This is a genomic window from Propionimicrobium lymphophilum DSM 4903 (genome assembly GCF_000423485.1).
Lineage (GTDB): Bacteria > Actinomycetota > Actinomycetes > Propionibacteriales > Propionibacteriaceae > Propionimicrobium > Propionimicrobium lymphophilum.
In genome coordinates this window covers 1-46,508 of sequence record NZ_AUIB01000012.1, presented here as the reverse complement: position 1 = coordinate 46,508, position 46,508 = coordinate 1, and the positions used below count along the sequence as shown (strand labels likewise).

Below are 46,508 nucleotides of genomic sequence, written 5' to 3'. Positions count from 1 at the left end.
CTAGAAGGCATGAGCCCGGCCCAATACCGAACTCATGCCCTAACAGCCTAAACCGGATACTATTTAAACCATCCAACAATCGGGGGACAGTTCAGATCTCTCGCCCCGTCATTTCTCTAGCCAAAGACTATGAAGAATAAATTTTGACTTGTCTGATCGATCGGCTATAGTTCTTTTTCGTGCCAAGCACGAAGTTAAAAAACTTTCGCGAGGCAAACCCAATCTTGGGGGTATGGCGCAGTTGGTAGCGCGCTTCCATGGCATGGAAGAGGCCAGGGGTTCGAATCCCCTTACCTCCACAATTTACGAAGGCGGCCGCGAAATGGCCGTCTTTTTGTTTATCCTTTTGCGTTAAAACAGCAACCGTTAACTCCGGGGTTATCAGTTTGACGTTCTCACATGGTCGCCGAGTGGCTAACGGGCATACGCAGTCAATTTATCTCTACAATAGAGATAAAATATTTTGAATTTAAAATCATTTCTGCTTTAATTCACGTAGCGGAAAAACATTTCCAAACACTCTCGTTTCTGAAAAAAGGTAGCCTGCCTTAACAAGCAAACGCCTTCATCCTTTTTACATAAAGGAACACCTACCCTTCTTTTTCTTGTATATCAAAATTTCAAAATTTAATGTGCCATAAAAGGAATTGCTTAGAGGTGGGTCTGATGACTGTATTAGAAAAGATCGATTCTCGTCCGTCCAGTTCACACAACAAGAGCGTCCAGACTGCGGCAAAGCTTAACTGGCTACGGGCAGGTGTTTTAGGTGCGAATGACGGTATCGTTTCGACAGCCGGCGTGGTCGTAGGAGTTGCCGCGGCGACCCCAGCAAACAACGCAGCAATATTCACTGCGGGATTAGCCGCCGTGGTCGCTGGCGCCATTTCGATGGCCGCTGGCGAATACGTTTCAGTTTCCACGCAGAAGGACACAGAGCAAGCTCTGGTGGCCAAAGTAAGCAGAGGACTAAAGACATCGCCACGCGCTAGCTTGTCGTCCCTAATCCAAATCTATGAGTCCAAAGGATTGTCGCCCGACACGGCGAAAAAGGTGGCGCTCGAATACACCTCGATAGATCCAATCGGCGCCCACGTGAGCGCCCGATACTCGATCGACTCGGAGGAGTTCGCAAATCCCTGGCATGCAGCTATTTCGTCAGCGGTTTCTTTTACGCTCGGGGCAATTCTGCCAATGCTGGCCATACTAATATTTCCGGCATCAATTAAAATTCCAATGACTTTCATAATAACCGTTTTAGCTTTAGGCATTGCAGGCTATGTTTCTTCACGACTTTCCGAAGCAAGGGGAATTAGACCAATAATTAGAGTTATTTCGGGCGGGGCTTTAGCGATGATAACCACTGGCGCCGTTGGACATCTAGTTGGAATGACTTTGTAAAAAAGATATGCCGGCTAAATAGCCGGCATATCTTTTAATTTAATTGCAAATCAATTTGTGGACAATCTTTCCAGAGCCGCTCTAAGTTATATAGCGCCCTGTCCTCTTGGTGCTGAACGTGAACAACGACGTCGCCGTAGTCCAGAAGCACCCAGCGTTGTTCTCTCTCGCCTTCCCTACGAATGGGCCGAGCATCTTCCTTCTCGATGATCTTCGTCACTATCTCGTCGACGATTGCGCCCACTTGGGGCTCATTATTTCCGGAAACGATCAGAAAGACGTCTGCTATCGCCAGCTGTTGAGAAACGTCAAATGCCACAATGTCGTGGCCGATCTTGCTGTTCGCAGCCTGGGCAGCGATCCTTGCCGTTTGAATAGCTTGGCTAGTTGCGCTCATATGTTCCCTTTAGTCAGTTGGTTCGATTTGTAGAGGCTCGATGTATTGCTTATCGGTGTAGAGACCCCGCTTAGCCACGTACTGCACGACCCCGTCTGGCACAAGGTACCAAAGCGGTAACCCTTCACCTACGCGTTTACGGCATTCAGTAGAGCTGATGGCCATAGCCGGAACCTCGAGCAGCGTCACTTTGTCTGGCGGTAGATGGCTGATGTCCTTTTTGCCAAGGTCAACCCCAGGTCGCGAAACACCGACGAAATTAGCTAGATCGAAAAGCTCATCGGCGCCTCGCCAAGTGAGTATGGAAGCCATGGCATCTGCACCCGTAATGAAGTAAAGATCTGCCTCACCACGTTTTTCTTTGATCTCGCGCAGCGTATCAACCGTGTAAGTATTTCCAGGCCGCTCGATATCCACCCTACTTACAGAAAATCTGGGGTTAGATGCAGTGGCGATAACCGTCATTAGATAGCGGTCTTCAGCATGGCTAACTTTCCTACCAGCTTTCTGCCAAGGGATGCCCGTGGGCACGAACACCACCTCGTCAAGGTGGAACCTCGCGGCGACCTCACTAGCAGCCACTAGGTGTCCGTGGTGAATAGGGTCGAAAGTGCCGCCCATCACGCCTAACCTGTATCGGTGTTTTGTGTCCTGCCTGACGAGACCGGTCTCGGCACTACCGCGTTCATTCCTCATATCTAATGGCGCTAGCTGCGCACCTGGCCCTCTCCAGTTATTACATACCTGGTTGAAGTCATCTCTTGCAACGCCATCGGCCCCCTCGCATGTAACTTCTGCGTCGAGATACCGATTTCAGCGCCGAACCCGAACTCTCCGCCGTCAACGAATCGGCTTGAAGCGTTGACTAGTACGGCAGCTGCATCGATGGCTGAAACGAACTTGTTAGACGCAACCATGTCGTTCGTAACGATCGTTTCCGAGTGACCTGTGGTGTGTGTCCTAATGTGCTCGATGGCATCATCGATATCAGATACGACTTTTACTGCGAGATCTAGCGAGAGATATTCCGCGTTGAACTCGTCACTTCTTGCTGCAATGATTCTAGAATCTAGGCTCACTGCCTTGTCATTACCGTGTAGCGTGACCCCTTTGGCCATCAGCGAATCGGTTATCCGAGGTATGAAGTCTTCAGCGACTTCTTGATGAACCAACAATGTTTCGAGTGCATTACATACGCTAGGACGTTGAACTTTAGCGTTGAGAATGATCTTTTCAGCAATATCCAGATTTGCAGCGCGATCAACAAATAAGTGGCAATTGCCTGTTCCGGTTTCGATTACGGGAACCTTAGAGTTTTCAACCACTGCATTGATCAACCCGGCACCACCGCGAGGGATCAGCACGTCGATAAGACCACGAGCGGCCATCATCTGCTGTGTCGTCTCGTGGCCGCCTTCGACCAGAGAAACAGAGTCAACAGGCAACCCGCTAGCTTCTAGTCCGCTTCGCAACGCTTTGACGATAGCCCGATTGCTGTACAGCGCGCTAGAACTTCCTCTAAGAATGCTGGCGTTTCCCGACTTTAGGCACACTCCAGCAGCGTCCGCTGTGACGTTAGGGCGAGCCTCGTAGATCATTCCCACAACGCCGAAGGGAACGCGCACCTGCTTGATTTGAACACCGTTTGCTAGGTTCCATCCCCTGACAATCTCGCCAACCGGATCCGCTAGGTCCACCAGCTTGCGGAGGCCGCCCACCATGCCTGCAACGCGAGAGGCATCCAGCGCGAGTCTGTCAATCATGGCCTCCGGAGTGCCGGTTTCGCGCGCCTGGTCAACATCTATTTTGTTCGCCGAGAGCACTTCCGCCATGCTCGACTCTAGAGCGTCCGCCATAGCTCTCAACGCTTCGTCCTTGAGCGCTCGGGAGGCTGAGGACAGTTCAAAGGACGCCTGCCTCGCGCGCGTTGCGAGGGAGTTCACGCTGTTATCTTCAACCGACATGGGCACTATCTTAGTTAACCTTGTCGCCGATGGAACCAGTTCCTGCATGCAGAACTATAAGCATGTCGCGATGAACCACCGCACGATCGTATTCGTGTCCCATCGATTCGGCTAGCTCGACGGTATGTTTCCCAATCATCTTGGGAAGTTCGTCCGAAGAATATGAGACTATTCCTCTGGCGATGCTTGTCCCCTGTTGATCGCAGAGGTCGACGGGATCTCCGGCCTCGAAATTGCCTTCGACTCGGGTCAATCCGGCTGGCAGCAAGGAAGCGTTGGCAGAAACTACTGCTCGCTGCGCACCCGCGTCCAAGTAAAGTTTCCCCTGCGAGCTAGAGGCATAAGCAAGCCACAGAAGCCTACGCGGCCTGCGTTTATCTATCGGAGCGAAAACCGTTCCCACTTCTTCGCCTCTGGCTGCCGGACCGAGTTGCTGCCAATTGGTCATTACGACGGGAATGCCAGCGCTGGAAGCAATCTTTGCGGCCTGAACTTTGCTCTTCATGCCCCCGGAACCAACCGCAGAACCAAGCCTGCTAGTGTCTGCGTCCAGGTTTTCGACGTCTTCCACGAATGTTATCTTTTCAGCCCCTGGCTCGTCAGGATGAGCGGTGTATAGGCCGGGAACATCAGTGAGCAGAATCAAAGCATCAGCCCTAGTCAACTGGGCTATCAAAGCTGCGATTCTATCGTTGTCGCCGAAACGGATCTCGTGAGTCGCTACAGTGTCGTTCTCATTAATGACGGGAACAACGCCCATCTGCAGCAAAGTTCCAAGCGTACGCAAAGCGTTGTTGTAGCTGTCGTGGCGGGTAAGGTCTTCGACCGTCAGCAAAACTTGTCCGGCCAAGATACCGTGAGCCGCAAACAGCTCTGCGTAATGCTGCATCAACAGCCCTTGGCCGACTGCAGCCGCAGCCTGTTGATGCGCCAGATCCTTAGGACGCTTCTTCAACTTGAGCGGAGCCAGACCGGTTGCGATTGCGCCAGAACTGATCAGAACTACATCTCGCCCAGACCGGTGGATCTGCGCTAGCTCGATCACCAACTGAGTGATCCGACTCATATCTAGGCCGCCAGAAACGCTGCTAAGTGAGCTCGATCCGACCTTAACGACAACTCGCCTGGCGTCCTTAACGGAATCGCGCAGAACCTGTTCGCTCCAGTGCTCAGACACCAGTAATCAGTCCTCAAAGTCCGTAGCCATGTCGGCTTCTAGTTCACGACGGTGTTGCTCGCGCCAATCGACGCCTTCCTCGCGTTTAACTCCAGAAAGGGACTGGGCACGCTTCTCCTTATATTCCGCGTCAAGCTCACGACGTCGAACAACTGATGGCCTCACCTCATCAAGTCGCGGATCTTCACCACGGCGGCCAAGCAGCTCAGCACCCGACTCAACCTGAGGAGAGAAGTCGAAGACCACGGGATGTTTTCCGGGTCCGATCGCAACAGCATCGCCTGGCATTGCGCCCATCTTGAGAAGCTCGTCCTCGATTCCCAAACGATTCAGGCGGTCTGCAAGATAGCCAACAGCTTCGTCATTAGAGAAGTCAGTCTGCCGCACCCAGCGCTCTGGCCTTTCACCTCGCACTCGCCAAATCTCTCCCCCTTCGCCATCTCCCTGACGTTTAATTGTGAAGGTCGAATCGCTGCGCGAGTCGACAGGTTTTGGCTTGATCACTATGGGAACCGGCTTTGGCTGATCACGTTTCATTTCCTCGACGAGATTGGCCATCGCAAACTTAAGTTCGGTAATGCCCTCCCCCGTCTTCGTGGAGATCGGAAATACTTTTAAACCACGCTCGGTCAAGCTATCGATGACGATGTCTGCCATGTCTGCGCCATCCGGAACATCGATCTTGTTCAGAGCAACAAGACGAGGACGTTCCTCCAGGCCGCCGTAATTATTCAGCTCTAGCTCAATGGCGTCGAAGTCGCTCAACGGATCGCGACCTGGCTCGTAAGTCGCGCAGTCTATGACGTGGACGAGCGCCTGACAGCGTTCGATGTGCCGAAGGAAATCGTGTCCGAGGCCTTTACCCTCGCTTGCCCCCGGGATTAGTCCAGGCACGTCCGCCACGGTATAAGTGACATCGTCTGCCACTACTACGCCTAGGTTCGGCACCAACGTGGTGAAGGGATAATCTGCAATTTCAGGTTTCGCCGCCGAAATTGCTGCAATCAGACTGGATTTACCCGCGCTCGGAAAACCGACCAAGCCAATATCGGCGACGACCTTCATTTCGAGCACGATTGTCAACTCATCGCCGGGCTCTCCAAGCAACGCGAAGCCCGGGGCCTTGCGAGCCTTGCTGGCTAGCGCGGCGTTACCAAGCCCTCCTCGCCCTCCTTTAGCAACCACGTACTCCGGCGTCTCTTCGGTAAGGTCGGCGAGAACCCCTCCACCTTCTTCGCTGACGACGGTTCCGATGGGAACGCTCAACACGATATCTTCGCCGTTAGATCCAGCCCTAAAATTACCCATTCCCGGCTGACCATTTTCGGCTTTACGCTGCGACTGCCTGTGGTAATCGACGAGGGTGTGCAGCCCCGGATCGACACGCAGAATGATAGAGCCGCCGTTTCCGCCGTTTCCGCCGTCGGGACCGCCAAGTGGCTTGAACTTTTCACGGCGTACGGACGCGCAGCCGTTACCGCCGCTGCCGGCTGCTACTTTCAGTACGGCGCGATCAACGAACGATGGAATAGCCATGTTATTTCCTCAAATTAACGATTACGTCAATCGTATCTTGCGTAGAAAAAGCATCAGAGCGATAAACAAATAAGAGGTCGCCCCTCTTGCGGGTGCGACCTCTTATCTAAGTTTTTGCTTAATTAAGCCTCTAACGGGTCAACGTTCACGACCTTACGACCGCGAGTGGATCCGTAGCGTACGGTGCCGTTGACAAGGGCGAACAAAGTGTCGTCCTTACCCAGACCAACACCTTCACCGGGGTGCATGCTGGTGCCGCGCTGGCGAACCAGAATCTCACCGGCGTTAACCTGCTGACCACCGAAACGCTTTACACCCAAGCGCTTTGCGTTTGAGTCACGGCCGTTGCTAGAGCTAGAAGCACCTTTCTTATGTGCCATCTTTAATTCACCCCTTGATGTCTGTGATCTTGACCTGGGTGTACTTCTGGCGGTGCCCGATGCGCCGCTTGTAACCGGTCTTGTTCTTGTACTTCAGGATGCGGATTTTCGGTCCCTTGGTCTGACCCAACACCTCGGCGGTGACCTTGGCCTTGCCTAGGTCCGCACCCGCGGTGATGTCATCGCCGTCGACCAGCATCACTGGCTTCAGCTCGATGCTGGAGCCGACTTCGTCGCCGATCAGATCGATTTCGACGACGTCACCGACGGCTACCTTCTGCTGGCAGCTGCCACTGCGCACGATCGCGTACACGCCTGACTCACTCTCATTTGTATCGACTCTCGTCGATTTACGAACAGTTCAAAGTTTTACTGCTTAACAATCTTCAAGCCTAAAAACTAAGCGATTGATTAAGCACCGAGGGTCAATAATACGGGGTAGTTCCTTAGCTCGCAAACTGCGTCACTTTTTGGCTTGCAACCGCGACTGATGACCCTCAATATTCAGTTATTTTTGTTTTTGCCCTTGCCGTTTTTTGAATTTTTGCGTCCGTTCTTGCGTCCGTGGCGCTCGCCACCGTCCGCAGGAGCCTGGGATGCGACAGGGGTGTCGTAGCGGTGGTATCCACGACCGCCACAAGCCTCGCACTCGGTCGTGAAGGCCTCAGCTAGACCGGTTCCGATCCGCTTCCTGGTCATTTGCACCAGGCCGAGACTCGTCACCTCAGATACCTGATGCCTGGTGCGATCACGGCTTAGGCATTCGACCAGTCTGCGCAACAAAAGATCCCTGTTGGCGGGCAACACCATGTCGATGAAGTCGACAACGATGATTCCGCCCAGGTCTCGCAAACGCAGCTGACGAACGATCTCTTCGGCAGCCTCCAAGTTGTTCTTGGTGACTGTCTCCTCGAGATTTCCGCCGCTACCGGTGAACTTACCGGTGTTGACATCAATAACAGTCATTGCCTCAGTGCGGTCGATAACTAGCGAACCGCCGGAGGGCAAGAACACCTTTCGCTCCAGGGCCTTAGAAATCTGCTCATCGATTCGGTACACGGAGAAGAGGTCTCCCTGCTTCTGCGAGTCCCACTTCTTGAGCCTATCCGCGAGCTGAGGAGCGATCATTTCGACGTATTGAGAAACGCTCTCCCAAGCGTCGTTCTGGCTGCCCTGACCGGCAATGATGAGTTCCTCGAAGTCTTCGGTGAAGATATCTCGGATGGTCCTCAAAGTTAGGTCGGGCTCCGCATACAGCTGAGCCGGGGCTCCGCCACGTTTCGCCTTTTTCTCGATGACCTCCCACTGAGCCTTCAACCTGTCGACATCGTGAATAAGGTTTTCTTCAGTGGCGCCCTCGGCCGCAGTGCGGACGATAACGGAGGCGGAATCGCTGAGTGTCTCATCGAGAATCTTCTTCAGCCTGGCGCGCTCCTTGTCTGGAAGCTTGCGGCTGATGCCGGAAAGGTGACCATTCGGAGAGTAAACGACATACCTGCCAGGCAAAGAAACATGTCCAGTCAGTCTGGCGCCCTTAGCCCCAACCGGGTCCTTGCTGACCTGAACGATCACCGAATCGCCAGACTTAAACACCTGCTCGACCTGACGTTTATCTGAAGCGACCTCGAAAGCGTCCCAATTGACCTCACCGGCGTAAAGAACGGCGTTACGGCCTCGACCGATGTCGATGAATACGGCTTCCATGCTCGGCAGAACGTTTTGCACGCGACCAAGATAGATATTGCCGATCAAGCTGGTGGAGTTTTTACGGTCCACGTAGTGCTCAACAAGCATGTTGTCCTCAAGAACAGCCAGCTGAGTGTAATCGTCGCTTTGACGAATAACCATTTTGCGGCTGACGTTCTCTCGCCTAGCGAGGAATTCTGCCTCGGTGAGGATCGGAACGCGACGACGCTGAGACCTGCCCTCGCGACGACGCTGACGCTTCGCCTCGAGACGTGTGGAGCCTTCGATACTCGTGATTTCGTCGCTTACAGATCGAGAACGCGGCTGACGAATAGCAATCGTCGTATCGTCATCGGAGGAGCTTCCTCCCCTACGCCTACGACGTCGCCTGCGGTGTGAGCCTGAAGACTGCTGGTTGTTGTCTTCCTCAGACTTTTCGTCCTTAGCATCTTCCTTAGCCTCGTCAGAGTTGTTGGACTCATCAGAGTCGTCATTGGAACTGCCGTGACGCCTGCGTCCGCCCCTACGCCTGCGGCGGCGGAGTCCGTTGCTCGAGTTATCGTCTTTTTCTTCCTCGGAGTTCTCGGCAGAATCTTTCTTCTGCTGATCAGCGTCCGAAGGTTCTTCTTGGTTCTTCTTGGCGCTCACCGACTCGCCAGTTTTAGATTTGTTGGCTGACTTGTGCTTGACGTTGCTTGGCTCGGCATCAGAATTGCTGGTCTTACCAGCGATTGTTGCAGTCAGGTCTGCCAGGGCTGCCTCTTTGTCAATTTCTCCAAGCTCATTGGTGGGGACCTTACCGCCGAGCAGCTCGCTTGCGCTCTTGTGATCCCCATCCTTGTGCGCTGCCTTCTTAGCCCCAAGAACCTCGTCTAGTTTGGCTTCCAGCTCCGCGCTAGGCTCGGTTTCCGCAGCGGGTGTCTGGCGCCTACGGCGACGACGCGACTGATTCTTCGAATCAGAATCATTGCGCGAAGAAGATCTCCTAGACCCACGCCTGTTATTTTGGCTCTGCTTGTTCTGGTCCTGGGATGAGGCTTCCGCACGACTCTTTTCGTCAGAATTGGATTCAGCTACATTGCCCTGAACTTCATCGGATGCCTTCACATCCGATGAAGCGGAACTGGATGAATTCCTCCGCCTGGAGCGTGATACGCGCTGATTTGCCGGCTTCGACTCCTCTTTTTTGAAGTCGCCGTTATCGGACGAGTCGCTTGCCGGCTTCGGCGCATCGTAGAGCGATTCGGCAGAGAGATTAGTATTTTTCGATGTCTGGCTAGGAGGTCCAGCAGGCCTGCTAGCGGCCCTACGCCCGCTTGGCGGACGGGGCAAGTCTGGATCTTGCGAAGCTGCTGGATCTTGTCCTGCAATATCAAGTTTTTCAGCCATGCTAAAGGCTCCTTAACGCATTATTAAATGCGAGATCGTGGCGTTGTTAACGCACAAAAGCTGTTGGCCCGCGGCTTTCGCATCTTTCATGCATGAGGCCCGTCGATCCTGAAATATCAACGGGACGGGATCATCTTTCCCAAAACCCTACCTGCGCAAGTGAACGAATGCCCAAGAAACGTCTGTCGGGCAGAATTCACGCGTTTGGCCTAGTCCGGGGTGCGGATACCTGCGGTTCGCGCCAGGTTGGCACGATTGCCTATCGGCAATTATTGCATAACTTGACTGTTAGGCCACAACTGACGCCAGCGGGTCGCCAATCTTGTCGTCCTTTTCCAGTGGCCCTTGGCAGAGCCTGTCGAAAAGCACATCCGGCAACTCGAAAAGATCCTTGTCGATTAAGATAAGCGCTCTGATCACGTCATCTGGACGGACCAAAGGCACGACGTGCCTGAGCATGATCTGGAGACCCAACGAAGTTACTTCCAGTTTCATGACAGCTTTTCGAGTATCGAAAGTCCGCTCGCCCTTCTTCGCCTTCCGAGTGACGAGAACTTCGTCCCTGGAAAGAAACTCTCTAACGGCGTTTTCAAGCGCAGCACGGTCAGTCTCGACAGGAATTTTGCAGTCCCAGTTGGACGCCTCGATCCGATCCTGCAATTTACCGCCACCTGCTTCCACCGCCTTCAATACTCTGAAGTCCCTGGGCAGCGAGTCGTTCAGCGCCTCAACTAGTTTCTCCGGATCAACTGTCTGAGAGAGGGAAATTTGCAAATATTCAGCCTCGCTGGCCGCCCCGGTCGGCACCGCCTGAGCAAAAGAAATTCTTGGATGAGGATGAAACCCAGATGAATACGCCATCGGCACCCCGGCACGCCTCAAAGCACGCTGAAAGACACGGCTGAAATCACGATGACTAGCGAAACGAGCGACGCTTCTTTTTGCGTACTGCAACCAAATCTTTTGCACCGGTTGCGGGTTTTGCTCTGGCTGTTTCTGGCTCATAACTTCCCCTGACCGCATCCAGCTGGGACAATCGGCAGAAGCTTTTTACCGGTTTCGCCGAAGTCCAAATCGACACCAAGCCCCGGGCAAACACCACAGTCATTACAGTCTGCCCAGCGGCAATCGGGCAGAGATTGAGCACCGAGTGATTCTTGGTAATCGTCCCATAACCAACCACGGTCTAGGCCAGAGTCCAGATGGTCCCATGGCAGAACCTCATTCTCTTCACGCTCACGGGTGGTATACCAAGCTATGTCGATACCGAATTCCTCTAACACTTGCTGACTAACTTGCATCCAGCGATCGAAATCGAAGTGCTCCCGCCAACCATCGAACTTGGCACCCTGACGCCAAACCTCTTCGAGAACTTTTCCGACCCGGCGGTCTCCCCTAGCCAGCAAACCCTCGATCAAACCAGGATTGCCATCGGAAAATCTGATGGTGATCGCCCTACCGCACTCCTTGTCGCTGATCACTAAGTCTTTGAGCATCGCCAGGCGCTCGTTGGTGATCTCTGGGTGGGTCTGGCCAACCCACTGGAATGGCGTATGCGACTTAGGAACGAAAGCCCCAACGCTAATGGTGCAACGAACGTCCTTTTTTCCCCTAGCTTTTCGGCCGGCAGCAATCACGTCATGTGCCATCAATGCGATCTGAGCGACGTCTTCATCCGTCTCGGTTGGCAGACCGACCATGAAATACAGCTTCACGTTTTGCCAACCGCTGGCAAATGCCGCCGTAACGGTAGCGATCAGATCTTCTTCTGAAACGTTTTTGTTGATGACCGCACGCATCCTTTCGGACCCACCTTCGGGAGCAAAAGTGAGTCCGGACCTGCGTCCGCCCCTAGATAGCTCTTCTGCCAGATCGATGTTGAAGGCATCTACCCTGGTGCTGGGGATAGACAGAGAAACCTGGCTAGACGAATAACGGTCGGCGAGCTGATGAGCCAATGATTCGATCTCGGAGTGATCAGCGCTCGATAGCGAGAGCAGGCCTACCTCGTCCAAGCCAGTAGATTTCAGCCCGTGGTCGATCATCTGACCGATGGTCTGCAGGCTGCGCTCACGAACAGGCCTAGTGATCATTCCTGCCTGACAAAAACGACACCCCCTGGTGCAGCCTCGGAAGATCTCGGCGGAATACCTTTCGTGTACGGTCTGAGCCACCGGAACCAACGGGGCTTTGGGGTAGGGCCACTCGTCCAGATCGGTTAATACCCACTTCTCCACCTCGTAGGGAACGCCCCCACGATTTGGAGAAACCTTGGCGATGGAAAACGGGATCAAACCTTCATAATCTTCGTAAGTTACGTCGTAAAATTTCGGGACATAGAACTTCCCGGTCTTTGCCGCATTCAGCAATAACCCGTCTCGGCCGCCAGGGCAATCTTGCCTAAGCCAATCATCAACTAACCGGGTGAACTCGATCGATGCCTCTTCGCCGTCACCCATCACGACAACGTCCAGAAAATCGGCGAGCGGTTCCGGGTTGAACGCACAGTGCCCACCGGCAATCACAAACGGATCCTCGATCTGCCTATCGACGCTGCGCAGCGGAATCCCTGCCAGATCTAGGGCCTCCAACACGTTCGTGTAACCCATCTCTGTGGAAAGGCTGATTCCGAGAATGTCGTAGCCGCGCACGGGACGATGACTTTCCCAAGTGAATTGGCTCAGGCCCTTAGCCCTCATCAGTTCAGCAAGGTCCGGCCACACAGAAAAAGTTCGCTCGGCGCTTGCGTAATCGAGCTCGTTGACCAATTCATAGAGGATCGCTAGACCCTGATTCGGTTGGCCAACCGAATATGCATCCGGATACATGAGCACCCAGTGCACTCTCACTTCATCCCACGATTTTGAAACGCTATTGATTTCCTCTCCAACGTATTGGACAGGTTCCGTAACTCTATTAAGAAGTACCTCAAGCTCGTCCCACTGCGACGACTGTTGCGGCTTAAATGTCATTCAATACTCTGCTCAGTTTGATTATTTATTGCCCTACGAGGCTTGCTCATTTCCTCGTCGGTTCCCTCCTCGGGAAATCTCGGCGCTATCTGCTTAGGCATAACCGATGCTGTATCCGGCTCTTCGCTGGGCGCATCGGGTGCGGATGTCTTTTGAACGCCTAATTTCTTAGCGACGAACAAAACCAAAAGCATACCTACTATTGGCGCAGCAATCTGAATCAACGCCGAAGCATCTGCAACACCCGAGGACCGATCCAAAAGACCCTCGGTGTCCCCGAAGGGCAAAGTGGTCATAGCCACCAGATTGTTTACCGCGTGCATTGCGATGGACGCTTCTAGTCCACCAGTTCGCCAAGCCATAATGCACGAGACGACACCGAACATGAAGTAAAAGAGGTTTAGCCAAATATCGGTTGCCGCGTGCGCCGCCATGAACATGAGCGAAGAAACCAACGTGCCCAAGAGCATGCCCGTGGGGACTCCGAAGATCTTCTTATCCGGTCTAACGAAACTACTCACCGAACGGTTGATCAAGCCTCTAAAACCGTACTCCTCGCCCGCGCACTGCAAAGGAGTCGTCAGAAGAATGATGCAAATGAATAAAACGGTCTCGTTGTTGGCATGGAGGCCGTCGAATTGGGCGGGATTAACCAACCACGAAACCAAGATCATCAACGCCCAGACTGGGATCATTATCGCGACGCAGACACCTAGCCATCCCCAGCGCAGTTTTCCAATGACAGAAGAGACAAAGCCGCCCTTCTGACCGAAAATTATTCGCCCAATCAGCATTGCCGTGGGCACTAATGCGGCTAGGGACAGATTGGTTGCGAGGAACATAATCGGGGTCATCTCGAAGTCAGCCATCGAGGTGATCTCAGTTATCTTTTGACGCCCGGTTGCTTGATCGATCAAAAGCCCGGCGACGCTAGCGATCATCGAGAGCACGAAAAAGACGAAGACTCCGACGACCAGGGCAACGATAGGTCGCCAGACCTGCCAAGTCTGAGTACGCCAAAAAGATGGGTAGTTGGTCTCCATCACAGGATAGGAGCACTTACTGCCGCCAGAGCGCTCAGCTGGCGAAGGCGGCGCCCATTGTTCGTTGACTGACTCGTTCAAGGCTGTCTCCTAACCTATCTAGGCGTCACTTTAATTCTTCTTTAGAAGAAATTACGTCAACCTGCCAACTAGCTTTTTCGGTGTTGTTCTCATCTATTAGGCGCGGCCGAATAAGACCGGCAAGATAGACAGACCCAAGGACCAAGACCACAGCATCGTCAGCCCGGGTATCAGCCATACCCATCGCGATAGCTAGAGCTTCTTCTGGGCGCTCAGACATTCTGACTCGCCCCGCGCCGAATGCTCCCTGTGCCTGATCTGCGAAGTCTGCGGCAGAATCAGCGCGCGGGTTATCCGGAATCGTGGTGGCGATCAGATAATCGACTTCGTCAGAAAGCGTCTCGAGAACTTTGCCGGTCTGCTTATCTGCCATCATCGCGCAGACGCAGATAACGGGGTTGTCGGGGAAAACCTCACGCAATCCCGCAAGCGTCGCCTTAACCCCATGCGGGTTGTGCGCGGTATCTAGGATGACCGTCGGTTCTGAGTGCACCAGTTCTAGTCTTGCCGGTGCTTTCACGTTGCCGAGCCCCTCGTTGATGATTTCGGGATTAAGCGGTTTTCCACCCTGGAAAGCCTCGACTGCGGCCACTGCCAGTGCAGCGTTATGGGCCATGTGCGCACCGAACAGAGGCAGAAAGATGTCGGAGACAGGTTCACCGGAGGTATCAATCCTGATTAATTGACCACCAACTCCGGGTTGCCTATCTAAAAGACCGAAATCGATCCCCTCCCGTTTCATCGAGGCTCCGACTTCTACACAACGCTTAGTCAAAACCGAAGCGGCCTCTGGCTGTTGGCCCGCGAAAACGCCAACCCCTCCGTGCTTTACCACGCCAGATTTCTCTTCAGCTATCTCAGCAACTGTGTCACCAAGCAGATGCATGTGGTCTAGCGCTATTGGCCCGACAACTCCGACTTTGGCGTCAGCGACGCTCGTCGCATCCCACTTTCCGCCCATGCCGACTTCCATAATGGCAACGTCTACTGGGGCATCCGCGAAAGCCGCATACGCCATGGCAGTGATGACCTCAAAGAAGGTCATCTTAACCCCGCCAATCTTCTGCTCGTCCACCATCTGAACGAATGGCTCTATCTCTTCATAAAGTTCGTCGAACCGTTCCTTACTGATCGGTTCCCCGTCGACACAAATGCGCTCTCTAACGTCAACCAAATGAGGGCTTGAAAAACGACCGGTCCTTAGGCCCATGGCACGGATGAGCGCGTCTATCATGATCGCGGTCGAGCCCTTGCCATTGGTGCCAGTGATCTGAATCACCGGGCAGGCCTCTTGAGGATCAGCGAGCAGATTGCATAGCGCCTTGATCCTGTCCAAGGACGGCTGGGGGTGAGACTCGGGCCACCTATTAATAAGCTCTTGAGAAAGTTCCTCGTGCTTAATGTCTTGATCGTTCGTCACACCAAAAAGATTACGTCATCCGGTGGAAATATCTAAGGGCCTCAAACCCGACTATCCCAGACCGATACCGTATGCTTTCCCACATGAATAGGAGCTGGAAAGACTGGCTAGGTCTCATTGCGAGAATGGTGCTTGGAATAGCTTTGATCTGGGCTGGCCTCACAAAGGTCGGCAGGCTCGCTGCGAATGTTGAGCAAGTTCGCCTTTACGAGCTGCCACTGCCGGATTGGGCAACGCTGGTGATTGGATATGTTCAGCCTCCGTTAGAGATACTCGTTGGCGTGCTACTCGTTGTCGGCCTTTTTACTCGATTTAGCGCAATTTTTGGCGCGGCCGCAATGGCAGTTTTCATCGTGGGCATATCTTGGGCATGGGCCAAAGGCCTATCGATAGATTGCGGCTGTTTTACGCCAGGTGGCTTGCTCGAGGAAGGCGAAAAAACCAAGTACCTCGAGGACATTTTGCGTGATGTTTTCTTCCTGATCGCAGGCATCTGGCTGATCGTCCGACCAAGCTCCGCGCTCAGCCTCGACGGATGGCTTTTCGGCTCAAAAACTGATTATTCGCATACCGACGCCATAGCCGACTAATCTGATAACAGAAGTTTTCGATTTTTAGGACTCCGATGAGCAAGAACATGAAGAACCACCAGCAGAAGGCAACCGGCGTTAGCAGACGAGAGTTGCTGCGAGCCCAACAGGCAGCGGAGGCAGAAAAAGCCAAGCGGCAGAAAGTCGTTGTCGTCGCGGTGATCGTCCTAGCTCTAGCCGTCCTAGTCACTCTCGGCGTGATTTTGTTCAACAACTGGAACGACAGCAAAAAGGAGCAGGCCCGAGGCGAGGGCGTGACTAGCTCCCAGATCACCCCAAAAAACGTATCCGACAATGGCCACACCATCGCATTTGCGAAGGACGCATGGAAGTCGGACAAGCCACGGGTGACGGTCTTCATGGACCCCCAGTGCCCCGGATGCGCGGTGCACGAAAAGATGTTTTCTTCTAAGTGGCAAGAACTGGGCAAAAACGGCGATATCCGTCTGGAGTACCAGATGTTGCACGGCCTAGACCGCATGCTCGGAACAGAGTATTCGCTACAGGGCGTTATCGGTATGTCTTGTGCTGCGAATCTGGACTCCTTCCCCAGCTATGCGCTTGAGCTTTACAACCAGCAGCCCGAACACGAAGGCGACGGCTGGACACCGGAGCAACTCCGCGAAATCATCCCCACCGCGGCTGGAATGACTGGCGACAAACTAACCGAATTCCAGAACTGCTACGACAATAAGGCCACGCAAGACTTCGCAATGAAGATGCAGGAGAACATCCCGAGCATTTTGAAGGCAACTCCGTCTTACGTGATTGATGGCAAACTCGCAGAGTTTGACCCGACTAAAGACTTCGCTAGCACTGAGAGCCTGCTGGCTGCCATAAACCGCGAGGCCAATAAATAAACCGTTTAAATTGAGTAAGTGACAACGCCGATAGGATTAGTTGAATGACGTCGCATTCTTGGAATATGCCAGAAAAGCCCTCCCTGGATGGGCTTGAGGAAAAATGGAATAAGCGCTGGGCAGAAGATGAAACTTACAAGTTCGAGCGCCCCGCCTCTCGAGAAGAAGTTTTTTCCATTGATACTCCCCCGCCAACGGTCTCTGGATCGCTGCACGTGGGACACGTTTTCAGCTACACCCACACCGATACGGTTGCTCGCTACCAGAGGATGCGTGGCAAGCACGTCTTCTACCCGCTGGGTTGGGACGATAACGGTCTGCCAACCGAGCGCAGGGTACAGAACTTCTACGGCGTCCGCTGCGATCCATCCCTGCCCTACGATCCCGATTTCACCCCGCCCGAGAAGCCGGATAAGAAGCGTCAGCTGCCGATCTCTCGACGAAACTTCGTCGAACTCTGCCTAAAGTTGACCTCTGTAGACGAGAAAGTTTTCGAAGATCTTTGGCGTCGCGTCGGTCTTTCGGTTGACTGGAGCCACCTCTACTCCACGATCTCCCCAGAAACCCAGGAAGTTGCTCAGCGCGCATTCCTGCACAATCTGGAACGTGGCGAGGCTTATTTGTCCGAAGCACCGACTATGTGGGACGTCACATTCCAAACCGCGGTAGCCCAGGCCGAGCTTGAGGCTCGCGATTACCCCGGCGCCTACCACAAGCTCAACTTCAAGAAGCAAGACGGCGGAGTCGTCGAAATCGACACGACCCGTCCCGAGTTGCTACCCGCTTGCTGCGCTTTGATCGCGCACCCTGACGACGAGCGCTACCAGGATCTTTTTGGCACCACCGTGAAGACGCCACTCTTCGACGTTGAGGTGCCGGTTTATGCCCACCGCGATGCTGAACCAGATAAGGGTTCAGGTATTGCCATGTGCTGTACTTTCGGTGACCTGACAGACGTCACATGGTGGCGCGAGCTCCAGCTCCCAACGCGAGTCATCATTCAGCGAAACGGACGCCTCGACCTTGAAACCCCGGAATGGCTGGTTAATAAGGAGCCATATGAGCAGCTGGCTGGCAAAACTACCTTCAGCGCACGCAAGGCGATCGTCGAGATGTTACAGGCATCCGGCGAGATAGTCGGTGAACCGGAACCGACTCAGCGCAAGGCTAACTTCTACGAGCGTGGCGACAAGCCGCTCGAGATCGTTTCGACTAGGCAGTGGTATTTCACCAATGGCGGCCGCAACGAAGAGCTACGCGAAAAGATGCTCGAGCGCGGCAAGGAGCTCAATTGGGTTCCCGACTTCATGCGCCACCGTTACGAGGATTGGGTAAACGGGCTCAGCGGGGACTGGCTGATCAGCCGTCAGCGCTTCTTCGGCATCCCGTTCCCTGTCTGGTATCGACTGGACGAAAATGGTGACCCGCTGACGGACGAGATCATTACCCCAAGTGAAGATCAGCTTCCAGTCGACCCACAGTCGCAGTGCCCGGAGGGCTACACAGAGGAACAGCGCGGCAAGCCTAACGGGTTCGTCGGTGACCCAGACGTCATGGACACCTGGGCTACCAGCTCTCTTACTCCTCAGATCGTCTGCGGTTGGGGTAAGGACGAAGAACTGTGGAACCTGACTTACCCGATGGATATTGCCCCGCAGGCGCACGATATCATCCGCACTTGGCTCTTTACTAGGGTGCTTCGCAGCCACCTCGAAGAGGGCAAGCTCCCCTGGCACACCACGACGCTGTCTGGCTTCGTTATGGATCCCGACCGCAAGAAGATGTCGAAGTCTAAGGGGAACGTGGTTGTTCCCACGGACATCCTGGACCGCTTTGGGTCCGACGCAGTTCGTTGGCGTGCCGCGATGGCAAGGCCAGGAATGGACTCTCCGTTCGACGAGGGCCAGATGAAGGTTGGCCGCAGGCTGGCAGTCAAGTTACTAAATGCAGTTAAGTTTGCGCTGATGGACGCTGAGCCCGCCGAGACAAGCAAGATCAAGAACCCGATCGATCTTGCGATGCTTGCGACTCTCGCTCAGGTGATTAAGAAGGCGACGGATTCATTCGATAAGTATGAGTACACCGACGCACTGGAGGCAACCGAAAAATTCTTCTGGGAATTCTGCGATGACTACCTAGAGACCGTTAAGGAACGTTCTCACGGCACGTTGGGTGAGAAGGCGGCCGAGTCTGCCCACGCCGCGCTGCAGTTGGCTCTTAACGTAATGATTAGGCTGTTTGCGCCTTTCATGCCATTCGTTACCGAGGAGACCTGGAGCTGGTGGCAGGAGGGATCGGTTCACCTAGCAAAGTGGCCGACCACCGACGAGTTGCCTGCTGAAGGTAACCCGGATCTGCTTTCTGCAGTGTCGGCTGCGCTAATTGGTATCCGAGGCGCTAAGTCCAACGCTAAGGTGTCCCAGAAGACGCCAGTCACGCTTGCAAAGATCAGCGGCCCCAAGGACGAATTGGAGCTTCTGAAGCTTGCGGAAGACGATCTACTCAATGTGGGACACATTACCGGCGATGTTGAATACATCGAAGCGGGAACTGAGATAAGCGTCTCCGTCGAATTGGAGCAGCAGGAAAAATAGATAGCACATAAATGCCGGGCGAGAACGAACCATATTCTTTTCGCCCGGCATTAGTCTGCCCAAAACACCTAGTTAAGAGCTTTTAAGCATAACTTTATTTAGAAAAATTCAAGATAGGGCTGCATTTTCTCACTACCACTGGTAAAGCTGAATACATGAATACAACAGATAGTTTCAGCGGGCTTTCCGTTGACATTAGCGACGACACCGTGAACAAATGGAGCTCACTGATCGTCAAAATTGTGTGGGCCGTGCTCATCGTTGGAGTAATCGTCGGCCTAATTCTCTGGTACACGGTTGGCGGAACCGTCGGGAACTCCCCCGAGAATGAACTCGGTAAGGATCTCGGCGCTATGGTCTGGACCATGACCGGAGCCCTAATGGTAGCTCTCATGAGCATTCGTCAGATGCTGCTGGCTGAGGGGAGGTAACCGAAAATGTTGATGCAAGGAATTACTTACAACACCACCATGGCCCTCGTCGCCGGATCGATCATGATCATGGCGGTCGTTTTTGCCAGGATTTCTTCAAAGCAGAGCACGAGGTCCTTGTCCGGTTGGGGCTTAGCGTTCATCGCGCTTGGCAGCTTCCTGGGTATTAGCGGCATTTACATGATGCTCACCTGGCCACTTGACCAAATTGAAGGCGCATTTTGCTGTGCGGTCGACAACATCACCTTCGGTGAGCCAGCCGCTCTGTACGGCATCCTCACCGTCATCGGCGGTATCGGCATCATTTACGCTCAGCACCGCGCAGATAAGAGAAACGAGCCGATAGACCTGGTAGGAACGCTCCGCCCAATTCTCTACGTAGCTGCTCTAGGTGGCTTCGGACTGATCATGTTCGCTATCGCTGGCATGCACTTCGGCATGTGGCGTCCGCCGCTCGAAGAGCCTATTGCCCGATTGATGGCAGGGTCTATCCTCGAGCCGCTAATGGTCATGTTCCTTTACGGCTTCAGCGGTGTAACCGCCATCCTCGCCCCGTTCGCTCCAGACAACAAGATTGTTGCTCGGATCGCTTCGTTCATTGGTTGGGGCTGCGGCATCATGTGGTTCTTCCTTTCGCTGACTGTGTTCTACAGCCACGTAGGTTTCTTCCCACCGGCCGCTTAGGTTAAGCATAAAATTGGTGTGCCCAATCGGGCACACCAATTTTATGCTTACTTCTAGCTTTTCGCCTCGATTACCTGCTTCAGCCGATCTACGTCATTGGGCAGATCGAGGACGATACGTGGCCCGTCCTCGATGCCTTCGAACCTTTCAGGAACCTCCGGGAATTCTCCAGTGGCCTCGAGGATTGTGTCTAGGAACTTAACCGGCAAAGCGGTCTCAAGGGAAACGATCTTGCCCTCCACCTCGTCCAGTAGATCAGTTGCTACGTGAACGCCATCGGCTGTGTGCGGGTCGATCATCATGCCCAACGACTTCCACAAGCCGTGGATCGTAATCAGACGAAGCTCGTGGGTCGAGGCTCCAGAAAGGAAGCCGAAACGCGTTATTGCGTCTCGATACTCAGGTAGCTCGAAACGCCCGTGCAGCGGAATCTGGTTGCCGAAAAGATCCGCCACGCGCTCCGAATCTCCATCTAGCAGGTCGAAGACGAAGCGCTCGAAGTTAGACGCTTTAGAAATGTCCATGGAGGGACTGCTGGTGGCAAGGGTTTCTGCTGCGGATCGCACGCGGTACTCCCCCGTGTGGAAAAACTCGTCTAGAACGTCGTTCTCGTTTGTCGCCAGAATAAGGTTGGCGATAGGAATGCCCATCTGTCGAGCGATGTGCCCAGCGCAGATATCTCCGAAGTTGCCGGTAGGAACAGCGAAACTTACTTTTTCTCCCGGCTCGCTAACCTGCAGATAAAGGGCAACATAGTAAACAATTTGAGCGGCTAGTCTCGCCCAGTTAATCGAGTTAACCGCGCCAATGTGGTGCTCCGCTTTGAACTGCGCGTCGGAGTTAACTGCCTTAACCAGATCCTGGCAGTCGTCAAAGACGCCGTCCACCGCTATGTTGACGATGTTCGGGTCGTCTAGACCGAACATCTGCGCCTGCTGGAAAGGAGTCATCCTGCCGGCCGGAGTAAGCATGAAAACTTTGATGCGGTCACGCCCGCGAAGAGCGTATTCTGCCGAGCTGCCCGTATCTCCACTGGTCGCCCCGAGAATCGTGATCCTGGAGTCCCTGCGATTCAGTTCGTATTCAAAAAGTTCTCCGAGAAGCTGCATAGCCATGTCTTTGAAAGCAGCGGTTGGGCCGTATGAGATGTGACCGATCCAGATTCGCCCCTCGCCGACTCGCTCGGCGCGCACGATCGAGGGATCGCTGAACTTCGGATAAGAGTAAGCCCTCTGGCAGATCTGCCTGAGATCATTCTCGGGAATATCGTCGATGAACAGACTCAGCACTTCAAAAGCAAGTGCCGCGTATCCCTCGTCGGCAAGGATCTGCCTCCAGCGAGCAATCGTCGATTCATCTACCTGCGGATAGCTTTCGGGAAGGTAAAGGCCACCATCGCTAGCTAGGCCATCTAACAAAATGTCGCAGAAACTCGCTGCAGGAGTATCTTTCGAAGCACGGGTGGAACGGTATCTCACACAGCCAGTCTAGTTGAAGCGAAGAGATAAGCCCACCATCGGTTCACTAGGCAGAAAGTTCTTGTTGATCCAACTGAGAACGATCGACGAAGATTGGTTTTGACCTGCCGGCAACTGCATCGGCGTCTACTATTACCTGCCCAACGTTTTCGGTGCTAGGCACCTCATACATCGTCTCTAGGAGAAGATTCTCGAGTATCGAACGCAGGCCTCTAGCTCCTATCCCACGCTCCAGGGCGTTCTTTGCTATCTGAGAGATAGCGTCGTCCGTGAATTGAAGTTCAACCCCGTCGATTTCAAACAGCTTCTTAAACTGTTTAACGACGGCGTTCTTGGGCTCGAGCAGGATCCTTTCGAGAGCAGCCTCGTCCAGTTTCGGAACAGTCGTGATTACCGGAAGACGACCAATGAATTCGGGAATCAGACCATAGACGTGTAGGTCTTCCGGCGTTACATCGACGAATGGATCTAGCTCGTCGATTACCTTGACCGTTTCGGGGTTGTTCGAGAAGCCCAAAGGCTGAGCACCAAGACGCTTCCCGATGATTTCGTCCAGCCCAGCGAATGCGCCGCCCACGATGAACAAGATATTTGTGGTGTCGATCTCGATGAATTCCTGATGCGGGTGCTTTCTACCACCTTGCGGAGGAACAGACGCCACAGTGCCCTCGATGATTTTCAATAGCGCCTGCTGGACGCCTTCGCCAGAGACATCGCGGGTGATGGACGGGTTTTCCGCCTTGCGTGCCACCTTGTCGATCTCGTCAATATAAATGATGCCGGTCTGAGCAAGCGCAATGTCCCCATCCGCCGCCTGAATGAGCTTCAGCAGAATGTTCTCTACGTCTTCGCCGACATATCCTGCCTCAGTCAAGGCGGTGGCATCCGCCATCGCGAATGGCACATTTAACATTCTCGCTAGCGTCTGAGCAAGATAGGTCTTGCCACATCCAGTAGGCCCGATAAGGAGAATATTGGACTTTGCTAGTTCGACTTTCTCACCGTCTTCGTGCCTGTTCTTCTGCGCCTGGAGACGTTTGTAGTGGTTGTAGACCGCAACAGAAAGGGCCTTCTTCGCACTCTCTTGGCCGATCACGTACTCGTCTAGGAATGCTGATATCTCATTAGGCTTCGGGAGTTCGTCGAGGGCCTTCTCCGAAGGGGTCTCTGCGAATTCTTCCTCGATGATGCCGTTGCATAGATCGATACATTCGTCGCAAATGTATACACCAGGGCCAGCAATCAGCTTCTTAACTTGCTTTTGGCTCTTACCGCAAAACGAGCACTTAAAAAGCTCGCTGCTTTCGCCTATGCGCGCCACGATAAAACTCCTTCGGTGTATTTTCTATGCGTTTAACACCATATATCTAGCCACTGACAAAAAACTGCAGGCCACCCGGAGGTGGACAAAATTAAAGGCGCCTAACCGGCGCCTTTAATTTTTTATACTTACTTATTTTTTGTCAGAAAGCGACGTCAATACATCGTCGATGATGCCATATTCGATTGCCTCAGCGGCTGTCAAATACTTATCACGCTCGACGTCTGCGCTAATCTTCTCCACCGGCTGGCCAGTCTTTTCGGAGAGCATTTTCTCCATCAACGAGCGGATCCTAAGGATCTCATTCGCGGTGATCTCGAGATCACTGGACTGGCCGTAAGTGCCCTCTCCGCTGATCGCAGGCTGGTGGATCAGGATTCGAGAGTTTGGTAGAGCCAAACGCTTTCCCTTAGTTCCAGCAGCTAGCAAAACGGCGGCAGCAGAGGCAGCCTGCCCCAGGCAAACCGTTTGCACGTCAGGCTTGATGTAGTTCATGGTGTCATATATGGCAGTCAGAGCAGTGAACGAACCGCCAGGCGAGTTGATGTAAATGGAGATCTGTCGATCGGCATCCATCGACTGCAGGCAGAGCAACTGAGCCATTACCGCGTTAGAAATCTCATCGGTGATGGGAGTGCCCAAGAAGATGATTCGTTCCTCGAAAAGCTTCGTGTACGGGTCCACCCGACGCACACCGTAGCTAGTACGCTCTTCCCATTGAGGGATGATGTAGTCCATCCTCGGCAAGTAGTCTTTACGAGCAGCAGCCGCCGGCAGGTTGGTGCCTGGAATCGTTTCGTAATTCATAGATCCTCCTACTGGTTAGGCGCGTCCGTGCCGCTGATCTGAGCGGCCTTGTTAATTACGTCGTCGATGAAGCCGTATTCCTTTGCCTGCTGCGCGGTGAACCATCGGTCGCGATCGGAATCAGCAGTAATCTGCTCGACACTCTGGCCAGTATGGAAGGAAATCAGCTCAGCCATCTCCTTCTTAATGTGCAGGGACTGCTCGGCCTGAATCTTAATGTCAGAAGCAGTACCGCCGAGACCACCGGAAGGCTGGTGCATCAAGATGCGAGCATGAGGAAGCGCGTAGCGCTTACCCTTAGTGCCAGCACACAGCAGAAACTGCCCCATGGAAGCAGCCATGCCCATCGCTACAGTCACTACATCGTTGCTGATCCACTGCATCGTGTCGTAGATAGCCATGCCCGCGTACACAGAGCCACCGGGCGAGTTGATGTAGAAGTAGATGTCCTTATCCGGATCTTCGGCATTCAGCAAAAGCATCTGAGCCGTGATCGCGTTGGCATTTTCGTCCTTGACTTCACTGCCCAAAAACACAATGCGGTTAGCGAGCAGCGACTGGTAGACGTTGTCAGTCATGTTACCGCCGCCCGCAGCGGCCATGCTTAGGGTACGAGACAAATTTTCATTCACGTTCTCAAACCTATCTTGTAGAAAAAATATTTCGGTCTATTGGGCTAAGACTGAGCTGCAGCAGCTTTCGCCCTTACCCCATTCGAAAGAAGCGAGTTAACCCATCTAGCCTTCGGGTCAGCGTCCACCAACAGCGACTTGGCCAGCAGCGTGCAAGGCAAGGCGATTAGTGCACCGAGCGGGCCAAATACCCATGCCCAAAACAATAGAGACAGCAACGAAACAGTCGCGTTTATTCCTACGGCGTCCCCCGTCATCATCGGCTGAAACACTCCTTGAACAACCCATGTGGTGATTAGGTACATTCCCAGCAGCAACAAACCGTCCTGCCAGCCGTTCATCGCGAAGGTAACCGCGACGGGCGGCACCATGGCAAAGAAGAAACCAACGCTTGGGATGTATGTGGTGATGAATGTCAGCAGCATCCAAACGTATGGCAACGGGGCACCGACGATCAGCAATTCTGCGTAGTTTAGGCCAGCCATCACGATACCGAAACAGGTGGAGACCAACCAATACTTGCGGATCCCACGGCTGAACATGCGCATGGCTGCGACAACCCTAGAGTGGCTGCGGCCGGCAGCCATCATCCGCTGTTCCCAGCCGCCAACGTCAAGAACCATCATGATAATCATCGAGAACACAACCGCTATTACGGAAATTACCCCGGAAACGCTAGAAAACACTTGCGGGAGTGCGCCTAACAGACTCGCAGGGTTGAACTCCGCCCAAAAATTATTCAACGTATCCGAGTCCATCCCGAGCTTGGCCAGCTGATCGAAGGCTTCGTGATAAAGAGGCATCGCAGAATTAACAATTTGAGGGGCCTCGTTGACGATGCTGGAGATAGCCCAAAACATCGCGAAAACGAGAACCCCGAAAATGCCTACCAGGGCTAGTGCAGCGAGCAAGGTGGCCAGCCACTTTGGCCAACCGCGACGCATAAGATGGGTCTGAACCGGGTAGACAACGATGACTAAGTTCAACGCCAAGAAAGTCGGCGCTAACAGCCAATCGAGGGTTTTCAACAGCCAAATTAGTCCGGCTAAACCGAGGCATGCCAGCATGATCAGCACCAAGCGCGGCATATTCGGCGGAGCTCCCCAGTAAGGACCCTGCGGGACCGCTGCGGGATCTGCGCTGGTGAAAGTATCCTTGCTTCTCTGTTCCTGTAGCAGTTCCAGACCAGTGGCGGACGGAGAGTCCTTCATAGTCTGGAGCTCGACACGTGTCGAGCCGGTTCCGCTAGCTCGTTTGGCGGTGGCCATGTCTTACCTTTCTAACAGGCCGACTACTCAGAAGAATCGGAGTCAGGTTTACTACTAATTATGTACCCAACCCAGCGTGACTTGGGATCAATGTCGATCAGCAGCGCCTTCACCAATAGGGTCATTGGCAGCGCAAGAAGCGAACCGAGTCCACCGAGCACCGCGCTCCAAAGCAGCAAGGACAGGAACGAAACCGTCGTAGTGACCCCAACTGACTCGCCCGTAAACCTGGGCTGGATCAGAGACTGAACCACGAAGTTCAGCACGCAGTAGGCAATGATCACAGCGACGGAAGTCTGCCAGCTATTCGCGAACAACGCGACTAGAGCAGGCGGAATAACGCCGATTACGAAACCAATGTTAGGAATGTAGTTAGTCAAGAAGCTAAACAACACCCAAACCATCACTAGCGGAACATCCATGATCTGAAGGGCGATACCGTCCAACACGGCGACGATCAGACCGAAAATGGTAGTTACCAACCAGTAGCGACGAACTCCTGTTGCGAACTGATTAAGGGCGAAGGCAGCGTTCGGGCGAACCTTTCGGATCTTCTTAAAACGACCATGCAAGCCGGGGCTGTCCATCGCCATGAAAAACACCGCCATCACGATGACGACAAACATGCCGACGAAGCCGCTCGCTCCGCTAAACACGGAACTGGCAGCGCCGATCACACTGTTTGGATCCACCATCCGCAGCAGGCTCGCCAACTGGGAAGAATCGAAGCCAAGCTGTCCCGCCCAATTCAGGAGTTGGTTGTAAAGGCTATTCCACTGATCGGCGTAGTTAGGCAAGACGTTGATCATCTCGGCAACCGACCAAATTAGGCCCGCAACCATTGCTAGTAAGACTGCGTAGACGGTGAACATGGTGGCGCACGCCGCCATCCACGAGGGAACACCGCGACGAGTCAACCAGCTATGGATTGGATACGCGGTCACCATCAAGTTCAGGGCAAGCAGGATCGGACCAATGATCGATGCGTATCGAGACATCAGGACCAATACAAGCAAAGCGGCGGCAAGGCCTACCAGGACTGTTGCCAGTCGCGGTAAGCCTTGCGCGCCGGATTGCTTGTTATCAGCCTGACTAACGATTTCTGAATTTTCGTTAACCACGCTTCTTATACCTATCTAGTTTTATTTCTTGTCTTCTTTTTTCTCGGACTTTTCCTCGGAGTCTTCTGAGTCCTCGGCGATGGTGCCGTCGTTGTTCAGCTTCGCGAGGTCTAACTTTTCACCGGCGTCGTCGGAGATCTGGGCAGCCGTGACGATGGTGCCGAGAGCCTTGCCACGGCGAACCTCGTTCATCCACTCGCCCATGTGGTTGTGCTCGAGCATGTGGCTCATCTCCTGCTCAGGAGTGGAGCCAGCCTGCTGGGCCTTCTGGACGATCAGCGAAGTCAGTTCTTCCTGGCTTACGGAGATTTCTTCACCCTCGGCGAATTTATCGAGGATGATCTGTGCGCGCAGGCCCTCTTCGCTTCGCTTGCCGATCTCTTCCCAGAACTCGTCTGCGGTTTCGGGCTCTTCGTCGTTGTTCTTCAGGTACTGGTCGAGAGTCAGTCCGGCGTTGCTGAGCTGCTGCTCAATATTTGCCTTGCGCGCTTCCTTCTCGTCTGCCAGCAACTTCTCGGGAAGATCAAACTTAGCGGCCTCGACGAGCTTCTGCAGAACCTCCTCGCGGGCGTCGTTAGCCTGCTGCAGACGAGCTACTCGGGTCAGGCCTTCGCGAAGATCGTCAAGCATCTCGTCCACGGTGTCGAACTGGCTGACCATCTGAGCGAAGTCATCGTTCAGCTCGGGGAGCTCCTGGTTCATAACCTTGTTAATGGTTACGGTGATGTCTGCTTCAACGCCGCGCAGTTCGCCGCCGACCAGGGTGGACTCGAAGGTCTTCTCGTCGCCAGCCTTCATGCCTTCGAGAGCCTCGTCGAGACCATCGAGCATGCCACCGTCGCCCAGACGGTACTGGACGTCCTTAGCCTCGCCTTCGGGCAGCGCCTTGCCATCCTTGGTGGCGGTGAGGTCGAACACGGCGACATCGCCCTTGGCGAGCTTGCGGTCTACCTCTTCGAGTTTGGCGAACTGAGTGCGTAGCATATCTACACGCTCGTTTACTAGGTCGTCGTCAACCTTAACCGCCGGGACCTCTACCTTGATCTTGGAGAAATCAGGAAGATCGAAGTCAGGGCGGACGTCCAGCTCTGCGGTGTAGACGACCTTGTTACCATCGTCGAGTTCCTTAATGTCAATCTCAGGTTGGCCAAGCGGGTGAACGTCGTTCTCGCGCACGGCTTCGGCGTAAGACTCCGGTAGGTACTTGTTTATGGCCTCCTCAAGAACTACGCCGCGGCCGAACCGCTGATCGATGAGGCGTGCAGGAACCTTGCCCTTGCGGAAGCCCGGAATATTTACCTGATTGGCAATGTTTTTGTAGGCCTGCTTGATGGATGGTTCCAGATCAGCGAACGGAATCTCGACGGTCAGCTTCGCCCGGGTCGGGTTGATTTGCTCGAAGGTGCTGGGCACTTGGTCTCCTGAAAATGTCTATTTATCTGTTGCCCAGTATTTCTGGGCACGTCAATCGGCAAACGCATCTTGCGCGCTACCTATGGTAACCGTTTGATCTTATCTACCCTGTTCGATTGGCGGCAAATGATTATGCCAAGAGCGGCTTAACGCTTCGATCCCATTGCTCCCGCCATAGTCCAGTAAGCATGCAGATGAAGATCTGACTTCGTTAGCCCTGCTTTGTTTTGGAGCCACCTGCGGGCATCCTGCGCCGCGGAGGCTTCGCAGACGATTTCCGCATACCAGCCATCCCAATGATTAGCCGACAGATTAGTCATCAATTCTGCGGGCAGAACCCACTTGGTTGCGAGTCTTTCGTCCACCGGCAAATACAAGTCCTTCTCGGAGTGCTGGAGTAAGAATGCTTTCGCTTCTATCTGATCGAGTTGGTCCGCCGCGGCGTTCACGAATGGGACTCCTGCGGCATCGACGATGAAGAGCACACCGACGGGCTTATTTTCTGGGAGCCTAAAACCCTCCGAACCGTAGTACGAGACGAAGAGGTCGTCCCCAACCTCGACATTCTTCGCCCACGTCGCCGCTGGCCCAGGGTTTTCGTGGAGCAAGAAATGGAGCACGAAGGTCTGCTTCTGACGGTCGATTTGTGTCACCGTATAGCTGCGCATGAACTCATCGAAGCCATCGTTTCGGTCCGGAAACCAGCAACTTATCGGATCGCTGTTCCTGATTCCGGTTTCCAACAATTCAGGAGCGTAGAAAGTGATGCTACGCATGTTTTCGGCAAGCCAGCCGACTGAAACTACGTCACAAAGAAAGTTTTGCTCCTGCATTCATCCTCCCGTTTAGGCCTCGCACAAATCCAGGAAGTTTTTGATGATCTTTGCGCCGCAAGGAGTAAGGATTGATTCCGGATGGAACTGGACGCCGAAGATTGGCAGTTGCTTGTGAGCCACAGCCATCACCTCATTGTCCTCTACACAGCTGGCGGTTACTTGGAGTTCTTCGCCGAGCGTGGCAGGGTCGACAGCCAGGGAGTGGTATCGGGCAACCATCTCTTGCGGTTCACAACCCTTAAACAAAGGGTTGGAGGTATCGAAGTTCGCTAAGCGTGCGATTCCGTGGACTACCTCGCCCGCATACGTAACCTTCGCCCCGAATGCCTCACAAATCGACTGGTGGCCTAGGCAGACGCCAAGAATCGGATATTTATCGCCCAACTTTGAAACAACGTCCATGGAGACGCCGGCGTCCTTCGGGAAGCCCGGCCCAGGCGAAATGATTATCGCGTCAGGAGACAGCTCATCGAGCTGATCAGTGGTCAGAGCATCATTGCGAACCGCTTTCACGTCGGAACGATAGCAACCAACCAGCTGGAGCAGGTTGTAGGTGAAGGAGTCGTAATTGTTGATTATGAGAATCATCAGTTCTCCTCCATGTCAGCAGCATATTTCAGCGCCTGAAGAACCGCAGCTGCCTTATTAATGGTTTCCTGGTATTCATTGGCAGCCTTGGAGTCTTGAACGATTCCAGCCCCGCTTCTGGCGAAGACTTTGTCGCCAATCTTGTAAGCGATACGAATGCCGATGCAGGTGTCCAGATTCCCAGAGAAATCCAGGTAACCGATCGCTCCACCGTAGATGCCTCTCTTATTGCCCTCTAACTCGTTGATCAATTCACAAGCACGAACCTTAGGGGCACCGCTCAATGTTCCTGCGGGCAGGATGGACTCGACGGCATCCAGCGCGTCCATGTCATCTCGGATCTCTCCCCTAACGGTGGAGCCGATGTGCATGACGTGGGAAAAGCGAACCACGTCTAGGTAGCGTTCGACATTTACGCTGCCAAATTTTGCAATCTTCCCGATGTCGTTTCTGCCCAGGTCAACGAGCATGTTGTGTTCGGCTAGCTCTTTATGGTCGGTTAAAAGCTCCTGTTCAAGCCTCTCGTCCTCTTCGATGCTCTTGCCCCTTGGACGGGTCCCTGCCAACGGGAATGTATATAGGCGACCGTCTTCTAGTTTTACGAGCGTCTCAGGAGAAGCACCGGCGACCTCAATGTCATGGCCACTGAAGTAGAACATATAAGGCGAAGGATTGATCGTCCTCAGAAGCCGGTAAGTATCAATCATGCTGCCGCAGAAATCGGCTTCCAGACAGTTCGAAAGGACTATCTGAAAAATATCGCCCTCATGAATGTAATGCTTGGCCTTATTCACCATCTCGATGAACTCGTCCTTTTCTAGCATTGGACGAATCTCGCTCTTAAGCACGCCAGAAGTTTCTTCGACGAATTTACCGTTGCGCAGCAATGCCGCCAGATCGGCCAATTCTTTCTTCGCGTTTTCGTAGTCGCTATCCAGATTCTCCAGAGAGACAACTTTGATCAAAATGATTTTTTGCCGGAAATTATCGAAGCAGATTACCCTGTCGAAGAGCATCAGGTCTACGTCATTGAAACCGTGCACGTTCGGGGCGTCGAGATTTAGCGTGGGTTCTGCATATTTGACGTAGTCATAGGCGAAGTAACCAACCAGTCCGCCCGCGAAACTGGGCATGCCTTCAATCTTTGGGCTGCGGTAGCAATTCAGCACCTCGCGAATCGCGTCCGAGGGGTTGCCGTATTCGACGTCCTCGCCGTTAAATTTTGTCTGACCGTCCAGGCACGTGATCTCGAGCGTCGGATCGAAGCCCAAGAAGGTGTATCTGCCATACGTCTTGTCTTGGCTAGCCGATTCGAGCATGTAGACGTGCTCGGACACATTTTTCAAGATTTTCAGGGCCATAACGGGCGTAAGAAAATCGGAAAGTATTTCTGTTGCAATGGGCGCGGCTTTATATTCTGAATCTATTTCTCGTAACTCATCGAGGTCGGGAAAAAACTGCATAATAATCCTAAAAATAAATTTAATCTTGAGGCAAAAAGAAAATTATTAAGCGCACCATCGAAACCAGCCGCAAGTGCGGGGCTGGCAAGTAGCAGTATCCACGTGCATGCAGGTTACTTTAACAGGTAATTTCCTCAAGGTACTTTAGACCCACATTCGACAGCATCTGACATGATGGAGCCATGAGAATTGAGAAGATGTTTAGCGTTTGCGGATTAACACAAGCACCTGAAGCAATCCTCTGGGACATGGACGGCACCGTCATCGATTCCGAGCCAGAGTGGACTCGCGCCTCTAGGCAGGTTGTGGAAGAGAACGGCGGGATTTGGCAAGACGACGACGTCAAGCGCATAACTGGAGCCAACAAACAAGATCACGGCAAGGCGCTCTCTGCCGCTGTTGCACGAGGTGGCGGAAAGGATCCAGGCTGGCAAGAACTATTCACTTCCGTTGTAGAACACGTTGAACGCCATTTCAGGACCGACGCGCAACTGATGCCTGGGGCCGGCGAAGTTCTAAAGGCTGTGCACGAATCAGGCACCAAACAGGCACTTGTAACCGCTTCCCCGGCTTCGATGGTGGAGGCTCTCGAAAAAGTTATGGTCCGAGAACTGGGCTATTTCCCCTTCGAGCAGACGGTAAGCGCAGAAGACCATGCAAAGGGCAAACCAAGTCCCGAGCCGTATCTTCTTGGTGCCAAGAAACTTGGCGTTGACATCCTAAACTCGTTGATTTTTGAGGATTCTCCAACAGGAGTCGCCGCCGCGAAGGCGTCCGGAGCGAACTTTGTGGACTTGCGAAAGGTCAGCTTAGCTGAATTGGCAAAGGAGCTTTAACGACCATCTGATGAACCAAGAAAGCTGCCCTAGAAAGAGTTGGAATGTTCCTGACCGTTCTATTCATAATCGGAATCACGTCGGAGGGTATGACTGGCGCGCTTGCAGCGGGTCGTCAAAAAATGGATCTTTTCGGCGTCATAATGATTGCGATTATTACCGCCCTAGGCGGAGGTTCGGTTAGGGACGTTCTACTTGGCCACTACCCACTAACTTGGGTTAGACACCCCGAATATCTATTGATAGTTTCCGCCGCAGCAATTATCACAGTTTCAATCTCTGGAATCATGAAACATTTCCGAGTGCTTTTCTTGGTTCTTGATGCTGTCGGATTGGGAGTTTTTACCGTTTTCGGTATTCGCGTCGCGCTTGAAATGGGCCACGGCGCCATAATCGCTTTAGTGGGCGCAACAATTACCGGAATCATGGGCGGAGTTCTACGAGACTTATTTTGCACTAGAATTCCACTCGTTTTCAGAAAAGAGATTTATGCCTCCATTCTCCCAATGGGCGTTGGCGTTTACTACATTTTTGAAACGCAAAATTTTAGCGACGAGATAACCGCGCTGGCCACAATCATCACCGTTGTCGGTCTGAGATTATTAGCTATTTATTTTCGTCTCTCGCTTCCTCATTTCAAATATCAGGACGCCCCTACCCCCCCCCGCACTAGACGGTCAAGATTTTGGAAGTTTAGGGAACGAATTGTCCCGCCAGAGGGCTATGTTCTTGGCAAACTTCCTAAACGTAAACAATCCAAACCAGACGACTGTTAGACGAAAAAGAGCAATATCTACTGTCTTAACCGCATTACCCCGCAACCGCGCTGATTTTGTTTATTTGAGCTAACCTGACCTATCAAATTCGACACGGCTAGGAACATCGCGACATTCGTATTCACCGACACAGCCCTGGGTGCTTACAAGCGCATGTGCATGTGCCGCTAGGTGATTTTTCCTAGCATCTTTTAGGTTAATAACCCGCCATTTTTTTCAATTAAACCTACAAACCCTTTTGCGGTTTATTAGCCTACATTTCCGCCTTTTTAAAATTAGGCGAATACTTGCATTGGCCCACTCAAAGAGCGGGTAAGTGGCCAAATGTGGTGCCCTGCCGGGCGTGTCGCGGCTTGTTTTATCGTCTGGCCCAGACTTTGCGAATGTGTAGCGAACCGTCTTGATAGGCGGTGTCATGGTCGATGGCTGTGTCGTAGCCTGTCGGGCCGATCGGGGCGTTGGCGGCTGGAAGCGGCTTTTTTGACCAGCAGATTTCCAACGCTTTTGCGATGCTCAATCTGCCCCCCCCCTGGGGCCGGTAGCCGATTCATTAATGCTTGGTAGGCGGCAGAGTTTTCCCGCTGGCACCATTGCCAAGCGATAATCTTTTCCCAATTGGTAGCGGTGATTAAGCACCATCTGTAGGCGAGATAGATTCCATCAAGTAGCACCTGATCATAGACGTGGAATCTATTACTAGATGAGCAAACCACGTCCCCACCAGACGTCTCCAATAACACTTTTTTGCGGTAAAAACGGGTAAAGAAATTTTGCCGCGCACCCTCGTTTTACGCGGGGAATTCTTTTACCCGGTAAAAACGCCAAACATCACGCAGACACACGAAACGCTAGATTAAAATGCCTAGTCAAACCACGTAAAACCTAAAACCGCTAGTCGGGGCGGCGGGACTCGAACCCGCGATCTCCTGCTCCCAAAGCAGGCGCGCTAGCCACTACGCTACGCCCCGGACAACCAATCACTTGACCGCACCGCAATAGTCTACTGTAAAAATTAAATCTGCAAAGTTCGCGCGTGTCGCGTGTTGTCAGTTAGCAAAAACTGGCCGACCTGTGTAATGTTGTAACGCATCGCGGATGTAGCTCAATGGTAGAGCCTCTGCCTTCCAAGCAGATTACGCGGGTTCGATTCCCGTCATCCGCTCCACTATGACGTCGAAAATGATAAGTAGACGTTTGCGTTAGCGCGTACGCCCCAAGGGGGTCAAGAAAATCGCTTGCGTTAGCGAGTGTATAGCGCGTTTGCCCCGACCTGCAGAAACGCTTTCCTCTCTTTCGACTGAGCGAGCGTTTGCGTTAGCAGGCGTTGATTTGGTCGAGGCGGACGCTATGGTCGGCGACCTCGGTAACGAGTTCAGCGTCGTGGGTGATGACGATGACGACGGCACCGGTATCAGCGAGTTTGCGCATCACTTGTGAGATCGCGACGAGGTGCTTGTAGCCCACACCTGATGTCGGCTCGTCGAAAATGTAGACCTTCTTGTTCGCAGCAAGTGCTGTGGCGATGACAAGGCGTTGGCGTTGCCCACCAGACAGCGCTTGCGGATGATCGGACTCGTGGTCGGTGAGGTCGAGTTCTTTAAGGATCGCGTGGGCGTCGATGTGTTGTTTTTCGACTCTGGTTGCCCCGAGCGTAACTTCGTCAATGACTGTGTCTGAGAATAGCTGCCGGGTGGGGTCTTGCATGACAAGGTATGCGTCCCGGCTGGCGAATTTTTGCCCATTGAGTGTGATGGATGCACCTTTGGCTTTTTCGAGTCCGCAGATGATGCGTGCCAGTGTTGATTTTCCTGACCCGCACGGGCCTAACAGTGCGGTGATTTTCCCTGCCGGGAAGAGCAGATGGCCGATGTTGAGAACCGGGTTTCCGTGGCGGTAGGCGAAGGTGAGGTTGTCAATCTCAAGCCCATCTCCTGCCGGTTCCGGAAGTTGTGGCATAGGCACAGTCACTAGGGATCGCAGCCCAAGCTGTTTACGCTCCTCATCTGGCATGGCATAAAACTCCTCTCCGGTTGCGGTGAGGGCGATGTTGCCTTTGTCGAAGCAGTAGACACGGTCAGCAATCTCGGAAAGGAAACTTAGCCGGTGTTCAGCAATGATGATGGTGTGTCCGTCTGCTTTGAGCCTGGCGATGAGTGTGGCGAGTTGGTCGATAACGTCAGCTGACAGGTTCGCGGTCGGTTCGTCGAACACGATCAGCGACGTGTTGTTGCACATGGCGACGGCGCAGGCCACGCGTTGCATCTGTCCGCCTGATAGTTGTGTGACGCGGGATTCCAGCAGGTCGGCGATACCTAACTCGGCTGCAACCTCGTCAATGCGGGCACAGATCTCCTGCGGGTCGCGGCCGAGGTTTTCTGGGCCGAAGGCGAGTTCTTGGCGCACGTGGGTGGTGTAGAACTGGGTGCGCGGGTTTTGAAACACTGTCGAACAGTGGTGGGCAAGCTCTGATAGATCTACTCGTGCCACGTCAATGTCGTCGACTGTGACGCTTCCGGTGAGGTCGCCGTCGTGAAAGTGCGGGATGAGCCCGTTAAACAGCCGTAGCGCGGTGGTTTTCCCCGACCCTGACGCGCCACACAGCAAGGTGACGGTTCCAGGTGTGATGGTGATGGTTGCGTCATTGATTGAGGGGTGGTCTGCTCCCCGATAGGTGAAGGTGACCCCAGTTGCTTGGGCTGTTGTCATAGGACGATTCTCCATATCGCGAAGCCGATAACGATGAGCAGAATGACCGCGTCGATCACACGGAATTTCACGATCGTGACTGAGGTGGGCTTTGCGGTTCCGCCCAGTCCGCGCACGAGGGCGGCCGATGCCAGTTCGTCCCCGCTGCGTACCACGGTCGATAGCAGCGGGATTGTGAAGTACTGGGCCGAACGCAGTGAGAGCGCGGACATGCCGCGTAGTTTCATGGCATCTGAGATCGCTTTAACCTCGTGGCCGATCACGGGCAGCACACGTAACGCGACTGAGATCGGGATCGTGAAACAGGTCGGGATTCGTGAGCTGGCGAGTGCTTTTTGCAAGGTGGCAGGTCGGATCACGCCGATCGCGTAGGCTCCCATTCCTGCGCTGACACTGAATCGCCACATCCACTGCAAAAACAGCACGAGGAACGCGCTGGCCGTTGACTTCCACACCAGTGGTATCACGAAGACGAGTGTGCCGAGAGCCGCAAACGTGGCCAGGTAGACGGCCACCCAGCTGGGGCGCACGAGCGTGTTGGGGTTGATCGTAGCGCTCCCCAGCATCACGGCGGCGAATCCGCCTAGAGTACACACGAACCACGGCGAGTAGGCACTGTAGATCGTGGTGGAGACGATGACGAGCGCTGCGATAATCGTGCGCGGGTCGGGAAGTTTAGACAAGACCGGCCCGTTCAAAGTGTTTGCGCGCCACCCGGGTTCCCAACAGGCCAGCGAGCCAGCCAACGATGAGCATCACGACGAAGAAGCCCAACAGAATCGGGATAGTGACTACCTGGGCCATCTTCGCGGCATACTCAGCACCCATTCGTTCGGCGATCTGCGACATATATGCGTCTTGGTTCATAAATAGCGGAATCCACGGTGACACGTAGATCGGCAGGATAAACAGTGCGTATGCCAGCGGGACGCGAACTTTCACGTTCTTCGGCCCCTTGGTGATCACCAAGTCAGCGAGCAGGCCGAACACAGCGGCGATCGCGATTCCTCCCACCCAGTGACCCGTTACGAAGAAGAGGGCTTCGACGAGGATCAGCATGATGGTCAATGCCCCCATCTTCGGAGTGCGGGCAGTAAACAGCGCGAACACGGTGCCGTTGACGAGAATGGAGAGTAAGAAACCGGCATACATGGCAGCCGGAATGAACCCGAGCATTCCGAATGCAAACACGATGACGAACATCAAAGCGGTGAAGACGCCGATATTGATGAAGTCGCGCGTGTTTAGGCGCGAGGACGTGGGTGTGGACATAGTTATTCCTTTCATGATTGTGAACAGTGCTGTGATTTAGACGAGTTGCCATCCGGCGGCGTTGATGCGCTCTTGCCAGAAATCGCGGTATTGACCTGGCTGGTTGACCAGCTCGTCGTGGCACCCGCGCTGGGCGATACGCCCACTGTGGGAGAGCACAATGATTTGGTCAGCTTGGCGAATGGTTTCAAGTTTGTGGGCGATCACGATCAATGTGGAGTGCTTGCGTAGCTCGTTCATCGCCGCAACAATGTTGGCTTCATTTTCCGCATCCAACGCGCTGGTGGCCTCGTCAAACAGCACAATTGGGGCTTTCTTCACCAAGGCGCGAGCGATGGACACTCGTTGGCGTTCCCCACCTGACAGTGCGCGCCCGCCAGCACCCGCCAATGAATTCCAGCCGTCTGGGAGCCGGTTGACGATTTCCGTCACGCCCGACAGGTCAGCGGCCCACCTGATTTCTTCATCGGTAGCTTCTGGGTTGCCAAGGCGAATGTTGGCCTCGAGCGTGTCATTGAATAAGTAGACGTCTTGGAAGACCAGGGATATCTGGCGCATCAAATCTTCGGTGGTCTGCTCGCGCACATCAACCCCGCCAACGCGTACGCTGCCGGACTGCACATCCCAGAAACGTGCAACCAACCTCGCGATTGTGGTTTTTCCGCAGCCGGAAGGGCCAACCAGGGCACACATGCCGCCTTGCGGGACATGGAAGGAAATATCACGGAGAACCGAGGTGTCCGGATCGTAGCCGAAGGCGACGTCCTCGAAACGAACATCACCAGGAGCGCTCACCGGTGTGGAGACATCGGGTTCGGACAATTCGGGAGCGTCCATGACCTTGTCGACGTGATTCATCTGCTGGCGGCGTTCTTCCAGCCCGGTCATGCAGCCACCGATGTCTTGGAGCATGGTGGTGAACCGCAGGCACATGCCGATGGTGACCACAGCGTTCAACGCATTCATCTGCCCACCGAGGGCGAGTTGGGCGGTCAGCCAAATCATTACCACGACAAGGGCTTGGACGAACATTCCGTTTATCAGGTTCGCTAATGTTTCGATCCACAATGCTTTGCGGCTTTTGCGGTCAGCCTGTTTGAATGCCCGATCAAGGGCCGGGTAGTCGTCGGCGACATGGCAGGAGCGCAGCGCGCCTTGGCAGGTGGCGAATTCGACCATGCGAGCAGCCAGCTCCGATTCTGCTGGTTCGGAAACCTGTTTGCCCTTATCGAGAAGCACACGGGAGATATGAAGGAAGGCGAGCATGATCGGGAAGGCGATCGTCAAGGTCAGTCCCAGCCGCCAATCCCAGAACCACGTGCCCACAGTGATCACCAGCACGGCTGAGAGTTTTTGGACGAGGGAAAAAATGAAATGTGCCGCCGACTCGCCCAAGTTCATCATTTCCTGGGTGACCATGCGCGACAGCCGTCCAGAACTACCCGAATCAAACACTCCCAACGGTAGGCGGGCTACCTTGTTACCTACTGCCTGGTGTACGTCGTGAATGAACCCGAGCGCGCCGATATAGCCGGTGCGCATGCCATAAAACTCCGTGCCCACGCCCAGCAGCGCGATTACCGCCAAGGCGATGAGCCAGCCCCAAAACGATAACCCCCACACCGGCATTCCGGTTGCTAGGGCACTTGCTGCGGGAAGCAGAGTCAGCAGGGCAAAGCCGTGACACAGTCCTGAGACCGCACCCCACGCTTGACCGACCGAGAGGTCTCGCCACGAGGCGGGTTCCATCAAACGCTTAAAGCGTGGCAGCAATAGTTGATTCATCGTGTCATCTCCTCGCATGCACCTTGGGCAAGAAGTGTCTGATAGTGCGCATTACCCAACAGCTCGTCGTGTTTACCGACCACAGCAATGCGCCCGCGTTCCATGACGACGATTTGGTCTGCCCCTCTGATCGAGGCCAGTCGGTGGGCGATCACAATCACGGTTCTGCCTTTGGCAAGAGTCGAGAGAGCTTGTTGGATTTTCGATTCCGATTCCGGGTCCGCCATCGCCGTCGCCTCGTCCAGCACCAACACTGGGGCATCAACCATGAGCGCCCGGGCGATCGCGATACGGGCTGCCTGCCCGCCCGAAACGTGGGTATCCTCCCCCAACACGGTGTCGTAACCATCTGGCAGGCTCATGATGAACTCGTCGATCTGCGCTGCCCGCGCCGCCTGCCGCACCTGATCCAAGGTTGCGTCTGGCGCGCCAAGAGCGATGTTGTTTCGAATGGTGTCGCGAATAAGCTGTGCATCTTGCAGGACGAATGCGACCGTCGAATACAACACATCCTGGGAAATGCTCTTTAGATCAACCCCGCCGATGGTGATCGTGCCAGCGTCCGGGTCATCAAAGCGGGCAATCAAACTCGCCAACGTCGACTTCCCCGCACCCGACGGGCCAACCAGCGCGGTCACCGTGCCTGCCGGAATGCTCAGGCTCACCTCGTCTAATGCCTGGGTGTCATCATAGGCATACGACACACCCCGAATCTCAATATCATGACCCTTTGGTGTCTGTGGCGCATCGGGCTGACTCAACGCCGGTAGCTCCATGACGTTCACCAGCCTCACTGCCGCAGACCCTGCGAGCTGGTACGACCAGGCGATGGTTGCGACTGCCATCAACGCTCCCGGCAGCACCAAGGCGATCAACGTCGTCGTTATCACCTCGTAGATGCTCACCCAACCGGCGTTCATCATCAACGCGCCCCCGCCAAGGTTCACGATCAACAACACCGGGATCGACACCCACGAAAATGAGGCGACCGACATCGACACCAGCGGCATACACCACGCCCGGTAGAACTTAGAAAACTCGTTAGCCGCATCTAAATAGGCTTTATGTGCTTGGCCGACCTTGCCGAACGCTTTCACCACTGAGATACCGGCAACAAACTCGGCCATCGTTGCCGAAACCTGAGCGAGCTTGGTATCCATTTGCGCGGTCTTCTCATTCATCCCACGCATCGACATGCCATACATGCCCACATAAATCGGAATCGTCGCAATCGACAGCAGAGCGAGCCGCCAATCCACCACAAACGCATAGGTCAACAAGGCGAGCGGGGATACGATCGCGTTCAGTTTCTCGATCGGCCCGTGCGCGATCACTGTGTGCACCGTGGCCGTATCATCCTGAATGGTCTTGCGGATCTTACCCTCACCCTCGCGGGTAAACCACGACAGCGGAGCAGTCGACATGCGGGCGGCAATCTGGCGGCGCATCTGATTACGCAACGACAGGTCAATAAAATGCGTCACGCCCAATGCAACAAAATATAAGGTCAACCGGGCCATGTATGCGCTGACGAGGAGCATCACGATCCAGTTCACCCGCGCCGGGTCCACCCGGTCTTGCATAAGTTCTCTGCCAAGCTCCACCAAAGCCACATAAGGTGCGATAGCCAGCACACCAGAGGCGAACGCTAAGACCTGCGCGACGAACAGTTTGCCTTTCACCGGCTGCGATAGCTGACGGATCGCGTTCTGGCCAGCGACAGATTTTTCCTTCGCCGACCCATACTCACCGTCAACAACCTGATCCATTACATCGTCCACGTAAACACCATCCTTATTAGATAAGGCTAACCTTATCTAATATCTGGGAGGTTTACCTAACCGTGCACGTCAACTGGTATGAGCATCAACCTTTCAGGGCAATACTCACCTGTTCACCGGTGCGGAACACGAACCGGATCGTATCCTCGCCTACGATGGCGTGATCGATGAGTGCGCTCCACTGTGAGGGGCGGAACTCGCTCACCGGTTCACCCGCCAGATCGCCTAGGGCTGTAGTCACGGCCGCATGTTTGGCTGTCTTTGCTGTGATGTCGGCTTCCAGGCTTGTTTTGCGTGCGAGTGTCTTACGGTAGGTAGTATCGAGTTCGGTGTAGCGGGCTTGGTAGGCGTCCTGGTCGAGCGCACACCGCTGGTTTTCCGCAATCAGCGCCTCGATCTGCTCAGTGAGTTCCGCAAGTTTTGCCTGGCAGGCGGCGGCTTGTTCTTCCAACCGGCTCGCATCAAACATGTCGACAAGAATCTGCGATAGCTGGCTTTCGTACCGGTGGCGGGCGATCAGTTGGTTGAGTGCTTGGAGGAAGGCGTTCTTGATATGTTCGTCCTTCACATTCGCGCTGCTGCAAGGGTGTTCGCCTGTGTATTTGTGGTTGCATTGCCATACTGTGCATTTGTATTTCGTGTTCGATGCCCACGTTTTACGCCCATACCACGCCCCACACTGAAAGCATTTGAGCCGGGTGGAGAACAACCCGACTTTCGCTGACGATATGTTGGCATGGCGGGTGGTGAGTTCGTATTGCACCTGATCCCAGATACGCGGAGCAATAATCGGCTCGTGATTACCTGATACATAGTATTGGGGTACTTCACCCTCGTTGACCTTCATCTTCTTAGTAAGGAAATCGGTGGTGAACGTCTTTTGAAGCAGGGCATCGCCCTTGTATTTTTCATTCGACAGGATGGAGCGCACTGTCGACGTTGACCACACTTCTTTCCCACGCGGGGTGAGAATCTTGCGGGCAGCAAGTTCGGTTTTGATCTCGCTGATAGCCATCCCGTCAAGGAAGAGCTGGTAGATCAGCCTGACGGTCGGAGCCTGGGTTTCGTCAATGACGAGACTGCCCTCCTCGCCTTTCTTATATCCGAGTAGGGATTTGTAGGGAACCATGACTTTCCCATCGGCAAAACGCTTCCTGTGTCCCCAGGTGACGTTCTCAGAGATGGAGCGGGATTCTTCTTGCGCCAGTGAACTCATGATCGTGATCAATAGCTCGCCTTTGGCGTCAAAGGTGTAAATATTCTCCTTCTCAAAATAAACCTCAACGCCTGCATCCTTGAGCTTGCGCACGGTAGTGAGCGAGTCGACGGTGTTGCGTGCAAACCGGGACACGGATTTGGTGAGGATCAGATCGATTTTGCCTGCCAGGGCGTCATCGATCATGGTTTGGAATCCCTCACGGCGCTTCATAGAAGTGCCAGAGATGCCCTCATCGGAATACATTCCCGCGAACTGCCAATCAGAACGGGAGCGAATGTAGGTGGTGTAGTAGTCGATCTGCGCCTCATACGAGGAGGTTTGTTCTTCCATCTCGGTGGAAACTCGCGCATACGCCGCCACCCGCCTGCGTGCCGGTACCCCAGATGAGGCTGCGGCAGATCGAACCTTCTTGGTCGCAGGTATCGCAGTGACCGTGCGACTCATGCCAACCTCCCCTCACTGGTTAAGCCCACCGGCGTCATAGTTCCATCCGCAAGGTGGAATGTGAGCTGGTGCGGAAAGGCTTCAATCATCACGACCTGCTCGCCAACCTGGACGGGGTCGAAACTTTGGGTGCCGAGCACGTCTGCGCAGGCGTGTTCGAGGAGTGTTTCGCGTAGGTTGTGCCCCCTACAAGGGTTTCCGTTCCCGGTGCAGGCACTCCAGCAGCGCCAGAACTTGTATGAGGTTCCAGACTTGTAGGTGCGGGTTTTGCGTTGATAGTTCTTCCCGCACGCGCCGCAGCAGATCCGCCCGGTGAATACGCCCGTGTTCTTTGACGGGGTCGCCGCCGGACCAATCTCGCGCCGATAGGCGATTTCTGCTTGCACCGCGTCAAACACAGACTTATCGATGATTGGTGGGAGGGCTTGATCGACCCAGTATCGCGGCAGCTGTCCGTCGTTGAGGGCACTTGTGGGTGCTTGGATTGTGGGGCGGTACATTTTCTGTAGCATTTGGCAGCCCTTGTAGCGCTCGTTTTCGAGCATGCGACGAAACACGGACCCGTAGAACCGTCCCCCACCCCGAGAGCGTTTACCTTCAGCATTGAGCATCGTCGCTGTTTTCTCCGGGCTGATCCCATCGAGATAATTGGCAAACAGTAAGCGCACAATCTTGGCTTCTTCTTCGACGATCGTGAACTCACCGTCTGCCCATTTGTATCCATAGACAACGAAGGAGTTCGTGCCCCCGTTCTTGTATCGGTTGCGGATTGCCCATTTCACGTTCTGGGATAGTGAACGCGATTCTTCTTGGGCGAACGAGGCCAGCAAGGTTAACAGCAGTTCCCCGTCAGCGCTAAGGGTGTCGATACGTTCCCGCTCGAATCGCACTGCAACGCCAAGGTCTTTGAGCTCACGGACCGTAGCGAGAAGGTCGACAGTGTTGCGGGCCAGGCGTGAGATTGATTTACACAACACAATATCGACACCCCCGCCCCTGGCTGCGCCCATCAGGTCGGCCAGGCCTTGTCTGGATTTTGTTGACGTGCCAGTAATACCCTCATCGGTGAACACGCCCGCATAGGCCCATCCGGGTGTGGACTGGATCAGGCGCGAATAATACGACACTTGCGCCGATAGGGATGCTAACTGCTCTGTGCCGTTGGTTGAGACCCTCGCGTATGCCGCCACGTTGACCAGCTTCGGGGCAGGAGGCCGAACTGGTGTCACCACACTAACCTGTGCCACGTTTTCTCCTTTCGCGTTAGGTCTATACACGCTCTAAACCAGGTGTTTATCCAGTCGTTTCGCCCACAATCTGTGGTTGATAGATCGGCGTCCACGCCTGGCACAACAGCCGGTAAGCACGCCGATACTCAGCTGAAGTCAGCACGCCCCGACCCGCCAGCACGCTCAACGTGTGAGCGTCCGTGATGAAGGCGAGTTCACGGGCGAACACCTCAGGCTGTGTCATCTGATCAACCCGAGCGGCGAGCGTGCTCATGGTCGTCCGCCACGCGTGCCGAATCGAGCACGCACATAACAGGCGTGACAGCAGTACTTTTGGCCCGGTTTATCCACGATCACGAAACGGTGCCCGCAGTGAACGCAGGATCGCTGACGCACAGGCTCGGTTTTCTGTCGGTGCCGCCACGCTTTATGCCTGCAGGCGGGCGAGCAAAACCGAGCCCGAACACCTCCCCGAATAGGGCTGGCACACCAGCGGCACACCCGCTGAACCACCACTGAACCGGCCTCGAGATTTCGGCTGGTGCAGTATGAACGGACCTGGTCACGGGTCAGGGCGCAAAACTCGGCAATCGCTTTATACCCCCAGCCTGCTGTGCGCAGGTTACGGATACGTTCTTCTTCAATGTTCTTCACAGTGGGGTCACTCCCTTCACCCCACTGCCGACAAACCCGTATGTGTTAAATCCGCCCGTAAAATGACGAAAAGCCCCGTCACCACCGGCTCCCCGAAAGTTGGGAAGTCACAGTGATGACGGGGCTTCAATACGCCACAGGGGCGTGTCGGTTTAGTAGCCGAGCTTGGCGTTCACTCGCGCTTGCACCGCGCTGTAGAGGTTTCCGAGACGGCGTTTGCGTTCCTCACCGTTGCCGTACTCGCCACGGATCACGGCGTCGGCAAGGGTGTCGATGTTCGGCCCAAGCTTGGCCGGTGCACGTCCGGCGAGTTTCTCGTTAACTCGCTTCTGGACAGCCGCATAGTTGGAACCGAGGCGGCGCTTACGCTCTTCACCATTGCCGTAGTCCCCACGGATCACGGCGTCGGCGAGCGCGTCGATGTTCGGCGTGGAAGGTGCGGGCTTCGCGGATGCCGGGGCGGGTGCGCTGCCGGTCATGTGGTCGTACCAGTACTGGGCACGCGCCATGTAGGCTGCTCGCTGAGAACCGGCGATGGAGGCTGGGCATTCGGTTGGGCTGAAGTGGTTGTGGCCGTAGACGTTGCGTCCCCACTCGGGTCGGCCGAGCCTGTAATAGACGCAGAGTGCTGCGACGAGGTGTGCCCCGTTTTCTAGGCAAGCCTGCGAGATCCGCCACGGGTTGCTGCTGGCGTCGGCGTGTTCGATACCGATGCTGGTGAGGTTCGCTTCCCAGTTGCCGGCGTGCCAGGCCGTATCACCGTCCCACACTAACTGGCCGATTATCCCGTCGGACTGTACTTGATAGTGGGCGGATGCTTGGCGTGTTTGCCAGGTTTCAAAGCAGCCACGAACACTCAAGTTTCCGGCGTTGTGATGCAGCACGATCTTGTCGATTGTCCTGCCTTGCCGTCCTTTGGTGTAGTGGCACTCGAGTAGCAGGTTGATGTCAGCATCGAGGCTGTTCCAGTTCTTCATAAGGTGTTCTCCGAAGTTTTAGGTTGGGTGTTTATGGAATCGTGTAAGCAAGCAGTGCAAGCAGATAAATCAACGGGGCCAGCACCCAGGAGAGGATGAGCCAGAGCATTAGCCAGATCCCTGCGATAAAGGCCGCTAAAGCTGCGATGAGTGCAAGTGTTTTAGCCAGTGTTGCCAGTCGGGTTTTCATGATTGCTCCGATTTTTCGGGGCTGGCGTGACGTGGTCGGTAGCCTGATCTGTTGGTGCCCGGGAAAGGTTCGGGTATCGGATAGTCCACGCCCATCGTGTCAGTTGCTAGATCGCTAGACCCACTGCCGGCAGTATCAGCATTGTTTGGCTGCGCCTCGCCGCGTTGTTTGATCACATCTAGCGCACGCCGCAGCCCGTTCGAGATCGGCAGACCTAACAGTGCAGCATTTTCCAGGACACTGATGCCTTCATTGGATAGGTAGAAGAAGATCGTGGCGGTTCTCAAGACTCCGGGTGTGCCAAGAACATGCACGTCCAGCAGTTGGGCTAGGCCGATGAGCGTGAAGATGAGGATTTTGCGGGCGATGCCTCTAAACCCAACCGAGGAGCTGAGTCGGTGGGCGTTTATTGCTGCGAGCACGCCAGTTAGATAGTCGATGATGGTGAACGCGACGATGGCGTATAGCAGGGAGTCTGCTCCGCCCAGGAAGGCTCCTAGCCAAGCACCCGTTGCGGTGATGGCGGCCTGTATGGTGGCCCAGATGACTTTGATGTTCATGTCGCAAGCAAGTCCTTTCAAAATAAAATTTAGGGAAACGAAAACAGCCACCGGCCCTTAAACGAAACGTGTGGTGGGTGTTAAAGAAAAATGCCCACCTGCTGGCGGGCATGAATTAAACAGGTAGGCCTTTAGCCTGTATGAGTATCGAGGGGGAACTTTAGGAACGATTTGGTTTGCTAATGGTCTCGTCGGTTTTTTTGATTGCTTCGGCTACAGCCTCATAGAGGCAATCGTAGGCTTGCGCTTTGGTTCCAGATAGCTTTTCATCGTATGTATCGAGCATGTCTTTTAGGTCTTTGAGGTGGCCTTCGTATGTGGGGCCTTCTACCTCGGCGGGAGTATCGAGTAGCTGTTGGTGGGTTGTGAAAAACTCTGCTGTTTTAGCTTCATCGGCTAGCGAAAACGTGCCTTCCTTATCGATTAGGGGTCTGCCTTGCTCATCTAGGCGGGCGTATTGGCTAACCAGCTCGTACTCATCGACCCCAAACCGTGTTATTGCCTCACGGACAAGGTTTAGCAGTTTGGTTCGTGCCCTAGATGCGGCGGG

44 protein-coding genes and 3 tRNA genes are annotated in these 46,508 nt (G+C 54.2%); 11 read left to right on the top strand and 36 right to left on the bottom strand.

From position 1 onward, the window contains the following. Window positions 1–226: 226 nt before the first annotated feature. Together G556_RS0107075 and G556_RS0107065 are read left to right on the top strand one after the other, a co-directional pair. A tRNA-Ala gene (locus G556_RS0107075) sits at window positions 227–299 on the top strand. A 367-nt stretch (window positions 300–666) separates the two neighbouring features. Beyond that, window positions 667–1,398, top strand: a complete 732-nt coding sequence (locus tag G556_RS0107065; RefSeq protein ID WP_051176774.1) for a VIT1/CCC1 transporter family protein — start codon at window positions 667–669, stop codon at window positions 1,396–1,398. Window positions 1,399–1,432: 34 nt separating this feature from the next. Here the strand turns inward: G556_RS0107065 and rsfS are convergent, their stop codons facing one another. The 12 genes from rsfS to G556_RS0107005 form a co-directional block, all read right to left on the bottom strand. Continuing rightward, entirely contained in the window at window positions 1,433–1,795 is a 363-nt protein-coding gene (rsfS, locus tag G556_RS0107060) for a ribosome silencing factor (protein WP_028822264.1), read from the bottom strand. Window positions 1,796–1,804: 9 nt separating this feature from the next. Further along, window positions 1,805–2,491: a nicotinate-nucleotide adenylyltransferase gene (gene nadD / locus G556_RS10580; RefSeq protein ID WP_051176771.1), complete on the bottom strand. Its 687-nt coding sequence runs from the start codon at window positions 2,489–2,491 to the stop codon at window positions 1,805–1,807. Between the two features lie 11 nt (window positions 2,492–2,502). After that, entirely contained in the window at window positions 2,503–3,759 is a 1,257-nt protein-coding gene (locus G556_RS0107050) for a glutamate-5-semialdehyde dehydrogenase (RefSeq protein WP_036916195.1), read from the bottom strand. A gap of 10 nt (window positions 3,760–3,769) precedes the next feature. After that, on the bottom strand, window positions 3,770–4,936 hold the full coding sequence (proB, locus tag G556_RS0107045; RefSeq protein WP_028822262.1) for a glutamate 5-kinase: 1,167 nt from the start codon (window positions 4,934–4,936) through the stop codon (window positions 3,770–3,772). Between the two features lie 6 nt (window positions 4,937–4,942). After that, on the bottom strand, window positions 4,943–6,472 hold the full coding sequence (obgE, locus tag G556_RS10575; protein ID WP_036916194.1) for a GTPase ObgE: 1,530 nt from the start codon (window positions 6,470–6,472) through the stop codon (window positions 4,943–4,945). A 122-nt stretch (window positions 6,473–6,594) separates the two neighbouring features. Continuing rightward, window positions 6,595–6,852, bottom strand: a complete 258-nt coding sequence (rpmA, locus tag G556_RS0107035) for a 50S ribosomal protein L27 (RefSeq protein WP_028822261.1) — start codon at window positions 6,850–6,852, stop codon at window positions 6,595–6,597. Window positions 6,853–6,859: 7 nt separating this feature from the next. Then, window positions 6,860–7,165, bottom strand: a complete 306-nt coding sequence (gene rplU / locus G556_RS0107030; protein WP_016456335.1) for a 50S ribosomal protein L21 — start codon at window positions 7,163–7,165, stop codon at window positions 6,860–6,862. A 191-nt stretch (window positions 7,166–7,356) separates the two neighbouring features. Further along, window positions 7,357–9,927, bottom strand: a complete 2,571-nt coding sequence (locus G556_RS0107025; protein ID WP_028822260.1) for an Rne/Rng family ribonuclease — start codon at window positions 9,925–9,927, stop codon at window positions 7,357–7,359. 288 nt (window positions 9,928–10,215) lie between these two features. Continuing rightward, the gene (locus G556_RS0107020) at window positions 10,216–10,932 is read right to left on the bottom strand and encodes a TIGR03936 family radical SAM-associated protein (protein WP_028822259.1); all 717 of its coding nucleotides are present in this window, start codon (window positions 10,930–10,932) and stop codon (window positions 10,216–10,218) included. Next, a complete protein-coding gene (locus tag G556_RS0107015; RefSeq protein WP_028822258.1) occupies window positions 10,929–12,899 on the bottom strand; it encodes a TIGR03960 family B12-binding radical SAM protein in 1,971 nt (656 codons plus the stop codon). The genes G556_RS0107020 and G556_RS0107015 overlap by 4 nt, the downstream gene beginning before the upstream one ends. Continuing rightward, window positions 12,896–14,023: a CPBP family intramembrane glutamic endopeptidase gene (locus G556_RS10570; RefSeq protein ID WP_016456339.1), complete on the bottom strand. Its 1,128-nt coding sequence runs from the start codon at window positions 14,021–14,023 to the stop codon at window positions 12,896–12,898. The genes G556_RS0107015 and G556_RS10570 overlap by 4 nt, the downstream gene beginning before the upstream one ends. Window positions 14,024–14,048: 25 nt before the next feature. Then, entirely contained in the window at window positions 14,049–15,443 is a 1,395-nt protein-coding gene (locus tag G556_RS0107005; protein ID WP_028822257.1) for a bifunctional folylpolyglutamate synthase/dihydrofolate synthase, read from the bottom strand. 83 nt (window positions 15,444–15,526) lie between these two features. Here G556_RS0107005 and G556_RS0107000 point away from each other — a divergent pair, with 83 nt between their 5' ends. The 5 genes from G556_RS0107000 to G556_RS0106980 all read left to right on the top strand — a co-directional run bounded on the left by G556_RS0107000 (window position 15,527) and on the right by G556_RS0106980 (window position 20,602). Next, a complete protein-coding gene (locus tag G556_RS0107000) occupies window positions 15,527–16,033 on the top strand; it encodes a DoxX family protein (protein WP_233418205.1) in 507 nt (168 codons plus the stop codon). 35 nt (window positions 16,034–16,068) lie between these two features. Next, entirely contained in the window at window positions 16,069–16,893 is an 825-nt protein-coding gene (locus G556_RS0106995; RefSeq protein ID WP_028822255.1) for a DsbA family protein, read from the top strand. 44 nt (window positions 16,894–16,937) lie between these two features. Continuing rightward, window positions 16,938–19,487 carry a valine--tRNA ligase gene (valS, locus tag G556_RS0106990; RefSeq protein ID WP_028822254.1) on the top strand — a complete coding sequence of 850 codons (2,550 nt, stop codon included), beginning with the start codon at window positions 16,938–16,940 and terminating at the stop codon, window positions 19,485–19,487. A 155-nt stretch (window positions 19,488–19,642) separates the two neighbouring features. After that, window positions 19,643–19,918: a hypothetical protein gene (locus G556_RS0106985; protein WP_028822253.1), complete on the top strand. Its 276-nt coding sequence runs from the start codon at window positions 19,643–19,645 to the stop codon at window positions 19,916–19,918. A gap of 6 nt (window positions 19,919–19,924) precedes the next feature. Then, the gene (locus G556_RS0106980; protein ID WP_016456345.1) at window positions 19,925–20,602 is read left to right on the top strand and encodes a DUF981 family protein; all 678 of its coding nucleotides are present in this window, start codon (window positions 19,925–19,927) and stop codon (window positions 20,600–20,602) included. A 53-nt stretch (window positions 20,603–20,655) separates the two neighbouring features. On the opposite strand, the gene thrC is transcribed toward G556_RS0106980, so the two are convergent. The 10 genes from thrC to G556_RS0106930 all read right to left on the bottom strand — a co-directional run bounded on the left by thrC (window position 20,656) and on the right by G556_RS0106930 (window position 31,529). After that, window positions 20,656–22,080, bottom strand: coding sequence for a threonine synthase (thrC, locus tag G556_RS0106975; protein ID WP_028822252.1), 1,425 nt, complete (start codon window positions 22,078–22,080; stop codon window positions 20,656–20,658). Between the two features lie 46 nt (window positions 22,081–22,126). Next, window positions 22,127–23,401 (bottom strand): ATP-dependent Clp protease ATP-binding subunit ClpX, encoded by a 1,275-nt coding sequence (gene clpX, locus G556_RS0106970; RefSeq protein WP_028822251.1) that lies wholly within the window; start codon window positions 23,399–23,401, stop codon window positions 22,127–22,129. A 132-nt stretch (window positions 23,402–23,533) separates the two neighbouring features. Next, window positions 23,534–24,139 carry an ATP-dependent Clp protease proteolytic subunit gene (locus G556_RS0106965; protein ID WP_028822250.1) on the bottom strand — a complete coding sequence of 202 codons (606 nt, stop codon included), beginning with the start codon at window positions 24,137–24,139 and terminating at the stop codon, window positions 23,534–23,536. 77 nt (window positions 24,140–24,216) lie between these two features. Continuing rightward, window positions 24,217–24,810 (bottom strand): ClpP family protease, encoded by a 594-nt coding sequence (locus G556_RS0106960; protein ID WP_155938487.1) that lies wholly within the window; start codon window positions 24,808–24,810, stop codon window positions 24,217–24,219. 74 nt (window positions 24,811–24,884) lie between these two features. Next, on the bottom strand, window positions 24,885–26,108 hold the full coding sequence (locus G556_RS0106955; RefSeq protein WP_028822249.1) for an AI-2E family transporter: 1,224 nt from the start codon (window positions 26,106–26,108) through the stop codon (window positions 24,885–24,887). A 23-nt stretch (window positions 26,109–26,131) separates the two neighbouring features. Further along, window positions 26,132–27,229 carry an AI-2E family transporter gene (locus G556_RS10565; protein WP_016456351.1) on the bottom strand — a complete coding sequence of 366 codons (1,098 nt, stop codon included), beginning with the start codon at window positions 27,227–27,229 and terminating at the stop codon, window positions 26,132–26,134. A 21-nt stretch (window positions 27,230–27,250) separates the two neighbouring features. Beyond that, complete coding sequence (gene tig / locus G556_RS10560) at window positions 27,251–28,642, bottom strand: trigger factor (RefSeq protein WP_024110706.1); 1,392 nt, start codon at window positions 28,640–28,642, stop codon at window positions 27,251–27,253. A gap of 146 nt (window positions 28,643–28,788) precedes the next feature. After that, a complete protein-coding gene (locus G556_RS0106940; protein WP_028822248.1) occupies window positions 28,789–29,475 on the bottom strand; it encodes a siderophore-interacting protein in 687 nt (228 codons plus the stop codon). Window positions 29,476–29,487: 12 nt separating this feature from the next. After that, window positions 29,488–30,066 (bottom strand): anthranilate synthase component II, encoded by a 579-nt coding sequence (locus tag G556_RS0106935; RefSeq protein ID WP_028822247.1) that lies wholly within the window; start codon window positions 30,064–30,066, stop codon window positions 29,488–29,490. Continuing rightward, window positions 30,066–31,529, bottom strand: coding sequence for an anthranilate synthase component I family protein (locus G556_RS0106930; RefSeq protein WP_028822246.1), 1,464 nt, complete (start codon window positions 31,527–31,529; stop codon window positions 30,066–30,068). The genes G556_RS0106935 and G556_RS0106930 overlap by 1 nt, the downstream gene beginning before the upstream one ends. 182 nt (window positions 31,530–31,711) lie before the next feature. On the opposite strand from G556_RS0106930, the gene G556_RS10555 reads away from it, so the two are divergent. Further along, the gene (locus tag G556_RS10555; RefSeq protein WP_081675545.1) at window positions 31,712–32,365 is read left to right on the top strand and encodes an HAD family hydrolase; all 654 of its coding nucleotides are present in this window, start codon (window positions 31,712–31,714) and stop codon (window positions 32,363–32,365) included. A 44-nt stretch (window positions 32,366–32,409) separates the two neighbouring features. Next, complete coding sequence (locus tag G556_RS10550; RefSeq protein WP_081675544.1) at window positions 32,410–33,141, top strand: trimeric intracellular cation channel family protein; 732 nt, start codon at window positions 32,410–32,412, stop codon at window positions 33,139–33,141. A gap of 358 nt (window positions 33,142–33,499) precedes the next feature. Here G556_RS10550 and G556_RS11470 read toward each other — a convergent pair whose 3' ends face one another. Beyond that, a complete protein-coding gene (locus G556_RS11470; RefSeq protein ID WP_024110608.1) occupies window positions 33,500–33,658 on the bottom strand; it encodes a hypothetical protein in 159 nt (52 codons plus the stop codon). Between the two features lie 378 nt (window positions 33,659–34,036). Further along, window positions 34,037–34,109: transfer RNA gene (locus G556_RS0106910), tRNA-Pro, on the bottom strand. Window positions 34,110–34,232: 123 nt separating this feature from the next. On the opposite strand from G556_RS0106910, the gene G556_RS0106905 reads away from it, so the two are divergent. Next, window positions 34,233–34,306: transfer RNA gene (locus tag G556_RS0106905), tRNA-Gly, on the top strand. A 149-nt stretch (window positions 34,307–34,455) separates the two neighbouring features. Here G556_RS0106905 and G556_RS0106900 read toward each other — a convergent pair. The 8 genes from G556_RS0106900 to G556_RS0106865 form a co-directional block, all read right to left on the bottom strand. Next, a complete protein-coding gene (locus tag G556_RS0106900) occupies window positions 34,456–35,847 on the bottom strand; it encodes an ABC transporter ATP-binding protein (RefSeq protein WP_028822245.1) in 1,392 nt (463 codons plus the stop codon). Continuing rightward, window positions 35,844–36,530 (bottom strand): energy-coupling factor transporter transmembrane component T family protein, encoded by a 687-nt coding sequence (locus G556_RS0106895; RefSeq protein ID WP_028822244.1) that lies wholly within the window; start codon window positions 36,528–36,530, stop codon window positions 35,844–35,846. Before G556_RS0106895 ends, G556_RS0106900 begins: the two co-directional genes overlap by 4 nt. Further along, a complete protein-coding gene (locus tag G556_RS0106890; protein WP_028822243.1) occupies window positions 36,523–37,119 on the bottom strand; it encodes an MptD family putative ECF transporter S component in 597 nt (198 codons plus the stop codon). The genes G556_RS0106895 and G556_RS0106890 overlap by 8 nt, the downstream gene beginning before the upstream one ends. Before the next feature lie 36 nt (window positions 37,120–37,155). After that, on the bottom strand, window positions 37,156–38,904 hold the full coding sequence (locus tag G556_RS0106885) for an ABC transporter ATP-binding protein (RefSeq protein ID WP_028822242.1): 1,749 nt from the start codon (window positions 38,902–38,904) through the stop codon (window positions 37,156–37,158). Then, window positions 38,901–40,685: an ABC transporter ATP-binding protein gene (locus G556_RS0106880; RefSeq protein WP_233418203.1), complete on the bottom strand. Its 1,785-nt coding sequence runs from the start codon at window positions 40,683–40,685 to the stop codon at window positions 38,901–38,903. Before G556_RS0106880 ends, G556_RS0106885 begins: the two co-directional genes overlap by 4 nt. A gap of 85 nt (window positions 40,686–40,770) precedes the next feature. Beyond that, window positions 40,771–42,348: a recombinase family protein gene (locus tag G556_RS0106875; protein ID WP_028822240.1), complete on the bottom strand. Its 1,578-nt coding sequence runs from the start codon at window positions 42,346–42,348 to the stop codon at window positions 40,771–40,773. Then, entirely contained in the window at window positions 42,345–43,595 is a 1,251-nt protein-coding gene (locus G556_RS0106870; RefSeq protein ID WP_028822239.1) for a recombinase family protein, read from the bottom strand. Before G556_RS0106870 ends, G556_RS0106875 begins: the two co-directional genes overlap by 4 nt. 46 nt (window positions 43,596–43,641) lie before the next feature. After that, window positions 43,642–43,821 (bottom strand): hypothetical protein, encoded by a 180-nt coding sequence (locus G556_RS0106865; protein ID WP_211219450.1) that lies wholly within the window; start codon window positions 43,819–43,821, stop codon window positions 43,642–43,644. A gap of 74 nt (window positions 43,822–43,895) precedes the next feature. Between G556_RS0106865 and G556_RS11515 the strand changes: the two genes are divergently transcribed. Beyond that, a complete protein-coding gene (locus G556_RS11515; protein ID WP_162139767.1) occupies window positions 43,896–44,096 on the top strand; it encodes a hypothetical protein in 201 nt (66 codons plus the stop codon). Window positions 44,097–44,383: 287 nt separating this feature from the next. On the opposite strand, the gene G556_RS0106855 is transcribed toward G556_RS11515, so the two are convergent. The 4 genes from G556_RS0106855 to G556_RS10545 all read right to left on the bottom strand — a co-directional run. After that, the gene (locus tag G556_RS0106855; protein WP_028822236.1) at window positions 44,384–45,208 is read right to left on the bottom strand and encodes an N-acetylmuramoyl-L-alanine amidase; all 825 of its coding nucleotides are present in this window, start codon (window positions 45,206–45,208) and stop codon (window positions 44,384–44,386) included. 31 nt (window positions 45,209–45,239) lie between these two features. Beyond that, window positions 45,240–45,398 carry a hypothetical protein gene (locus G556_RS11555; RefSeq protein WP_169337629.1) on the bottom strand — a complete coding sequence of 53 codons (159 nt, stop codon included), beginning with the start codon at window positions 45,396–45,398 and terminating at the stop codon, window positions 45,240–45,242. After that, window positions 45,395–45,958, bottom strand: coding sequence for a phage holin family protein (locus G556_RS0106845; protein ID WP_028822235.1), 564 nt, complete (start codon window positions 45,956–45,958; stop codon window positions 45,395–45,397). Before G556_RS0106845 ends, G556_RS11555 begins: the two co-directional genes overlap by 4 nt. A 160-nt stretch (window positions 45,959–46,118) precedes the next feature. Next, on the bottom strand, window positions 46,119–46,508 hold a 390-nt coding region (locus G556_RS10545), incomplete at its 5' end, for a DUF1617 family protein (RefSeq protein WP_036916191.1).

What these genes read in the sequence shown, in the direction of transcription:
- G556_RS0107000 (WP_233418205.1), top strand. Translation starts at nt 15,527, where the DNA reads ATGAATAGGAGCTGGAAAGACTGGCTAGGTCTCATTGCGAGAATGGTG.
- G556_RS0106845 (WP_028822235.1), bottom strand. Translation starts at nt 45,958, where the DNA reads ATGAACATCAAAGTCATCTGGGCCACCATACAGGCCGCCATCACCGCA.
- G556_RS0106875 (WP_028822240.1), bottom strand. Translation starts at nt 42,348, where the DNA reads ATGAGTCGCACGGTCACTGCGATACCTGCGACCAAGAAGGTTCGATCT.
- G556_RS11555 (WP_169337629.1), bottom strand. Translation starts at nt 45,398, where the DNA reads ATGAAAACCCGACTGGCAACACTGGCTAAAACACTTGCACTCATCGCA.
- G556_RS0106955 (WP_028822249.1), bottom strand. Translation starts at nt 26,108, where the DNA reads ATGGCCACCGCCAAACGAGCTAGCGGAACCGGCTCGACACGTGTCGAG.
- G556_RS0107025 (WP_028822260.1), bottom strand. Translation starts at nt 9,927, where the DNA reads ATGGCTGAAAAACTTGATATTGCAGGACAAGATCCAGCAGCTTCGCAA.
- G556_RS0107015 (WP_028822258.1), bottom strand. Translation starts at nt 12,899, where the DNA reads ATGACATTTAAGCCGCAACAGTCGTCGCAGTGGGACGAGCTTGAGGTA.
- obgE (WP_036916194.1), bottom strand. Translation starts at nt 6,472, where the DNA reads ATGGCTATTCCATCGTTCGTTGATCGCGCCGTACTGAAAGTAGCAGCC.
- G556_RS0106985 (WP_028822253.1), top strand. Translation starts at nt 19,643, where the DNA reads ATGAATACAACAGATAGTTTCAGCGGGCTTTCCGTTGACATTAGCGAC.
- G556_RS0106995 (WP_028822255.1), top strand. Translation starts at nt 16,069, where the DNA reads ATGAGCAAGAACATGAAGAACCACCAGCAGAAGGCAACCGGCGTTAGC.
- G556_RS0106940 (WP_028822248.1), bottom strand. Translation starts at nt 29,475, where the DNA reads ATGCAGGAGCAAAACTTTCTTTGTGACGTAGTTTCAGTCGGCTGGCTT.
- G556_RS0106935 (WP_028822247.1), bottom strand. Translation starts at nt 30,066, where the DNA reads ATGATTCTCATAATCAACAATTACGACTCCTTCACCTACAACCTGCTC.
- G556_RS0107050 (WP_036916195.1), bottom strand. Translation starts at nt 3,759, where the DNA reads ATGTCGGTTGAAGATAACAGCGTGAACTCCCTCGCAACGCGCGCGAGG.
- valS (WP_028822254.1), top strand. Translation starts at nt 16,938, where the DNA reads ATGACGTCGCATTCTTGGAATATGCCAGAAAAGCCCTCCCTGGATGGG.
- G556_RS10555 (WP_081675545.1), top strand. Translation starts at nt 31,712, where the DNA reads ATGAGAATTGAGAAGATGTTTAGCGTTTGCGGATTAACACAAGCACCT.
- G556_RS0107020 (WP_028822259.1), bottom strand. Translation starts at nt 10,932, where the DNA reads ATGAGCCAGAAACAGCCAGAGCAAAACCCGCAACCGGTGCAAAAGATT.
- G556_RS0106965 (WP_028822250.1), bottom strand. Translation starts at nt 24,139, where the DNA reads ATGGACTACATCATCCCTCAATGGGAAGAGCGTACTAGCTACGGTGTG.
- G556_RS0107065 (WP_051176774.1), top strand. Translation starts at nt 667, where the DNA reads ATGACTGTATTAGAAAAGATCGATTCTCGTCCGTCCAGTTCACACAAC.
- G556_RS0106960 (WP_155938487.1), bottom strand. Translation starts at nt 24,810, where the DNA reads ATGGCCGCTGCGGGCGGCGGTAACATGACTGACAACGTCTACCAGTCG.
- G556_RS0106930 (WP_028822246.1), bottom strand. Translation starts at nt 31,529, where the DNA reads ATGCAGTTTTTTCCCGACCTCGATGAGTTACGAGAAATAGATTCAGAA.
- G556_RS0106890 (WP_028822243.1), bottom strand. Translation starts at nt 37,119, where the DNA reads ATGTCCACACCCACGTCCTCGCGCCTAAACACGCGCGACTTCATCAAT.
- G556_RS10550 (WP_081675544.1), top strand. Translation starts at nt 32,410, where the DNA reads ATGTTCCTGACCGTTCTATTCATAATCGGAATCACGTCGGAGGGTATG.
- G556_RS0106885 (WP_028822242.1), bottom strand. Translation starts at nt 38,904, where the DNA reads ATGAATCAACTATTGCTGCCACGCTTTAAGCGTTTGATGGAACCCGCC.
- rsfS (WP_028822264.1), bottom strand. Translation starts at nt 1,795, where the DNA reads ATGAGCGCAACTAGCCAAGCTATTCAAACGGCAAGGATCGCTGCCCAG.
- nadD (WP_051176771.1), bottom strand. Translation starts at nt 2,491, where the DNA reads ATGAGGAATGAACGCGGTAGTGCCGAGACCGGTCTCGTCAGGCAGGAC.
- G556_RS0106855 (WP_028822236.1), bottom strand. Translation starts at nt 45,208, where the DNA reads ATGAAGAACTGGAACAGCCTCGATGCTGACATCAACCTGCTACTCGAG.
- G556_RS0106900 (WP_028822245.1), bottom strand. Translation starts at nt 35,847, where the DNA reads ATGACAACAGCCCAAGCAACTGGGGTCACCTTCACCTATCGGGGAGCA.
- G556_RS0106865 (WP_211219450.1), bottom strand. Translation starts at nt 43,821, where the DNA reads ATGACACAGCCTGAGGTGTTCGCCCGTGAACTCGCCTTCATCACGGAC.
- G556_RS0106980 (WP_016456345.1), top strand. Translation starts at nt 19,925, where the DNA reads ATGTTGATGCAAGGAATTACTTACAACACCACCATGGCCCTCGTCGCC.
- rpmA (WP_028822261.1), bottom strand. Translation starts at nt 6,852, where the DNA reads ATGGCACATAAGAAAGGTGCTTCTAGCTCTAGCAACGGCCGTGACTCA.